The sequence below is a fragment of the Burkholderia contaminans genome (assembly GCF_029633825.1).
Taxonomy (GTDB): Bacteria; Pseudomonadota; Gammaproteobacteria; order Burkholderiales; family Burkholderiaceae; genus Burkholderia; species Burkholderia contaminans.
In genome coordinates this window covers 1150964-1207016 of record NZ_CP090642.1, presented here as the reverse complement: position 1 = coordinate 1207016, position 56053 = coordinate 1150964, and the positions used below count along the sequence as shown (strand labels likewise).

The 56053-nt window shown below is 69.7% G+C and carries 53 protein-coding genes (1 of these 53 only partly in view); 26 read left to right on the top strand and 27 right to left on the bottom strand.

Annotation, left to right across the window (positions count from 1 at the left end; genetic code table 11):
- A protein-coding gene (locus LXE91_RS37515) for a hypothetical protein (protein WP_039353453.1) crosses the window boundary here: on the top strand, window positions 1-126 show its 3' portion. 114 nt of this gene lie to the left of the window's left edge; the window shows 126 of its 240 coding nt (coding positions 115-240); its start codon lies off the left edge, out of view; it ends in the stop codon at window positions 124-126.
- 98 nt (window positions 127-224) lie between these two features.
- Here the strand turns inward: LXE91_RS37515 and LXE91_RS37510 are convergent, their stop codons facing one another.
- From LXE91_RS37510 to LXE91_RS37490, 5 genes are all read right to left on the bottom strand, one after another.
- The gene (locus LXE91_RS37510) at window positions 225-1991 is read right to left on the bottom strand and encodes a SulP family inorganic anion transporter (RefSeq protein WP_039353450.1); all 1767 of its coding nucleotides are present in this window, start codon (window positions 1989-1991) and stop codon (window positions 225-227) included.
- 195 nt (window positions 1992-2186) lie between these two features.
- On the bottom strand, window positions 2187-2411 hold the full coding sequence (locus LXE91_RS37505) for a hypothetical protein (RefSeq protein ID WP_039353447.1): 225 nt from the start codon (window positions 2409-2411) through the stop codon (window positions 2187-2189).
- Window positions 2412-2550: 139 nt separating this feature from the next.
- Window positions 2551-3579 carry an LOG family protein gene (locus LXE91_RS37500; RefSeq protein WP_039353444.1) on the bottom strand — a complete coding sequence of 343 codons (1029 nt, stop codon included), beginning with the start codon at window positions 3577-3579 and terminating at the stop codon, window positions 2551-2553.
- Between the two features lie 21 nt (window positions 3580-3600).
- On the bottom strand, window positions 3601-3936 hold the full coding sequence (locus LXE91_RS37495) for a c-type cytochrome (RefSeq protein ID WP_039353442.1): 336 nt from the start codon (window positions 3934-3936) through the stop codon (window positions 3601-3603).
- 52 nt (window positions 3937-3988) lie between these two features.
- Window positions 3989-4990 (bottom strand): Acg family FMN-binding oxidoreductase, encoded by a 1002-nt coding sequence (locus LXE91_RS37490; RefSeq protein WP_039353440.1) that lies wholly within the window; start codon window positions 4988-4990, stop codon window positions 3989-3991.
- Between the two features lie 175 nt (window positions 4991-5165).
- Between LXE91_RS37490 and LXE91_RS37485 the strand changes: the two genes are divergently transcribed.
- Entirely contained in the window at window positions 5166-6155 is a 990-nt protein-coding gene (locus tag LXE91_RS37485) for a zinc-dependent alcohol dehydrogenase family protein (RefSeq protein WP_039353437.1), read from the top strand.
- 25 nt (window positions 6156-6180) lie between these two features.
- Here the strand turns inward: LXE91_RS37485 and fnr are convergent, their stop codons facing one another.
- Complete coding sequence (gene fnr, locus LXE91_RS37480) at window positions 6181-6954, bottom strand: fumarate/nitrate reduction transcriptional regulator Fnr (protein ID WP_039353434.1); 774 nt, start codon at window positions 6952-6954, stop codon at window positions 6181-6183.
- 336 nt (window positions 6955-7290) lie between these two features.
- A complete protein-coding gene (locus LXE91_RS37475; protein WP_039353431.1) occupies window positions 7291-7938 on the bottom strand; it encodes a response regulator in 648 nt (215 codons plus the stop codon).
- A 323-nt stretch (window positions 7939-8261) separates the two neighbouring features.
- Between LXE91_RS37475 and LXE91_RS37470 the strand changes: the two genes are divergently transcribed.
- The gene (locus tag LXE91_RS37470; RefSeq protein WP_039353428.1) at window positions 8262-8732 is read left to right on the top strand and encodes a universal stress protein; all 471 of its coding nucleotides are present in this window, start codon (window positions 8262-8264) and stop codon (window positions 8730-8732) included.
- Between the two features lie 48 nt (window positions 8733-8780).
- On the opposite strand, the gene LXE91_RS37465 is transcribed toward LXE91_RS37470, so the two are convergent.
- The 4 genes from LXE91_RS37465 to LXE91_RS37450 all read right to left on the bottom strand — a co-directional run bounded on the left by LXE91_RS37465 (window position 8781) and on the right by LXE91_RS37450 (window position 12231).
- Window positions 8781-9614 (bottom strand): universal stress protein, encoded by an 834-nt coding sequence (locus LXE91_RS37465; RefSeq protein WP_039353425.1) that lies wholly within the window; start codon window positions 9612-9614, stop codon window positions 8781-8783.
- Window positions 9611-10114, bottom strand: a complete 504-nt coding sequence (locus tag LXE91_RS37460) for a universal stress protein (RefSeq protein WP_039353423.1) — start codon at window positions 10112-10114, stop codon at window positions 9611-9613. Before LXE91_RS37460 ends, LXE91_RS37465 begins: the two co-directional genes overlap by 4 nt.
- A 69-nt stretch (window positions 10115-10183) precedes the next feature.
- Window positions 10184-11383, bottom strand: a complete 1200-nt coding sequence (locus tag LXE91_RS37455; protein ID WP_039353422.1) for an acetate/propionate family kinase — start codon at window positions 11381-11383, stop codon at window positions 10184-10186.
- 8 nt (window positions 11384-11391) lie between these two features.
- Entirely contained in the window at window positions 11392-12231 is an 840-nt protein-coding gene (locus tag LXE91_RS37450; RefSeq protein ID WP_039353420.1) for a universal stress protein, read from the bottom strand.
- Window positions 12232-12384: 153 nt separating this feature from the next.
- On the opposite strand from LXE91_RS37450, the gene LXE91_RS37445 reads away from it, so the two are divergent.
- Genes LXE91_RS37445 through LXE91_RS37425 form a run of 5 tightly spaced genes read left to right on the top strand, consistent with a single transcriptional unit; the run spans window position 12385 to window position 17543 of the window.
- Window positions 12385-12921 (top strand): hypothetical protein, encoded by a 537-nt coding sequence (locus LXE91_RS37445; protein WP_039353418.1) that lies wholly within the window; start codon window positions 12385-12387, stop codon window positions 12919-12921.
- The gene (locus LXE91_RS37440) at window positions 12911-13657 is read left to right on the top strand and encodes a beta-ketoacyl-ACP reductase (protein ID WP_039353417.1); all 747 of its coding nucleotides are present in this window, start codon (window positions 12911-12913) and stop codon (window positions 13655-13657) included. Before LXE91_RS37445 ends, LXE91_RS37440 begins: the two co-directional genes overlap by 11 nt.
- Window positions 13654-15468, top strand: a complete 1815-nt coding sequence (locus LXE91_RS37435) for a PHA/PHB synthase family protein (protein WP_039353416.1) — start codon at window positions 13654-13656, stop codon at window positions 15466-15468. Before LXE91_RS37440 ends, LXE91_RS37435 begins: the two co-directional genes overlap by 4 nt.
- Complete coding sequence (locus LXE91_RS37430) at window positions 15465-16457, top strand: bifunctional enoyl-CoA hydratase/phosphate acetyltransferase (protein ID WP_039353414.1); 993 nt, start codon at window positions 15465-15467, stop codon at window positions 16455-16457. The genes LXE91_RS37435 and LXE91_RS37430 overlap by 4 nt, the downstream gene beginning before the upstream one ends.
- Window positions 16458-16502: 45 nt before the next feature.
- Complete coding sequence (locus tag LXE91_RS37425; protein ID WP_039353412.1) at window positions 16503-17543, top strand: zinc-dependent alcohol dehydrogenase family protein; 1041 nt, start codon at window positions 16503-16505, stop codon at window positions 17541-17543.
- Between the two features lie 71 nt (window positions 17544-17614).
- Here the strand turns inward: LXE91_RS37425 and LXE91_RS37420 are convergent, their stop codons facing one another.
- The gene (locus LXE91_RS37420) at window positions 17615-19018 is read right to left on the bottom strand and encodes an MBL fold metallo-hydrolase RNA specificity domain-containing protein (RefSeq protein WP_039353410.1); all 1404 of its coding nucleotides are present in this window, start codon (window positions 19016-19018) and stop codon (window positions 17615-17617) included.
- 304 nt (window positions 19019-19322) lie between these two features.
- Between LXE91_RS37420 and LXE91_RS37415 the strand changes: the two genes are divergently transcribed.
- Window positions 19323-19778 carry a hypothetical protein gene (locus LXE91_RS37415; protein ID WP_039353406.1) on the top strand — a complete coding sequence of 152 codons (456 nt, stop codon included), beginning with the start codon at window positions 19323-19325 and terminating at the stop codon, window positions 19776-19778.
- A gap of 64 nt (window positions 19779-19842) precedes the next feature.
- Here the strand turns inward: LXE91_RS37415 and LXE91_RS43835 are convergent, their stop codons facing one another.
- From LXE91_RS43835 to LXE91_RS37385, 6 genes are all read right to left on the bottom strand, one after another.
- The gene (locus LXE91_RS43835) at window positions 19843-20199 is read right to left on the bottom strand and encodes a DUF2964 family protein (RefSeq protein ID WP_321200060.1); all 357 of its coding nucleotides are present in this window, start codon (window positions 20197-20199) and stop codon (window positions 19843-19845) included.
- A complete protein-coding gene (locus tag LXE91_RS37405; RefSeq protein WP_039353401.1) occupies window positions 20196-21320 on the bottom strand; it encodes an ABC transporter permease in 1125 nt (374 codons plus the stop codon). Before LXE91_RS37405 ends, LXE91_RS43835 begins: the two co-directional genes overlap by 4 nt.
- Before the next feature lie 2 nt (window positions 21321-21322).
- On the bottom strand, window positions 21323-24157 hold the full coding sequence (rbbA, locus tag LXE91_RS37400) for a ribosome-associated ATPase/putative transporter RbbA (protein WP_039353398.1): 2835 nt from the start codon (window positions 24155-24157) through the stop codon (window positions 21323-21325).
- The gene (locus tag LXE91_RS37395) at window positions 24154-25227 is read right to left on the bottom strand and encodes an HlyD family secretion protein (protein ID WP_039353395.1); all 1074 of its coding nucleotides are present in this window, start codon (window positions 25225-25227) and stop codon (window positions 24154-24156) included. The genes rbbA and LXE91_RS37395 overlap by 4 nt, the downstream gene beginning before the upstream one ends.
- The gene (locus LXE91_RS37390; protein ID WP_039353393.1) at window positions 25224-26732 is read right to left on the bottom strand and encodes an efflux transporter outer membrane subunit; all 1509 of its coding nucleotides are present in this window, start codon (window positions 26730-26732) and stop codon (window positions 25224-25226) included. The genes LXE91_RS37395 and LXE91_RS37390 overlap by 4 nt, the downstream gene beginning before the upstream one ends.
- A 208-nt stretch (window positions 26733-26940) precedes the next feature.
- A complete protein-coding gene (locus LXE91_RS37385; RefSeq protein ID WP_039353513.1) occupies window positions 26941-27129 on the bottom strand; it encodes a DUF2964 family protein in 189 nt (62 codons plus the stop codon).
- A gap of 279 nt (window positions 27130-27408) precedes the next feature.
- Between LXE91_RS37385 and LXE91_RS37380 the strand changes: the two genes are divergently transcribed.
- The 3 genes from LXE91_RS37380 to ftsH are packed head-to-tail and all read left to right on the top strand — an operon-like array spanning window position 27409 to window position 30551.
- On the top strand, window positions 27409-28056 hold the full coding sequence (locus LXE91_RS37380; RefSeq protein WP_039353390.1) for a BON domain-containing protein: 648 nt from the start codon (window positions 27409-27411) through the stop codon (window positions 28054-28056).
- A gap of 38 nt (window positions 28057-28094) precedes the next feature.
- Complete coding sequence (locus LXE91_RS37375) at window positions 28095-28604, top strand: BCAM0308 family protein (protein WP_039353387.1); 510 nt, start codon at window positions 28095-28097, stop codon at window positions 28602-28604.
- A 33-nt stretch (window positions 28605-28637) separates the two neighbouring features.
- Window positions 28638-30551 (top strand): ATP-dependent zinc metalloprotease FtsH, encoded by a 1914-nt coding sequence (gene ftsH, locus LXE91_RS37370; RefSeq protein ID WP_046196875.1) that lies wholly within the window; start codon window positions 28638-28640, stop codon window positions 30549-30551.
- A 30-nt stretch (window positions 30552-30581) separates the two neighbouring features.
- On the opposite strand, the gene LXE91_RS37365 is transcribed toward ftsH, so the two are convergent.
- Complete coding sequence (locus tag LXE91_RS37365) at window positions 30582-32375, bottom strand: adenosylcobalamin-dependent ribonucleoside-diphosphate reductase (RefSeq protein WP_039353382.1); 1794 nt, start codon at window positions 32373-32375, stop codon at window positions 30582-30584.
- A gap of 258 nt (window positions 32376-32633) precedes the next feature.
- Between LXE91_RS37365 and LXE91_RS37360 the strand changes: the two genes are divergently transcribed.
- From LXE91_RS37360 to LXE91_RS37350, 3 genes are all read left to right on the top strand, one after another.
- Entirely contained in the window at window positions 32634-33596 is a 963-nt protein-coding gene (locus tag LXE91_RS37360; protein WP_039353379.1) for a 1-phosphofructokinase family hexose kinase, read from the top strand.
- Complete coding sequence (locus tag LXE91_RS37355; protein ID WP_039353376.1) at window positions 33593-34030, top strand: hypothetical protein; 438 nt, start codon at window positions 33593-33595, stop codon at window positions 34028-34030. The genes LXE91_RS37360 and LXE91_RS37355 overlap by 4 nt, the downstream gene beginning before the upstream one ends.
- Window positions 34031-34195: 165 nt before the next feature.
- Window positions 34196-34396 carry a DUF2188 domain-containing protein gene (locus LXE91_RS37350; RefSeq protein WP_039353373.1) on the top strand — a complete coding sequence of 67 codons (201 nt, stop codon included), beginning with the start codon at window positions 34196-34198 and terminating at the stop codon, window positions 34394-34396.
- Here the strand turns inward: LXE91_RS37350 and LXE91_RS37345 are convergent.
- On the bottom strand, window positions 34393-34905 hold the full coding sequence (locus tag LXE91_RS37345; protein ID WP_046196876.1) for a lecithin retinol acyltransferase family protein: 513 nt from the start codon (window positions 34903-34905) through the stop codon (window positions 34393-34395). The two genes, LXE91_RS37350 and LXE91_RS37345, sit on opposite strands and share 4 nt — an antisense overlap.
- Window positions 34906-35355: 450 nt before the next feature.
- Between LXE91_RS37345 and LXE91_RS37340 the strand changes: the two genes are divergently transcribed.
- The 9 genes from LXE91_RS37340 (at window position 35356) to hutC (ending at window position 44588) form a co-directional block, all read left to right on the top strand.
- Entirely contained in the window at window positions 35356-35832 is a 477-nt protein-coding gene (locus tag LXE91_RS37340; RefSeq protein ID WP_039353506.1) for a hypothetical protein, read from the top strand.
- A 204-nt stretch (window positions 35833-36036) separates the two neighbouring features.
- Complete coding sequence (locus LXE91_RS37335) at window positions 36037-37278, top strand: putative glycoside hydrolase (protein WP_039353502.1); 1242 nt, start codon at window positions 36037-36039, stop codon at window positions 37276-37278.
- A 250-nt stretch (window positions 37279-37528) separates the two neighbouring features.
- Complete coding sequence (locus LXE91_RS37330) at window positions 37529-38662, top strand: TIGR03364 family FAD-dependent oxidoreductase (protein WP_223274396.1); 1134 nt, start codon at window positions 37529-37531, stop codon at window positions 38660-38662.
- Window positions 38663-39023: 361 nt separating this feature from the next.
- Window positions 39024-39884 (top strand): transporter substrate-binding domain-containing protein, encoded by an 861-nt coding sequence (locus LXE91_RS37325; protein WP_039353370.1) that lies wholly within the window; start codon window positions 39024-39026, stop codon window positions 39882-39884.
- Between the two features lie 92 nt (window positions 39885-39976).
- A complete protein-coding gene (locus LXE91_RS37320; RefSeq protein WP_039353368.1) occupies window positions 39977-40699 on the top strand; it encodes an ABC transporter permease in 723 nt (240 codons plus the stop codon).
- 10 nt (window positions 40700-40709) lie between these two features.
- On the top strand, window positions 40710-41456 hold the full coding sequence (locus LXE91_RS37315; protein WP_039353366.1) for an ABC transporter permease: 747 nt from the start codon (window positions 40710-40712) through the stop codon (window positions 41454-41456).
- Window positions 41457-41483: 27 nt separating this feature from the next.
- A complete protein-coding gene (locus LXE91_RS37310; RefSeq protein WP_039353363.1) occupies window positions 41484-42275 on the top strand; it encodes an ABC transporter ATP-binding protein in 792 nt (263 codons plus the stop codon).
- A 7-nt stretch (window positions 42276-42282) separates the two neighbouring features.
- The gene (locus tag LXE91_RS37305; RefSeq protein WP_039353360.1) at window positions 42283-43776 is read left to right on the top strand and encodes an aromatic amino acid ammonia-lyase; all 1494 of its coding nucleotides are present in this window, start codon (window positions 42283-42285) and stop codon (window positions 43774-43776) included.
- Between the two features lie 56 nt (window positions 43777-43832).
- On the top strand, window positions 43833-44588 hold the full coding sequence (gene hutC, locus LXE91_RS37300; RefSeq protein WP_039353358.1) for a histidine utilization repressor: 756 nt from the start codon (window positions 43833-43835) through the stop codon (window positions 44586-44588).
- A 102-nt stretch (window positions 44589-44690) separates the two neighbouring features.
- Here the strand turns inward: hutC and LXE91_RS37295 are convergent, their stop codons facing one another.
- From LXE91_RS37295 to LXE91_RS37265, 7 genes are all read right to left on the bottom strand, one after another.
- Window positions 44691-46025 (bottom strand): LLM class flavin-dependent oxidoreductase, encoded by a 1335-nt coding sequence (locus LXE91_RS37295; protein WP_039353356.1) that lies wholly within the window; start codon window positions 46023-46025, stop codon window positions 44691-44693.
- Window positions 46026-46054: 29 nt separating this feature from the next.
- Complete coding sequence (locus LXE91_RS37290) at window positions 46055-47782, bottom strand: dipeptide ABC transporter ATP-binding protein (RefSeq protein WP_046196877.1); 1728 nt, start codon at window positions 47780-47782, stop codon at window positions 46055-46057.
- Window positions 47779-48648, bottom strand: a complete 870-nt coding sequence (locus LXE91_RS37285) for an ABC transporter permease (RefSeq protein ID WP_046196878.1) — start codon at window positions 48646-48648, stop codon at window positions 47779-47781. The genes LXE91_RS37290 and LXE91_RS37285 overlap by 4 nt, the downstream gene beginning before the upstream one ends.
- A gap of 13 nt (window positions 48649-48661) precedes the next feature.
- Complete coding sequence (locus LXE91_RS37280) at window positions 48662-49690, bottom strand: ABC transporter permease (protein WP_039353352.1); 1029 nt, start codon at window positions 49688-49690, stop codon at window positions 48662-48664.
- Window positions 49691-49743: 53 nt separating this feature from the next.
- A complete protein-coding gene (locus LXE91_RS37275; protein ID WP_039353349.1) occupies window positions 49744-51384 on the bottom strand; it encodes an ABC transporter substrate-binding protein in 1641 nt (546 codons plus the stop codon).
- Between the two features lie 92 nt (window positions 51385-51476).
- Entirely contained in the window at window positions 51477-52052 is a 576-nt protein-coding gene (locus tag LXE91_RS37270) for a GNAT family N-acetyltransferase (protein ID WP_039353345.1), read from the bottom strand.
- The gene (locus LXE91_RS37265) at window positions 52049-53200 is read right to left on the bottom strand and encodes an MsnO8 family LLM class oxidoreductase (protein WP_039353342.1); all 1152 of its coding nucleotides are present in this window, start codon (window positions 53198-53200) and stop codon (window positions 52049-52051) included. The genes LXE91_RS37270 and LXE91_RS37265 overlap by 4 nt, the downstream gene beginning before the upstream one ends.
- 326 nt (window positions 53201-53526) lie before the next feature.
- On the opposite strand from LXE91_RS37265, the gene LXE91_RS37260 reads away from it, so the two are divergent.
- Together LXE91_RS37260 and LXE91_RS37255 are read left to right on the top strand one after the other, a co-directional pair.
- A complete protein-coding gene (locus LXE91_RS37260) occupies window positions 53527-54834 on the top strand; it encodes an NtaA/DmoA family FMN-dependent monooxygenase (RefSeq protein ID WP_039353340.1) in 1308 nt (435 codons plus the stop codon).
- A gap of 93 nt (window positions 54835-54927) precedes the next feature.
- Window positions 54928-55542, top strand: a complete 615-nt coding sequence (locus LXE91_RS37255) for a pyridoxamine 5'-phosphate oxidase family protein (protein ID WP_039353337.1) — start codon at window positions 54928-54930, stop codon at window positions 55540-55542.
- Window positions 55543-56053 lie beyond the last annotated feature (511 nt).

Sequence of the window (56053 nt, the reverse complement as noted above, 5' to 3'; positions counted from 1 at the left end):
GGCGCGTGCGAGCGTACGTTCGCGCACAGCCGGACCCACGACACCGAGCGCGAAGCCGCGATCGACGGGCTGCGCGCCGGGATGACGTGGATCGAGATGAGGAAGTCGAACACGTTCACGGTTTGAGGTCGCGGCGCCCATGCGCGTGTCGCACGGGTGCCGGCGTTCCGTTCGCCACGCGATGCAATCGGCGCCGCATCGCGTGTGCATCGACATCGACGTGCCTAGCCGTCCGACCGATCACGGGTGGCACGCGGCGGCGCGGCGCGCGGGACCGGTTCGTCGTCGCGCGCATGCCTGCGTCGCCGCCCGACATGATGCGCGACGGCGTCGGTCACGGTCGGAAAGAAGCAGGCGGGGCCGAGTGCGTCGAACAGCCCGTAGGCGCGCAGGCGATCCTTCACCGGGCCCTTCATTTCCGCGAAGTTCAGCGCGATCTTCCGTTCCCGGAGTTCCTCGCCCAGCATCACGAGCCGGTCCGCGGCGCTGGTGTCGATATCGGTGACGGGCTCGGCCGCGATGACGACGCGCGCAACCGGTGGCGCGGACTTCGCGATCGCCGCGTGCAGATGCTCGCAGAAGATCTCGACGTTCGCGTAGAAGAGCGGCGCGTCCCAGCGGAACAGCAGGAGCCCCGGTATCAGCACGGCGTCCGGATGCCGCGCGACGTCGTGATAGCCGCGCACGCCGGCGAGCCGGCCCAGCACCGCATCGTACGGATGCCACGCGCGCCACACGAACGACAGCAGCGACAGCGCGCTCGCGAGCAGGATGCCGGGCACGACGCCCATGCCGATCACGCCGGCGAAGCACAGCACCGAAATCAGGCATTCGCCGCGGCGCATCCGGTACAGCCGCACGACGTTGCGGACGTCCGCGATGCCGAACGCCGCGTAGATCACGACGGCGGCCAGCGCCGCGCGCGGCACGAGGGTCAGCAGCGCCGGGGCGGCGGCGAGCAGGAGCGCGATGCAGGCCGCCGCGACCAGGTTCGTGACCTGGCTCTGCGCGCCGGCGGCGATCGCGACGGGCGTACGCGAGGCGCTGCTGCTGACCGCGCACCCTTGCATCACGCCGGCCAGCAGATTGGCGGCACCCAGTGCGAGCAGTTCCTGGTTGCGGTCCGGCGTATCGCCGGCGCGAGTGGACAGTGCGCGCGACAGCATGCTGATGTCGGCGAACGACACCAGCGCGACGGCGATCGCGCCGGACGCAAGCGCGACCAGGTCGGCGCCGGACACGGCCGGCAGATGCGGCACGGGCGCACCGGCAGGCAGGGCGCCGATCGTTGCCACGCCGTGCAACGGCGGCACCTGCGCGACGGCGGTTGCCGCCAGCACCGCGATCAACACGCCGGGCGCACGCGGCATCGTGCGCTTCATCAGGAAAATGATGGCGAGCGTACCGATGCCCAGCGCGCTCGCGGCAACGGAAAACCGGTGTCCGGAGAGCGCCTGCGCGATGCGCGGCACGCTGGTGAACACGTCGCCGCCCGATACCGGCATGCCCAGCAGTTCCGGCAACCGGCCGATCGCGAGCGCAATGGCGATGCCGTTCAGGTAGCCGTACTGGATCGGGCGCGACAGCAGATCGGTGACGAAGCCGAGGCGGAGCGCGCCGAGCAGGATGCAGATCGTGCCGGCCGACAGCGCCAGCGCGCCGGCGAGCGCGATCGCGCGTTGCGGATCGTGACCGGCGAGCGGGGCGATGGCGCCGGCAATCAGCGCGGCCAGCGCCGAATCGGGGCCGAGGACGAGGATCCGGCTCGGGCCGAGCAGCGCATACGCGAGCAACGCGGCGATCGACGCATGGAGCCCCGTGATGGCGGGCAGGCCGGCCGCCTCGGCATAGCTCATGCCGACGGGCACCAGCACGGCCGACAGCGCGATGCCCGCATAGAGATCGCGCGAGAGCCATGCGCGACGGTAGGTCGCGAGCAGCGCGATGCCGGGGAACAGGTGGGCGACGCGGGCGGAAAGGGGCCGGTTCATGGCGGCTTCATCCGGGAGCCGTCCGGGCGAGCGGGAGGGGCGGCGCCGCCCGGCGCACGGTCACCGGGATGCGGCCAGCCCGGGCAGACGTGCGAAACGGCAGGGCGACAGGGGGCATTGCGTCGGGCGGCAACGCCGCTGCCGCTGCACCGGATGCCGGCGGCGCGGCACGGCGATGCGCGGCTTCAAGTGGCTTCAGGCAGCCTTGAGCGCCGACAGTTGCAGCGCCTGCGCGAAGCGCGCCAGCGTGGCGATCGATCCCGTCACGCTTTCGTATCGCTCGCGCCCGATCTGGCCGTCGAGGATCACGAGCATGCCGGCGTCGCGTGCGAGGGCGACGAGCGCCTGCGTGTCGAGCGCGGCTGCGTCGGTGCGGCCGGCCTGATCGCCCGGATCGGGAAGAGGGGTAGCGTGTGACATGACGACTCTCCTGATGGCCTGGAACCCGGATGCCGCGCAGCCGTGATCCATGAATTCAGTATCGTTGCCGCGCTGGCGCGATTCAATCGGCGTGCTCCGAAGCTGCGGTAGGAATCGTTCGGCGGGCGTCGGCAGATTCCTACATGGCACGCGGCTTCGGCGTCGTGCGGCGGCGCACCGGCCGCGCCGTGCGCCGCCGCGCATACCAGCCGCCGATCGCGCGCCAGATGTCGGGGGCGGATTCGCAGTACGTGAACAGGTCGAGATCGCTGCGGTCGATCATCCCTTCGTCGACGAGGAAGGCCAGGTCCACCGCGCGGCGCCAGTACGCTTCGCCGACGAGGATCACCGGCAGCGGCGGGATCTTGCGCGTCTGCAGCAGCGTCAGGACTTCGAACAGCTCGTCGAACGTGCCGTAGCCGCCGGGGAAAAATACCGCCGCCTTCGCGCGTTCGAGCAGGTGCAGCTTGCGGATCGCGAAATAGTGAAACCGGAAGCAGAGATCGGGCGTGATGTACGGATTCGGCGCCTGTTCGCGCGGCAGCTCGATGTTGAAGCCGATGCTCGGCGCGCCGCGCTCGTACGCGCCGCGATTCGCGGCCTCCATGATGCCGGGGCCGCCGCCGGTGACGATGGCGAGCCGCGCGGTGCGCGTGCACCGGTCGGCGTGGCCGACGATGCGCCCGAATTCGCGCGCGACGCGGTAATACACGCTGTGCTCGACGAGCCGGCTCGCCGCCGCGACGGCGCGACGCCGGCCCGCATCGTGCGGACGCGCCGCAAGCAGGCGATTGGCTTCGTTCAGCCGCGCATTTGCAACGGCAGGGGCAACGATGCGCGTGCTGCCGTAGATCACGACGGCATGGCCGATGCGTTCGTTCTGCAGGCATTCCTCGGCCTTCCAGTAGTCGAGTTGCAGCCGGATGCCGCGCATGCCCGTGCGCTGCAGGACGGTGGCATCGTCGTCGGCGGGCGTGCAGCTCGCGCGTTGCGCGGGAGCCGACGCGCGACGCGGGCGGCGCCCGGCGCCGTCGTGGCCGACGACCGCAGCGGGCCGCGTGCGGGTGCGCCGGCCGCGCGTGTCCGCCGGCATCGGGCCGCCTGCAGTACGGCGGCGCACTTCACCGCGTGCGGTACCGGCCGGAACGCGCTTGACGACGGTCGACATGAGCAGCGGGCGGCGGGCCGGTTACTGGCTGAGCACCCACTGCACGAGCTGGTGCGCGTCGTCGGCGGACAGCGGGCCGCCGCGATCCTCGGCGGACGGCATCGGCGTGTCGCCCCAGTGCACGCGGCCGCCGACGCGCAGCTTGCGTTCCAGTTCCGGTGCGGCCGCCGGATCGCCGCGGTAGCGCTGCGCGATGTCGTGGAACGACGGCCCGAGGAACGTCATGTCGGACGTGTGGCAGAACATGCAGTGCTGCGCGTTGACGAGATCGGTCGGCTCGGGCACGGCCGTCTGCGCGGTGGCCGGGTGGGCCATCGCGGCGATCACGCAGAAGGCGGCGTTACGCAGGAGGTTCATGTCGTTTTCCTTATCGGGATCGGCAGGGCCGCATCACGCCGCAGGGGCGCGCTCACGAGACGACTTCGTCGAGCGGGCGGCGCGGCGAGTGCGGCGTCTGCGGGCCGCGCCCGACCCGCAGCAGCAACTGCGGTTCGCCGTGCAGCCCGAGCATGTGGCGCAGGTGGGCGCGCAGCCCGGCCGTCTCGATCGGCTGGTTCAGGTACGACGCGGTATAGCCTGCGCGCGTCGCGACGAGCAGGACGCGCTCCAGCGCCTGTCCGGCGGCGAGCCACGCGTCGCGATCGTCGCGCACGGTCGAGATGCATACGACCAGCGGCGACGCGCCGACGAGCTGGTGATGCAGCGCGGCCAGCCCGTTGCCGAGATCGAAGGTCCGTACCGCCATCGTCACCACGGGCGCCGCGAAATCCAGCAGCGTCGGCACGCCGGCCGCGAACGCCGGCATGCCGTCGGTGTGCCGGCGCGGATCGATCCAGCTCGCCAGTTCGCGCCTGAAGCGCGGGTCCGCGAACTGCTGCTGGTCGGCCTCCGCAACCAGCTCGGCCACCCGTGCGCGATTCGCGATCGAGTCGACGCAGGTGATCTCGGCGCCTTCCGCGACACCGGCCGCGATCAACGCGTGCTGAAGGTCGTCCGGCACGGCCGTCGATTCGAACGGCGCGCGCGTCGTGACGCGCTCCGGAATCGCATCGAACAGCGCGCCGAGCGATGCGTCGGAATAGCCGTCGTCGCACACCCGGACCATCGCGAGCAGATCGGGATCGATGTCGGACGGAAACGTGCTGATCGTGTGGGCGAGCCCGGCGTGATCGAGGGCGACGCGCAGGTTGAGCAGGGCCGCACCGCAACTGATGATCAGCTCGCGATCGAACGGATCGATGACGGGCAATGCACGTACACGATCCGCGCAGACCGCGATCGTGGGGCCGTCGACGATGAAGCGCCACGGCTGCGAGTTGTGGCTGGACGGGGCCAGCACCGCGTAGGCCAGCAGCGACTTCAGATGCACTTCGGGGTGGGCGCTCGCGGCTAGTGGGGGAACGGATATCATTCGATCATCTCCTGGTCGCCACACGTCGGGCGTGACGCCACTTCATCGTGTCAGCAACCGTCCGACCGCCGTTGACCCACATCAAGCGCCCGTCACCGGGCCATGCGTTCGCGACGCGGAGCGGCTAGCGTGGAGAGGTGAAGCGTACGCACCGGCGTGCGCAGGGGAGGCGAGCATGCTTGCGATGATGTTTGACGGCACGACACCGCATTTGCGCGAGGCGCGCGTGCCGGAGCCGCTGCCGGCGGCAGGCCAGTTGCTGATCGACGTGCACGCATGCGGCGTATGCCGGACGGATCTCCACGTCGTCGACGGCGAGCTTGCGCATCCGAAGTTGCCGCTGATCCCGGGGCACGAAATCGTCGGCACGGTGCGCGCGCTCGGCGCGGGCGTGACGGGCTTCGCCGTGGGCGACCGAGTCGGGGTGCCGTGGCTCGGCTCGACGTGCGGCCATTGCGCGTATTGCACGGCGGGCCGCGAGAATCTGTGCGACAGCCCGGGATTCACCGGCTATACGATCGATGGCGGCTATGCGGAGCGCACGGTCGCCGACCACCGCTATTGCGTGCATCTGCCGCGGCGCTACACCGATCTCGAAGCCGCGCCGCTGCTGTGTGCGGGCCTGATCGGTTATCGAACCTTGCGCATGGCGGGCGATGCGCGCCGCATCGGCATCTACGGCTTCGGCGCGGCGGCGCATCTCGTCGCGCAGGTCGCGCATGCCGAGGGGCGGAAGGTGTTTGCGTTGACGAAGCCCGGCGATACCGTCGCGCAGCAGCTGGCACGTTCACTCGGTGCCGCGTGGGCCGGCGGCAGCGACGAAGCGCCGCCCGAGGCGCTCGACGCCGCGCTGATCTTCGCGCCGGTGGGCGCACTGGTGCCGGCCGCGCTCCGCGCCGTCGACAAAGGCGGGATCGTCGTATGCGGCGGCATTCACATGAGCGATATCCCGGGCTTTCCGTACGCGTGGCTGTGGGGCGAGCGCCGCATCGTGTCGGTCGCCAACCTGACGCGCGCGGACGCGGTCGAATTCATGCGGGTCGCCGATGCGGTGCCGCTGCGGGTCGAGGCCGTGCGCTACGCGCTGACCGATGCAAATCGCGCGCTCGACGACCTGCGCACGGGGCGTTTGTCCGGGGCGGCGGTACTCGCCATGCGCGGCTGATGCGCTCGCCGCGCGCGCCGCGCGGTCAGATTCGCCCGAGGCCTTCCGGATCGACGATGCGGATCTGCTTGCCTTGCGCGGCGACGAGCCCCTTGTGCTGGAACTTCGACATCATGCGGCTCACTGTCTCGAGCTTCATCCCGAGATATTCGCCGATCTCGTCGCGCGTCATCCGCAGCACGAATTCGGCGGCCGAATAGCCGCGCGCCTTGAAGCGCGTGGAAAGGTTCAGCAGGAACGCGGCCACGCGCTGTTCGGCGGTCATCGTGCCGAGCAGCAGCATCAGCGCGGATTCGCGCACGATTTCGCCGCTCATCATCTGGTACACGTGATGCTGCATCGGCCGTACTTCGCGGCACATCTGCTCGAGCTGGCCGAACGGAATGATGCAGACCGTGCTGTCCTCGAGCGCGATCGCGTCGCCGTTGTGGTGCCCGGTGTGCACGCCGTCGAGCCCGAGCGATTCGCCGACGATCTGGAACCCGGTGATCTGCTCGTCGCCGTCGCGATGCATCACGATGGTCTTGAACGATCCGGTTCGGACTGCATAGATGCTGTTGAACGCATCCCCCGCGCGAAACAGCGTTTCGCCGCGTCTCACGTGCCGCGTCGTGCAGATCATCGCGTCGACGCGCGCGAATTCGTCAGGAGAAAGGTCGGCCGGCATGCAGACGGTACGCAATGCGCACGTCGAGCAACGGGACGCGGCGCGCTTCGGTTGCTCCGCCCGTTCGACGGGGTGCAACGGGATGAACGGGCGTAACGGCATGGTCGGCGAAACTTCGGCATGGCTCTGCATGATCGGCTCCAGTACGTTGAGGGCAGCGACGGGCCGCCGTGGGCGGGATCGCGCTGGTGGTAGCGCCCGCGGCCCTGACGGTTGTCGCACTCATGGTGAAGAACCGCGCCGGACGGGCCGGGAGACCTGTCCCGACGGCGAGTGCCGCCTTTGCTCCGTGAGGCGCGTGCTTGTTTTTCTTGATCTGGAGTATGGATGTTGCGCGGCGTCAAGGAAATCAGCAGCCGTTGAAGATGCAGTAGGTCACATGGAAGCGATGTAGGCGGTTTCCTACACGGGTGCGGCATTCTGTCCGGGCCGACGCGGGGGCGCACCGGTCGTGCGCCGGAGCCGCCATCAGAGCTCGTCCGGGTCGTCGAACAGCTTGTGGCGCATCGCATAGCGCACGAGCGCCGTGTCGTTCGGCATCTGCATCTTCTCGAGAATCCGCGTCTTGTAGGTACTGACCGTCTTGACGCTGACACAGAGCGCTTCCGCGATTTCGGAGATCGACTCGCCGGTAGTAACGCGCCGGAACACGTCGAATTCACGGTCGGACAGACGCTGGTGCGGCAGCAGATCGGTCGGCTCGTTCAGGCTCTGCGCGAACTGCTCGGCCATGGTCAGGCTGACGTAGACACCGCCCGCCGCGATCTTGGTCAGCGCCGCGACCAGCTCGGCGCTCGCGCTCTCCTTGGTCATGTAGCCGGATGCGCCGGCGCGGAACGCGCGCACCGCGTATTGCTGCTCGGCATGCATCGTCAGCACGAGGATATGCAAGGCCGGCTTCTCGTCCCTGATCTGCTTGATGAGTTCGACGCCGTTGCGGCCCGGCATCGACAGGTCGAGCACCAGGATGTTCGCGGAGGTATCCCGCACGAGCGCGATCGTCGACGCACTGTCGCGCGCTTCGCCCGCGACCTCGAAGCCGCTTGCGCTCTGCAGGATGTGCCGCAGGCCGTCCCGGACGAGGGCGTGGTCGTCGGCGATGAGTACACGGATCATGGCAATCCATTCCCCGCCGGATCGCGTGGCGCGGCCCACGCGGCGGCATGCGTCGATCGTCGCCGCGGACCGGCGCGTTCGATCGTCCGATGATGGCCGACGCCGATGACCGGACGATGTCCATCGTCGTCGGGGCGGGACCGGCATGGGGGCCGGTTCGTCGATGCCCCGAAATTGTGCGCCGTTCGCCGGCTTTCGCCAATCGGGATCGATGCGTACTGCCGCCGTCGCGGGCGCTTGACCGGCGTCAACCGGATGACGTTGGCCGGGCCCAGACTGGTTCGGCAAGCCGGTCGGAACCGGGCAACGACAGGGGGGGCATCATGTACGCACGGATCTTTGCAGCACTCGACGGCAGCCGCAGTTCGCGGCTGGCGCTCGACGAGGCGATCGCGCTCGCTCGCGATTCGGGGGGCCTGATCGTCGCCGTGTGCGTGGTATCGGACGCGCCGCGACTGACGGACGTCGACAGCGGCTACATCGACCAGCGCGACCCGGCGGGGCTGGATGCGGACAAGGCCGCGACCGCGGTGGCGGATGCGGAGACCGCGTTTCGCCTGTGCGGCGTGCGCGGCACCGCGCACACGATCGACGCGTGCGGCGAGGATGTGTCGTCCGTGCTGGCGCGAGCGGCCGCGGAATGCGACGCGGACCTGATCGTGATGGGCACGCACGGGCGCCGCGGTGTACGCCGCGCGGTGCTCGGCAGCGTCGCCGAATCGCTGGTGCGCACCGCCGACCGGCCGGTGCTGGTCGTGCGCGAGGGGCAGGGCGCGTGCGCGGCCGTGCTGTGACCGACGAGGGCAGCCGTTGGCGGCTGCCCCGTCGTCACGCGTGCGGCGTCAGTGCGACAGCAGTACCGGCACCGTCATCGTCTCGAGGATGGTGCGCGTCGCGCCGCCCAGCACGCGTTCGTGCATGCGCGCATGGCTGTACAGGCCCATCACCAGCAGATCGGCATGCAGGTCGGTCACCCGGTTCAGCAGCGTCGCGCCTACGCCGACCGACCGGTCGCGCGGCGTCGTCGAGAACGACGCGCGCACGCCATGCCGTTCGAGATACGCGGCGACGTCGACGCCCGCCGGCGTCTTGTCCGGATCGGGCTGGCCGTGCACGACCGTCTCGACGTTGACGAAGCGCGCGCGGGCCAGCAGCGGCAGCGCATCGGCCATCACGCGGGCGGCTTCGCGCCCGCCGTCCCAGCCGATCAGCACGTTCTCGCCGATCGTTCGCACGTCGCCCGCGTAGGGCACGACGATCGCCGGACGGCCGCTGCCCATCACGACATCCTCGACGAAATGCCGCGCCACGTAGGTCAGTCGATCGTCCGGGTCTTCCTGGCCGAGGATCAGCAGGTCGGCGTGGCGCGCGTGCAGGATGGCGGCGGCGGTCGCGTCGCCGGCCGGCGCCTGCCATTCGACGCTGCGTCCCGCGCGCTCGGCGGCCATCAGGAATTTCTCCTCGGCCTCCTTGCGCCGCTGGTCGCACAGGCGTTCGTACACGGCCAGTTTCAGCGGTTCGTCGGGCCGCCGCAGCGGCTCGAAGAGATCCTGGCAGACCACGTAGAGGCCGATCAGATGCGCATTCCAGCGCGCCGCGAGTTCGAGTGCGAGGTCGACGCGGGTCGCGCAGCGCTCGCTGTCGTCGAGATGGACGAGCAGGGTCTTGTAGCTCATGACGGCTCCTTTTCGGTGGATGCGGCGGCGGTCTCGGCAGGTTTTCCGGACGGGCAGCCCGCCGGAATCATCAGCACCGGGCACGTGGCCAGGCGCAGCACGCGCTCGGCCACGCTGCCGAGGAAGAGGCGCTGAACACCGCGCCGGCCGTGCGTGCCCATGATGATCAGGTCGGCCTCGATTTCTTTGGCAAGACCGACGATCCGGTGCGGGATGTCTTCGCCCGCCGGCGCGACGTTGGAGATCTGCGGCGTGCCGGCGACGTCGCGCGCCTTCAGGCGTCGCGCCGCGTCATCGGTGACGCGCAGCCCTTCTTCACGAAAGGCGTCGACCAGGATCGACGGATCGTAGCCGTACATGTCGTAGGCCGGCACGAGGAAATCGACGACGTAGACGGGAGTCAGCCGCGCACCCGTCTCCGACGCGATGGCCAGCGCGGCGTCGAGTGCACGGGACGACGTGTCGCTGCCGTCGAGTGCAACCAGAATGTTCGAGTACATGGCAGTTCCCTTGAACGGATGTGGATGAGATCATCATCGGCGCGCGCGCGCCGGTCGCGCTGATCTGGATCAAGCGTCGCGGTTGGCGCGCAGCACCCCGAGCGCGGCGCGCGCGGCGATCCACGCTTCGTTGGTCGGCTCGACGACAACCGTGACCGCGCTCGACGCGGACGACACGACCGACGCATGGTCCGCGTTCGCGCCTACGTCGATGTCGATGCCGAGCCAGGCGAGCGCCGCGCAGATCCGCTCGCGCAACACGGCCGAGTGCTCGCCGATGCCGGCCGTGAAGACCAGCATGTCGAGGCCGCCGAGCAGCGCGACGAGCGCACCGGTTTCGCGCACGATGCGGTGGACGTAGAGCGTCAGTGCATCGCGGGCGAAAGCATCGCCGGCGGCTTCGCACGCCAGCAGCACACGCGGATCGCCGGAAGCGCCCGACACGCCCTTGAGGCCCGACTCGTGATAGAGCATGTGGCCCAATGCGGCGGTGGACAGCTTGCCGGCCTCGAGCAGGTGCAGCACCACGCCGGGATCGAGGGTGCCGCAGCGCGTGCTCATCATCAGCCCGTCGAGCGCCGAGAAGCCCATCGTCGTCGCGACGCTGCGGCAGTCGCGCATCGCGCACAGGCTGGCGCCGCTGCCGAGATGGGCGGCGATCACGCGGCCGTGCGCACGTGCGCCGAACCGCTCGTCGAGCGCGGCGGCCAGGTATTCGTACGACAGACCGTGGAACCCGTAGCGGCGCACGCCCTGGTCGAACCACGCATGCGGCAGCGGCAGCAATTGCTCGGCGCGCGGCAGTGTGCGATGAAACGCGGTATCGAACACGGCGACCTGCGGCACGTCGGGAAACGCGTCGCGCAGCGCGTCGATCGCATCGAGGCTGTGCGGTTGATGCAACGGCGCGAGCGGCGTCAGCGTGCGAAGCGCGTCGAGCACCGCGTCGTCGACGACGACCGGGTCGACGTACCGGGCACCGCCATGCACGACACGATGTGCGATGGCGCCCAGCGCGATATGCGGCAGTTGCACGCGGATCCACATCGCGACCTGCGCAAGCACCGCACGGTATGGATCTGCCATGCGCAGCGGCAGCGTGCCGCCCGGGGCAGCGTCGAAGCGGAGCGACACGCCGTTGCCGGTTTCGCTCGCTTCACCCTCGTGCAGCGGCCGCCGCGCGGGATCCCCGTGCGGCGGATACGCGAAGACCGCGAACTTCACGCTCGACGAACCGGCATTGACGACGAGCAGCGCGAGCGTACGCATCGATCGGTTCAGTGCGACATCAGCACCGGGAGCGTCATCGACGCGAGCACCGTGCGCGTGGCGCCCCCCATGATCAGTTCATGCCAGCGCGGATGCCCGTAGGCGCCCATGACCAGCAGGTCGGAACCCGTTTCATAAGCGCGCGACAGCAGCGTGTCGCCGACCGACGCGCCGGTACCGGTGTCGATGTCGAGCACGTTCACGTCGCGCGCATGGCGCGCGAGCATCAACGCGGCATCGGCGGCCGGAATGCGCGTGGTCGCCGCTTCCGAATCGCCGTCGACCACGGCGGCGACCGTCGTGCGCTTCGCATGCTCGAGGAACGGGAGCGCGTCGTGTGCGGCGCGGGCGGCTTCGCGGCTGCCGTCCCACGCGACGAACACCCGTTCGCCGATCGACGGGAATTCGCCGGTGTATGGCCAGAACAGCACCGGGCGGCCGGCGGACAACACGAGGTTCTCCGGAAACTGGTCGTCGATGTAGGTTTCGGGATCGTTCGGGTCGCTCTGGCCCGCAATCACGAGGTCGGCAAGTCGAGCGGCACGCGGCACGGCCACATTCGCGCGCTCATCCGCGCGAACCCAGGTGGCCGGCACTTTCGCCCGCGCGGTTTCCGCATGGAACAGGCGCTCCAGCGCGGCGAGCCGCTCGTCGCGTTGCTCGCGGTGCGCGCGGAAATAGTCTGCGGAACCGGCCATCACGTAGAACGAGTGCGGCTCCGGCGTGTAGACCGCGTACAGCCCGGTGAGATGCGCACCGAAGCGCCGGGCGAGACGCAACGCCAGCTCGAGACGCGAATGCGCGCGGGTGCTCGTATCGAGGTGCACGACTAGGCTTTTGTAGCTCATCGGAATCGCTCCATCGACGGGTGATCCGCCTGTGCAATCCAGTCTACGAAGCAGGGTTTCCGCGTGCTTGACTCAGATCAACGGGTGCCATGCGCCACGGTCGCACAGTGAAGTGGACGCCCATTCACCGACCGGATCGAAGGAGGGAAGACGATGAGCCCCCAGGCTTTGACCACACCGAACGACGCTTGCCGCGCGGGTTGCGATCTCGCGTTGCGCATGGCCGTGCTGACGCGCGACTGGCAGCACGAATGGCACGCGCTGGCGGGGCGGCGCATCGAGCGGGACCGCGACGCGGTGCGCGGCCTGCAGCAGGCGCTGGCAACGACGAACGAGTGGACGGCGTTCGGCGAGGCGGCCCGGCAGGTGATGCGCGACTACACGATCGCGACCGTCGCGATCTGGCAGGACGCCACCGAGCTGTGGATGCGCGGGCAGTTCGAGAGCGCGAGTGCGTGGCGCACTTGGCTGCGCGATTACGGCACCGGCGCGCTGTCGCGCTACCAGACCGACTGGTGGCCCGATCTCGGGCGGCTGGCCGTGGTCAACGAGGCGAGCATGCCGTGGCGCGACTGGATGGCCGCGTTCGAGCTCGGCATCACGGAAACCGTCGACGCGGGCGGCGGGGCCGCGGACGTCCGGCGTCTCGATGGCCGCCATGCGGCGCAGGAGCACGATCATGTCCGCTGAGCGCATCGCTTTCGTCACCGGCGGGATGGGTGGCCTCGGTGCCGCGATCAGCCGCCGCCTGCACGATGCCGGCATGACGGTGGCGGTCTCGCACACCGAACGCAACGACCACGTCGCGACGTGGCTCACGCAGGAACGCGAGGCGGGCCGCACGTTTCATGCGTACGAGGTCGACGTGGCCGACTACGACTCGTGCCAGCACTGCGCGGCACGCGTGCTGGCGGAGTTCGGGCGCGTCGACGTGCTCGTCAACAACGCGGGCATCACGCACGATGCCACCTTCGTGAAGATGACCAAGAGCATGTGGGATGCGGTGCTGCGCACCAATCTCGACGGCCTGTTCAACATGACGAAGCCGTTCGTGCCCGGAATGATCGATGCCGGCTTCGGCCGGATCGTCAACATCGGGTCGGTGAACGGGGAGCGCGGCGCGTACGGGCAGGCGAACTACGCGGCCGCGAAAGCCGGCATCCACGGTTTCACGAAATCGCTGGCGCTCGAACTCGCGCGGCACGGCATCACGGTCAACACGGTGGCCCCGGGCTACCTGGCCACCGCGATGCTCGAGTCGGTACCGAAGGAGGTGCTCGACACGAAGATCCTGCCGCAGATTCCGGCCGGCCGCCTCGGCGACCCCGACGAAATCGCCGCGCTCGTCGCGTTCCTGTGTTCCGAAGCGGGGGCGTTCGCGACCGGTGCGGAATTCGACGTCAACGGCGGCATGTACATGCGATGAAAGCGTCCGTCATCCGTGTGCCGCTCCCGCGCGAATCGACGCAGTCGCCGGATCGGGACGAGCAGGAGCCGGACCGGTCCGAATGCACCGCCGCCGAGGCGACCCCCGCCGAACAATGGAACCGCGCCGCGCATGCCAACGTCGCCGCGATGACCTTCGGGCTGTCGCCCGTGTCGTTGGCGCTGGCCCTGCTCGACTGGGGCGCTCACCTGGCGGTGTCGCCGGGCAAGTGCTTCGAACTCGCGACGCAGGCGTGGCTCGCGGCCGCGCCCGCGGCGGCGGAGAAAGGCGCGGCGGACGACGCCGACACGGACGGCCTGGCCGTGCATGCGGGGCACGCCGATCCGCGCTTCGCCGCGCCCGCCTGGTCGGGCTGGCCGTTTCGCACGTATCGCGACGGCTTCCTGTCGGTCCAGCGCTGGTGGCGCGAAGCGACGCGCGGCGTGCCGGGTGTCGAACGGCACCATGAGGAGCTGGTCGGCTTCGTCGCGCGTCAATGGCTCGACGCGTGCTCGCCCGGCAACTTTCTGGCGACCAATCCCGTCGCGCTCGACGCGACGATGCGCAGCGGCGGCGCGAACCTCGCGGCGGGGGCGCGGCACTGGCTCGACGATGCGAACGCGTGGCTCGATCGCGCCGGCGGCACGCGTGGCCGCGACCCGCGGACGTACCTGCCGGGGCGCGACGTCGCGATTACGCCGGGCCGGGTCGTGTGGCGCAACGCATTGTGCGAGCTGCTGCAATACGATCCGACGACACCGCGCGTCGCGCGCGAGCCGATCCTGGTCGTGCCGTCGTGGATCATGAAGTACTACATCCTCGATCTGCAGCCGCACGATTCGCTGATCCGTTTCCTCGTCGATGCGGGCTACACCGTGTTTGCGGTGTCGTGGCGCAATCCGGACGCGCAAGCGCGCAATCTCGGGCTCGACGATTACCTGCGCGACGGGTGCCTGGCCGCGCTCGACGTCGTCCGGTCGATCTGCGGCGAGGCGGTCCACGCGGCCGGCTATTGCCTCGGCGGCACGCTGCTGGCAATCGCCGCGGCGGCGCTCGCACGCGACGGGCGGCAACACGAAGCCCTGCGATCCGTCACGTTGCTCGCGGCCGAGACCGATTTCAGCGAACCCGGCGAACTCGGCCTGTTCATCGACGCGAGCGAACTGTCCGCGCTCGACGCGCTGATGTGGCGGCAGGGCTACCTGGACGGCGCGCAGATGTCCGCCGCGTTCGAACTGCTGAACGCGCGCGACCTGATCTGGTCGCGGATGATGAGCGAATACCTGCTCGGCAGGCGCACGAAGCCCAACGACCTGATGTCGTGGAATGCGGACACCACGCGCATGCCGTACCGGATGCATTCGGAATACCTGACTCGCCTGTTCCTCGACAACGATCTCGCGGCCGGCCGCTACTGTGTCGACGGGCGGCCGGTCGCGCTGTCGGATCTCGACGTGCCGACGTTCGTGGTCGGCACCGAGCGCGATCACGTGTCGCCGTGGCGCTCGGTCTACAAGCTTCATCTGCTGACGCACCACGCATTGACCTTCGTGCTGACGGCGGGCGGCCACAACGCGGGCATCGTGTCGGAACCCGGTCATCCGGGCCGCCATTACCGCTGCGCGACCCGCGAACCCGGCGCGCCTTACCGCAGCCCGCGCGACTTCATGCGCGACACGCCCGCGGTCGACGGATCGTGGTGGACCTGCTGGCGCGACTGGCTGCACGCACGCTCGTCGGGTGACGTGCCGGCCCGCACGCCGGCCGCCGGGCTCGCGGCGGCGCCGGGCGCCTACGTGCTCGAAACATGAACGGGTATCGGCATCCGGATCCGTGCGGCGGCGCGTGCCTGCCCGGCCTGCTGCCGCGCGCGGACGGCGCATGGCCCGGGCTGATCGCGCGGGCACGCAACGCCGCGCCGCTCGTCGTGGCCGTCGTGCATCCGTGCGATGCAACCAGTCTCGTCGCACTGGCCGAACTCCGCGAGTCGCCGCTGGCGGCCGCGATCGAGCCGCTGATCGTCGCGCCGCGCGACAAGGTGCTGCGTGTCGCGCACGATGCGGGCGTCGATCTGTCGCCGTGGACGATCGAGGACGTGCCGCACAGCCACGCGGCGGCGGCCCGCGCGGTCGAACTCGCGGCGGCCGGCCGTGCCGGCGCGCTGATGAAGGGCAGCCTGCATACGGACGAGCTGATGGGCGCGGTCGTCGCCGCCGAATCGGGGCTGCGCACCGACAAACGCATGTCCCACTGTTTCCTGATCGAGACGCCGGCGTATCCGCGTCCGTTCATCCTGACCGACGCGGCGGTGAACATCGCGCCGGACCTCGCGCAGAAGGCGGCCATCACGCAGAACGCGATCGACGTCGCGCATGCGCTGGGCGTGGCGTGCCCGCGCGTGGCGGTGCTGTGCGCGGTCGAGACCGTCAATCCGGCGATGCGCTCGACGCTCGACGCGGCGGCGCTCGCGAAGATGGCCGAGCGCGGCCAGCTCACGGGCGCGATCGTCGACGGCCCGCTCGCGTTCGACAACGCGATCTCGCTGCGGGCGGCGCACGACAAGGGGATCGATTCGCCGGTCGCCGGCTGCGCCGACATCCTGGTCGTGCCCGATATCGAAGCCGGCAACCTGCTCGCGAAGCAACTCGAATACCTGGGGGGCGCCGTCAGCGCGGGCATCGTCGTGGGCGCGCGCGTGCCGATCGTGCTGACGAGCCGCGCCGACGGCGCGGCCGTCCGGGTCGCGTCCTGCGCACTCGCGATGGTGCTGGCGCAGGCGCGGCATGCGCCGCAGTCCTGATCAACGTACCTGCAACCCTTTCTTTCTTTCGATGGAGGAACCCCGATGAAAGCACTCGTCTACCACGGGCCCGGGCGCAAGGCGCTCGAGGAGCGGCCGATGCCGGAGCTGCAGTCGCCCACCGACGCGCTCGTGCGCGTGACGCGCACGACGATCTGCGGCACCGATCTGCACATCCTCAAGGGCGACGTACCGACTTGCGAACCCGGCCGCATTCTCGGCCACGAAGGGGTCGGGATCGTCGAGCAGGTCGGCGCCGCGGTCGATGCGCTGAAGCCGGGCGATCACGTGCTGATTTCCTGCATCTCGTCGTGCGGCCGCTGCGAATATTGCCGGCGGGGCCTCTATTCGCATTGCACGACCGGCGGCTGGATCCTCGGCAACCGGATCGACGGCACGCAGGCCGAGTACGTGCGCATCCCGCATGCGCAGACGAGCCTCTACCGGATTCCGCCGGGCGCGGACGAGGAAGCGCTCGTGATGCTGTCGGACATCCTGCCGACCGGGTTCGAATGCGGCGTGCTGAACGGCAAGGTGCAGCCGGGCTGCTCGGTGGCGATCGTCGGCGCGGGTCCGATCGGGCTGGCGGCGCTGCTGACCGCGCAGTTCTACTCGCCCGCGCGGATCATCATGATCGATCCGGACAACAACCGACTGGACGTGGCGCAGCGCTTCGGCGCGACCGACTGCATCGACGGCCGCGCCGGCGACCCGGTGGCGGAAGTGATGAAGCTGACCGACGGCGTCGGCGTCGATTGCGCGATCGAGGCGGTCGGGATTCCGGCGACGTTCGAGATGTGCACGTCACTGGTGGCGCCGGGCGGCGTGGTCGCGAACGTCGGCGTGCACGGGGTCAAGGCCGACCTGCACCTCGAGAAGCTGTGGGATCGCAATATCTCGATCACGACCCGGCTGGTCGACACGGTCAGCACGCCGATGCTGCTGAAGACCGTGCGCGCCGGGCGCCTCGATCCGAAACGCCTGATCACGCACCGGTTCTCGCTCGACGACGTCGAGCGCGCGTACGACACGTTCGGCCGCGCCGCGCAAACCCATGCGCTGAAGGTCATCATCGAAGTCGGTTGATGGCCGGGTCGCGCGCGGCGGGAACCGGCAGGCGATACCGGGTTCCCGCCACCGCGCGGCGGGTCACGCCGTCAGGAGGAAAGCGCGGCCGGCTCGCGCGTGTCGCCGGATTCGACCGCATCGAGATCGACGCACTGCGCATACACCGGCACCTCGCACGGCCAGTGCAGCCGCTCCGCGATGCGCCGCCGCATCGCATCGGCCGCGGCCGGCTCGCCATGCGTGACGAAGGTCCGCACGGGCGCGCGCTGCATCGTGCCGAGCCAGCGGAGGATCTCCTCGTAGTCGGCATGCGCGGAGAGCGTCGTGATCGACTCGACCTGCGCGCGCACGCGCACGTACTCGCCGTGGATCTTCAGCGTCGGCTCGTGCGCGGCCAGCGCCGCGCCGCGCGTGCCCGCCGCCTGGTAGCCGACCAGCGCGATCGTGTTGCGCGCATCGGGCGCGTAGCGGCTCAGGTGATGCAGCACGCGGCCGCCCGTCGCCATCCCGCTGCCGGCGATGATGACCATCGGGCCCTGATGGTCGGCAATCGCCTTCGACTGCTCGACCGAGCGGATCATCGTGGCCGCATGGCCGAGCGCGTTCGCTTCGGAAGGCGTCAGCCGGTGTTCGAGGATATGGTGACGATAGATCTCGGTCACGTCGGTGGCCATCGGGCTGTCGACGAATACCGGCACGCGCGCCATCCGGCCGGACGCCTTCAGGCGCGCGATGTAGTGCAGGATCTCCTGCGCGCGGCCGACGGTGAAGCACGGCATCACGACCACGCCGCCGCGCGCGAAGGTCTTGTCGAACAGCGCGGCGAGTTCGTTCTCGGGGTCCGATTCCGGATGCAGCCGGTCGCCGTACGTCGATTCGACGACCAGGTAGTCCGCATGCGCGGGCGCCAGCGGCGGCTGCATGATCGGGTCGTGATAGCGGCCGAGGTCGCCCGAGAAGGCCAGCACCTTGTGATCCCAGTGCATCACGACGCTCGCCGCGCCGAGAATGTGGCCGGCCGGCAGCAGGCGGAACGCCAGGCCGCCGCCGAGCGCCGTGCATTCGTCGAACGCGACGGGCTTCAGCAGGTGCAGTGCGCGCTGCGCATCGTCCAGCGTGTAGAGCGGTTGTGCCGGATGATGCTTCGAATAGCCGTGACGGTTCGCGAAATCGGCTTCTTCCTCCTGCAGCCGCGCGCTGTCGCGCAGCATGATGTCGCAGAGTTCGGCCGTGGCCGCCGTGCAATACACCGGCCCGCGGAACCCCTCGCGCGCCAGCACCGGAAGATAGCCGGTGTGGTCGATATGCGCGTGCGTGAGCACGACCGCGTCGAGCGTGTCGGGCGCGACCGGCAACGGGCTCCAGTTGCGCAGCCGCAGGTTCTTGGTGCCCTGGAACAGGCCGCAGTCGACCAGCACGCGCCGGTTGCCGTGCTCGACCAGGTATTTCGAGCCGGTCACGGTTTCGGTCGCACCGAGAAAAGTCAGTTTCATGGATCGCCTCACGGGAGTGGACGGAGCAGTGAATCGATTACAGCGCGGATGCGCGCGAAGCGATTGATGGAAATCAGGGATTGCCGTATCCGTATCTGCATCCGTATCCGTGCCCCGCTCGGGCGAGGTTCGTCGTCCGGCCGCGGCGGCTTCGGTTTGACGTCAATCAACGCGCGGGCCGGACGGCGGCACGATAGTGATCGCATGCGCGCAGGCGATGTCGTGATCCCACCCTCCGCGCAGGCCGCCTGCGGCGAGTACGCATGGCGCAACGAGATCACGACGCTATCGGGACGAACCCATCATGACGCTGATCGCCAACCTGGACGGCGCGCGGACCGGCTACCGGCTGTGCTTCGTGCGTGCACCCTGGGCGTGGTTCACCTGCCTGCCGCTCGATCAGCAATGCGGCCAGAGCTGGGCCGACGTGCCCTACCAGGACATCGCACAACCGCCTTACAGCGATTCGCGCGCGCAACTGCTGCGCGTGGCGTTCGACGCGCCGCGCCTGCTGCCGCCCGAAGCGGGCCGGCACGGGGGTGACTGGAGCGTCGAGCAGATCAACGGCGGCGCGGTGCCGTGGCTGCGCAGCGAGGCGTTCGTCGACGCGATGAAACTGGCCGTGCCGGCCGGGGCGACGCTCGCCGAATTCGTCGAGACGATCGAGGCTGCCGGCGGCACCGTCTACGGCCCGCTCGGCTGGGCCGAGCTGCCGCCGTGGCAGCGGCCCGACGTCGTGGCGCATACGCAAACGGGCTGAAAGCCCGCGTCGCGCCGGCCGCCGCCGAGTGTTCAACACGGGGAATGCACGGGAGGCGGGCATGTCACGACCGCTCGCCGGCGCCCGGATCCGGCTGCGCGACGAAGGCGGCGCTGCCCGCCACCAGCGCGACGATCGCGTATGGAAGCACATGCACGCCGACCAGCATCGCGTGCACGACGCCCAGCAGCGATGCGAGTGCGATGAATACGCCGAGCGTGGCAACAACGATCCGGTTTGGCAGGCGCATCATGGCGTTCTCCAGGGAGGCGGCCGCCGGCCGCCCGTGAGCGCGATGCCGCGTGGCCGCGATCGCGGCCGCTACGGATTGCGCAAGTCGTGACGTCATGATCGCGTGCAGGGTTCCGGCACGGTTGATCTGTATCAACGGACGAATCCGGGCGCCCGACGGGCCGCTCACGCCATCTGCGTGATGGTCTTGCGAAACCGCATCAGCGACAGCAGGAACAGCACGCAACCGATCGCGAACAGCACCACGAACTGGATCCAGACCGCATCGAGGCCGGCGCCCCGGTACAGGATGCGTTGCGCGAGTTCGACGAAATGCGTGGTCGGCGCGGCCAGCATGATGTCCTGCACGGCGAGCGGCATGCTCTCGCGCGGCGTCAGGCCGCCCGACAGCAACTGCAGCGGCAGCAGCACGAGCACCAGCAGCATCCCGAACTGCGGCATGCTGCGCACGAGCGTCGCGAGAAAGATGCCCATCGACGTCGTCGCGAACAGGTGCAGCGCCATGCCGGCCACGAACAGCGGGATGGAGCCCGGAATCGGCACGTGCAGCGCCCCGCCCACGACCAGCGTCAGCGATGCGACGGCCGCCACCGTGACGACGAGCCCCATCGACCACACCTTCGCGAGCATGATCTCCGCCGCCGTCACCGGCATCACGAGCAGATGCTCGATCGTGCCGTGCTCGCGCTCGCGGATCAGCGCGGCCCCGGTGAGGATCATCGACAGCATCGTCACGTTGTTGATCAGCTCCATCAGCGCGCCGAACCACACCTCGTCGAGATTCGGGTTGAAGCGCATCCGCATCGCGAGATCGACGGGCGGCGACGATGCGCCGCGATAGCGCCGCACGAATGCATCGATCTCGCCCGCCACGATCTGCTGCACGTAGCCGCCGCCGGTAAACGCCTGCGTCATGCGGGTCGCGTCGACGTTGAGCTGGATCGTCGCAGGGCGGCCGGCCAGCACGTCGCGCTGGAAATCCGGCGGAATGTCGAGCGAGAACGTGTAGTCGCCGTTGTCGAGGCCGCGGTCGGCCGCGGCCGCGCCGACGATCGGGGGCGGCGCGAACTGCGGCGGGAAGAACGCCGCGACGATGCGCGCGGACAGCGGCGATGCATCCTCGTCGACGATCGCGATCGGCACCTTGTGCAGCGTTTCCGGGCGCGCGGTGGCCGCGACGTAGATCGACGCGCTGAACGTATAGACGATCAGCACGAGCAGGATCGGATCGCGGGCGAGGCTCCACAGCTCCTTGACCCCGAGCCGGAAAATGACGAGCAGGCGCGACATGGTCAGCGCTCCTGTTTGCGCAGCAGCACGGCCGTCATGACCAGGATGGCCGGCGCTGCCGCGAGCAGCGGCCAGAACTGCGACGACAGGTCGCCCAGGCCGAGTGCCTTGTTGAACACGCCGCGGCTGATCGCGAGCATGTAGGTGGCCGGGTAGACCGTGCCGATCCACTTGCCGGCGCCTTCCAGCGACGACAACGGCGTGAGCAGCCCCGAGAACTGCACGACGGGAATCAGCGTGCCGACGATCGTCATGAAGATCGCGGCGATCTGGCTGCGCGTGAACGTCGACGCGAACAGCCCGATGCCCGTGGCCACCACGTTGAAGACCAGCACCGCGGCCGCGAGCGTGAAGAAGCTGCCCTTGATCCGCACGCCGAACGCGATGTCGGCCAGCACGACCATCAGCAGGAAGTTCAGCATGGCCAGCATCACGTAGGGCGCCTGCTTGCCGAGCAGGAATTCGGCGCGTGTGACGGGCGTCACGTACAGGTTGACGATCGAGCCGAGCTCCCGTTCGCGGACGACGGCCAGCGCCGTCAGCATCGCGGGGAGCATCAGCAGCAGCATCGGCATGATGGCCGGGATCATCGCCGGCAGGCTCCTGACGTCCGGGTTGTAGCGATAGCGGACGGCGATCTCGACGGCCGGCGCGAGCGACACGCCGAGCCGGCGCTTCGCCTGGTCGCGCAGCCAGTTCTCGTGCATGCCGGCGACATAGCCGCGGATCGTCTCCGCGCGCATCGGCATCGCGCCGTCGATCCACGCGCCGATCTCGACGTGCCGGCCGTGCGCGACGTCGCGGGCGAAGCCGGGCGGAATCTCGATCGCGAGCGACAACTGACCGTTGCGCATGCGCCGGTCGATGTCGCGATCGTCCATGAGCGGGGCGCGCGGCACGAAGTAGCGGGAGCCGCCGAGGTTCTGCGCATAGTCCTGGCTCAGGATCGACTGGTCGCGGTCGAGCACCGCGAACGTCAGGTTGTCGACGTCGAGGCTGATGCCGATGCTGATCACGCACATCAGCACGAGCGACCCGAACAACGCCAGCGTCGCCCGCAGCGGGTCGCGACGCAGCTCCAGCAGTTCGCGCCACAGGTAGCTGCCGGCGCGTGCTGGGCTGAACCACGCGGCCGCGCGGCCGGCGTTGGCACGGGCGCCGGTGGTGCCGGCGGATTCGGCAGTGTCGGCGGTTTCGGGCGGCGTGCCCAGCCAGCCCGCGTCGGACGCCTCGTCCGCCGGCGGGCTCTGCGCTTGCTGCGCGTCGGTCAGGTACGCGATGAACGCTTCCTCGAGCGAGCCGGCGCCGCGCCTGCGCACGAGCTCCGCCGGGGCGGCGCTGGCGAGCACGCGGCCCGCGTGCATCAGCGAGATGCGATCGCAGCGTTCGGCTTCGTTCATGAAGTGCGTCGAGATGAAGATCGTCACGCGATCGTGCCGCGCCAGCTCGATCATCAGCCGCCAGAAGTCGTCCCGCGCGACCGGGTCCACCCCGGACGTCGGCTCGTCGAGGATCAGCAGCTCGGGCTTGTGCACCATCGCCACCGCGAGGGACAGCCGCTGCCGCATGCCGAGCGGCAGGCGTTCGGGCAATGCGTCGAGCGAGCCGGCCAGCCCGAAGCGCTCGGCCATTTCGGCGATCCGCCCCGGCACGTCCGCCTCCGGCACGCCGAACAGCCGCGCATGCAGCACGAGGTTCTGCCGCACGGTCAGCTCCCCGTACAGCGAAAACCCTTGCGACATGTAGCCGACCCGCCGGCGCGTGTCGATGTCGTCCGCCGCGACCGGCTGGCCGAACAGCGTCGCCGTGCCTTCGGACGCGGGAAGCAGCCCCGTGAGCATCTTCATCGTCGTCGACTTGCCGCAGCCGTTGGAGCCGAGGAAGCCGAAGATCTCGCCGCGACGGATCTGCAGGCTGACGTGATCGACCGCGACGAAATCGCCGAACCGCATCGTCAGCCCGTCGGCCTCGATCGCGTAACCGGCGGCGGCATCGGGCTGGAACGGCGCGATCCGGATCGGCTGGTGCCCGCGCCGCTGCGCGTCGGGGAGCAACGCGACGAACGCATCCTCGAGCGTGCCGCAGCCGGTGCGGGCCAGCAGCGCGTCCGGGCTGCCGGTGGCCAGCACGCGCCCGGTGTCCATCGCGATCAGCCGGTCGAACCGCCGGGCCTCGTCCATGTACGCGGTGGCCACCAGCACGCTCATCGCCGGCCGCGCGGCGCGAATGCGCCCGATCAACTCCCAGAACTGGGCGCGCGACAGCGGATCGACGCCGGTCGTCGGTTCGTCGAGGATCAGCAGGTCCGGATCGTGGATCAGCGCGCAGCACAGGCCGAGCTTCTGCTTCATCCCGCCGGACAGTTTGCCGGCGGGCCGGTCCAGGAACGGGTGCAGGCCGGTGCTGTGCGTGAGCGCGTCGATCCGCCGGCGCCGCTCCGCCGCATCGTGGCCGAACAGCCTGGCGAAGAACTGCAGGTTTTCCTCGACGGACAGCGTCGCGTACAGGTTCCGGCCCAGCCCTTGCGGCATGTAGGCGATGCGCCGGCAGACGCGCGCACGATGACGGCGCGACGACAGGTCGCCGCCGAGGGTCCACACGCGCCCCTGCTGGATCGCGCGTGCGCCGGAAATGAGCGCGAGCAGGCTCGACTTGCCGACGCCGTCCGGCCCGATCAGCCCGACCATGCGGCCGGCCGGGATGTCGAGCGTCACGTCGTCGAGCGCGGCCTTGCCGCCGTAGCGCAGCGAGACGCCGGACAGCCGCGCGACGGGCTCGGCAACCGGCGGCCCCTCGGTCGCGCCGGCGGCGGGGTCGGCCGGGAGCGTCGACTTCATTGGGGAACCTTGATCGCGAGGCGCGCGGGCCACGCGGCGTGCGGATCGGTCTTGAGCCACGCCACACCCGGCAGCCCGGTCTTGACGAGCTTCAGATGGCGCTGCAGCAGGTCGCGGTCGATGCGCGCCTTCACGCGGAACATCAGCTTCTGCCGTTCGGTGGCCGTCTCGACCGTCTTCGGCGTGAACTGCGCGGTGCTCGACACATACGACACACGGGCCGGAATCACGTACTCCGGCGCCGCGTCGAGCACGATCCGCACATCGGCGCCGAGCGGCACCCGGCCGACGACCGTCTCGGGCAGGAAGAACGTCATGTAGACATCCGACAGGTCGACCACGTTGAGCACCTTGCCGCCGGCCGGCAGCACTTCGCCCGATTCGGCCACGCGATACTGCACGCGCCCGTCGCGCGGTGATGTCAGGGCGCTGTCCGAGATGTCGGCCTGCACGCGCGCGACCGTTGCCTGCGCGGCCGTCACGGCGGAGCGCGCGGCGACGAGCTGCGCGCGGGTCGCGTCGATCGCGGCCTGCGCGGCCTGTACCTGCGCGCGTGCCGCATTGACGGTCGCCCGCAGGCTGCCGGCGCGCGCGCGGTCGTCGTCGAGTTCCTGCATCGACGATGCGCCGTCGCGCGACAGTGTCTCGGAACGCGCGAGCCGCCGTGTCGCCGCATCCAGTTCGCTTTCCCGCTGGACGACGACGGCCTCGGCCGCCGCCTTGTCGCTGCGCCGCTGCGCGACCTGCGCGTCGATGCTCGCGGCCGTGTTTACCGCCTGCTGCTCCCGGGCGCGCGCTTCGTCGAGCTGCGCCTGCAGGACGACCACGTCCATGCGCGCGAGCGGCTGGCCGGCGGTCACGAAGTCGCCTTCGTCGACGAGCATCGCGGTGACACGCCCCGGCAGCTTGGTCGCGACGTCGATCTCGGTCGCTTCGATACGGCCGTTGCCGCTCACGAGGCCGGCATCGGCCTGGCCGTCACGCCAGCGCGTCCATCCGTAATACGTGATGGCGATCGCGAGCACGGCGACGCCTGCCCCGATCAGAAGAGGGCGCTTGAGGATTTTCATCGTGGGGAATCCGGATTCGTCGATGCGTTGTTCGGTGGCGCGGCGGCCGCGTCGCTGTCTTGCGTGGCGCCCCCGAGCGCGCCATAGAGCGCGACGCGGCTCGACAGCAGTGCGCGACGCGTCATCACCCATTGCTGCTCCGCGTTCATCAGGTCGCGCTGCGCGTCGAGCACCTCGAGGAACCGGGTCGCGCCGCTGTCGTAGCGCAGCTTCGCGAGGCGCGCCCGTTCGGCCTGTGAGTCCAGCGTCGCGCGCTCGATGCGCACCTCGTCGGCCAGCCAGTAGCGCGACGCGAGCGCGTCGGACACATCGCGAAACGCGCTCTGGATCGTCCGCTCGTACTGCGCGAGCGCTTCGTCGCGCTGCGCGTGCGCCAGCGCGAGATTCGAGCGGTTGCGGCCACCGTCGATCAGCGGCAGCGTCACGTTCGGGATCATCGACCAGACGCCGGTGCTGGATGTCAGGAGGTCATGCAGCGCGCTGCTGCCCGAGCCGATCGAGCTCGTCAGCGCGATGCGCGGGAAAAAGGCGGCGCGCGCCGCGCCGATGTTCGCGCGGGCCGCCTGCAGCGCGTGCTCGGCCGCGATCACGTCCGGCCGCCGGGCGAGCAGCGACGACGGCAGGCCGGGCGCGAGCGACGGCGCGACGGCGCCGTCGTCGAGCACGAGCGGCGTGCCGGCCAGGTCCGGCGGCGCGCCGACCAGCAGCGCCAGTGCATCGGCCGCCGACGCGCGCGCCTGCTGCAACTGGGCGCCGAGCGATTCCGCCTGCTGCAGCAGGATCTCGGCCTGCGTCAGGTCGAGGCGGGAGATCGCGCCGGCCGCCTGGCGAAGCCGGAAAATCCGCAGCGACTCGCGGCGCGTGTCGATCGTCGCGCGGGTCAGCGCGATGCGCTCGTCGTATTCGCACAGGGTCAGATACGCGTTGGCGACCGACGTGATCACGCTCAGCGTCGCGGCACGCCGGGCCGCGTCGCTCGCGAGATAGCGCTGCAGCGCCGCGTCCTTCAGGCTGCGCACGCGGCCCCAGAAATCGAGTTCCCATTGCGTTTCGGCCAGCTGGACGTCGTAGACCTGCCCGATGAACGGGGCGGGCGTGAGGAACCCGCCCGGTGCGCGAAACCGTGCATAGGCCGCGCCGGCACCGATCGTCGGCCACTGGTCCGCGCGGCGGATGCCATAGGCGGCGCGGGCCTGTTCGACGCGCGCAACGGCCGCGCGCAGGTCGCGGTTGTTGGCCAGCGCCTGCGCGATCAGCGCCCGAAGGCGCGCATCGACGAAGTAGTCCTGCCACGCGGGCACCGGCGCAACGGCGGCCGCAGCGGCGGGCGGGGCGCCGGCCGACGGATCCGGAAAGGCGGCCGGGATCGGCGCTGCGGGGCGCTGGTCCGGCGGTGCGAGCGACAGGCATCCGGACAGCAGGCCGATACCCGTTGCGAGCGCAACGAAACGCGCGGATCGGGACGCTGCTTTGCGGAAGACGACGGGAGGCGCGATGGCGCGCATGGAATGCCTCGGCGAATACGGAAACGCGGGGGGCGCCGCCACATGGCGGCGCCGCTTCGGGTTCACTTATATCCGACGAATGACGCTCCTACCCTTGATCTGAATCACTTCGACGGGAATGCGTTTCGAGCGGTGCTTCGGTTGACAGGCGCGCCGGAAAATGGCCCCGGGCCGGCGGGTTGTGCCGGGCCCGACGCGATCGTGCACGTCACGGCCGGTCGCCCGGTGCGAGGTTCAGCAGGACGACGAACGAGAGGATGCTCAGGATCAGCGTGACGATCGAGTATCTGAAAACCCGCTCGTCGAACAGCATCCCGTGAATGATGCCGGCCAGAGATGCGAGCGCGATGAACACGCTGAGCGTCGCGAGCGCGATGCGGTATTGCCTGCGGTTCATGACGGTCTCCTGCGGCGTGGCTGTCGTGCGGATGCGAAACGCGCGGGTCGGCGCGGGTTTCGCGGTGTCTGGCGTCATGATCGCGTGGCGCTTTGCCGCACGGTTGATCTGTATCAACGGACGAATCCGGCATTCGCGCACCCGGCGGCCACGGCCGCCGGCACGCCGTTGATTGATCCTCGTCAACCCGCCGGCACCGGCGTGCGCGATGCTGAATCCGGTGCGGCCCGATCGCCGGTCGCGAATGTCACGACCGGTGCGGCCCAACGGGAGACGGAAATGAAGTCCGATGCAGCACTCAAGCAGGATGTCGAGCAGGCGCTGTTCTGGAATCCGGCGATCGACGCGCGGCGGATCGACGTCGACGTACGCGACCGGATCGTCACGTTGCGCGGCTCGGTCGACAGCTGGGCCCAGAAGCTCGAGGCGCAGAAAACGGCGCTGCACGTCGAGGATGCGCGTGCGCTCGTGCTCGAACTGAACGTCACACCGCCGGAGAACGCGTGCGCGGATCAGGAGCTGGCAATCGCCATCACGTTCGCGCTCGGCTGGCAGGAGGCGCTGCGCGATCACAAGATTCGCGTCGAGGTCGACCACGGTTGCGTGACGCTCGACGGCGAAGTCGATCATGCATACCAGAGTCGCGCGGCGGAAAAGATGGTCAGCCGGATGATCGGCGTCGTCGGCGTCGCGAACCGGATCCGGGTGCGCACGGACCACACGGTGCCGGACGTCGGCATGCGGATCGCCGAAGCGCTGGCGCGTCGCGCGCAGCGCGAATCCGCGGGCATTGCGATCGATGCGGTCGACGGCGTCATCACGCTGACGGGCAAGGTCGCGTCGCTTGCCGAAAGGCGCGCCGCGTGCGGCGCGGCCGGGTCGGTGAGGGGCGTGCGCGAGGTCGTCGACCGGCTCACCGTCGGCTGACGGCCGGCCCATGCTGTCTACTGCAAGGAGAAGCAGCCATGAACCGTTCGAATTCAGGCCCCGGCCGAACCCCTCTGCGCCGCGACCAGCGCATGCAACCGCATACGAAGGACAGTTACCGCGATCCGAAGCGGCCGAAGGGCGACCGGATCTGCGAAGGCTGCGGCGCCGTCTGCGACGCGGGCCGCTGGACGTGGTACGCGACACCGCTCGACCGGCGCCAGCTCGAATGCCCGGCCTGCAGGCGCATGCGAGAAAACCTGCCGGCGGGCGAGCTGGCGTTGCACGGCGCGTACCTGCGCGCGCACCGGGCGACGATTCTCGACCTGCTCGAGCGCCAGGCCGATCTGGAGACGAGCGAGCACGCGCTCGAACGCATCATGGAAATCGAGCAATCCGGCGATACGCTCGTCGTCCGCACGACGGGCGTGCACATGGTGCGAAGGCTGGGGGAAGCATTGCTGCATGCGCATCACGGCGATCTCGCGCTCAACTATCGCGATGGCGAGGACATGCTGCGCGCGCAATGGACGCGCGACGATGCATGAACGGCGGTGTGTCCGGCAAACGGGCCCGATGCGATGAAAAAGACACTCGATTACTCCGGACTGCTGATCCCGTTCGTATTTGCCGTGCTGGTGGCGTATCAGCTGCTGATGGCCCAGCCGGCCACGACGTCGATCTCGTACAGCGACTTTCACCGCCTGGTCGACGCGCGGCTCGTCGACGATCTCGACATCGGCCCGTCGTCGATTTCGGGCGTGCTGCGCATGCCGCAGGCCGGTGCGAACCTGCCGGCCTCCGACGCGGCCGCCGTGAAGAAGGCGGGGGCGCCGTGGCGCTTCACGACCAACCGGGTCGCTGACGATCGTCTCGTCGCCGAACTCACGGCCGCCGGCATCCGCTATCGCGGCGCGCCGGATTCGGGCTGGCTCGAAACGCTTGCCGGATGGATATTGCCGGTGATCGTCCTCGTCACGTTCTGGAGCTTCATGATGCGCCGGCCGGGCGGGGTCCGTGACCTGAGCGGCATGGGCAAGAGCCAGGCACGCGTGTACGTGCAGCAGGAAACCGGCATCACGTTCGACGACATCGCCGGCATCGACGAGGCGAAAGCCGAGCTGCAGCAGATCGTCGCGTTCCTGCGCAATCCTGAACGCTACCAGCGGCTCGGCGGCAAGATCCCGAAGGGCGTGCTGATCGTCGGCGCACCCGGCACCGGCAAGACGCTGCTCGCGCGCGCGGTGGCCGGCGAGGCGGCCGTGCCGTTCTTCACGATCAGCGGCTCCGCGTTCGTCGAGATGTTCGTCGGCGTCGGCGCGGCACGCGTGCGTGACCTGTTCGAGCAGGCAAAGCAGAAGGCGCCCTGCATCGTGTTCATCGACGAACTCGATGCGCTCGGCAAGGCGCGCGGCGTCGGCCTGATGTCCGGCAACGACGAGCGCGAGCAGACGCTCAACCAGCTGCTCGTCGAGATGGACGGCTTCCAGGCCAATTCGGGCGTGATCATCATGGCCGCGACGAACCGGCCCGAGATCCTCGATCCCGCGCTGCTGCGGCCCGGGCGCTTCGACCGCCACATCGCGATCGACCGGCCCGACCTGACCGGCCGCAAGCAGATCCTGGCCGTGCAGACGAAGCGCGTGAAGCTGGCCCCGGAAGTCGACCTGGCCGAGCTGGCGCAGCGCACGCCGGGCTTCGTCGGCGCGGATCTCGCGAACGTCGTCAACGAGGCCGCGCTGCACGCGGCCGAACTCGGCAAGCCGGCGATCGGCATGGCCGATTTCGACGAAGCGATCGACCGCGCGATGACGGGCATGGAGCGCAAGAGCCGCGTGATGAACGACGAGGAAAAGCGGACCATCGCGTACCACGAAGCCGGGCACGCGCTCGTCGCGCAAAGCCGCGTGCATTGCGATCCGGTGAAGAAGGTGTCGATCATCCCGCGCGGCATCGCGGCGCTCGGCTACACGCAGCAGGTGCCGACCGAGGATCGCTACGTGCTGCGCAAGAGCGAGCTGCTCGACCGGCTCGACGTGCTGCTCGGCGGCCGGGTAGCCGAGGAGATCGCGTTCGGCGACGTGTCGACCGGCGCGCAGAACGATCTGGAACGTGCGACCGCGCTGGCGCGCCACATGGTCATGCAGTACGGGATGAGCGAGAAGCTCGGGCTCGCGACGCTCGACGACGCGACCCCGCAGGGCGGTTCGCCCGGCGTGTGGACGCCGGGCGACGGCCGGTGCAGCGAACACACCGCGCAGTTGATCGACGAGGAGGTGCGCGCGCTGCTCGAAGACGCGCACGTGCGGGTCACGGCGACGCTCGGCGAGCATCGCGACGCGCTCGAACGGATCGCGCGGTGCCTGCTGCAGCATGAAACGATCGATCACGACACACTGGTGGCGCTCATTACACCGCCGGACGACGGCATCGGCCTGCCCGGGCCGGCGCACGCCGATGCGGAGCCTGCCACGGCCACCGACACGTCGGCCTGACCGGCTGGCGGCCACCGTCGGTCAGTCCGCTCAACAGCCGATGCAGACCGCGCCGTCGCGTCGTTGCGCCGTATCGTCGGTGACGACCGACGCGAGCCGCGGATCGGGCCGGAACACCGTGATGCCCTTGAGCCGGTCGCGCCATGCCGCGAAGAACAGCGCGTCGACCTGCGCGAGCGAACACTGGCTGTCCATCGTCACGGTCTTCGAGATGCCGGCGTCGACGCAGGGCTGAAGCACCGCGAGCATCGCGACGTGATCGATCGGTGCGATCTCGGCCGCGGTGGCGAAATAGTCCGGCAGCGCGACGCGGTCGCCATGCAGTGCGCGAAACAGCCGGTACGCATGGTTCTGCACCCGGAACGCGCGCGCCTGGCCGTCTGCCGTTCGAACCATCCGGCGCTGGGTCCAGCCGACGGCCGGTTCGATGCCGTTCGAACAGTTGTCGCAGAACGCGAGACTCACGCTGCCGGCCGGCGCGAACGACAACAGATGGCTGTTGCGCAGCCCGTGCCGCTGGATCGCGTGATGCACCTTCAGCGGCAGCCGCATGCGGTAGGCGGGGCCGGTCAGGTAAGCGGCCGGATCGTACGCGGGAAACGCGCCGCGCTCGGCGGCCAGCGCGGCCGATGCGGCAAACGCATGCTCGCGCATCGTCAGCGCGATGCTGCGCGCACATGCGCGCGCCTCGACGCTGTCGTAGCGCAGCCGCAGCATCGTCAGCGCGTCGCCCAGGCCCGTCACGCCCACCCCGATGCGCCGCGTCCGATGCGCTTCGCGTGCATGGGCGGCGAGCGGCCACGCGGTCAGGTCGAGCACATCGTCGAGCAGGCGAACCTGGATGTGCACCGCGTCGGCCAGCGCCGCGAAATCGAAGCGCGGCTCGCCGTCGATGCCGAACGGATGGTGCACGAACCGCGGCAGGTCGACCGGCCCCAGCACGCAGCTGCCGTAGGGCGGCAGCGGCTGCTCGCCGCACGGGTTCGTCGCGTCGATCCGTTCGTGCTCGCGCAGCGGATTCGCGTCGCGGATCGTGTCGAGGAACAGCAGTCCGGGTTCGGCACTGTCGCGTGCGGCGTTGACGATCGCCTGCCACACCTTGCGGGCGGGCACCGTCGCATGAAGGTAGCGCCCGTCCGGCCGCCGGGGCGACGCGATGGCGGCTGCATGGCGCGGTGCGTGATGGACGAGCGCCCAGGGCAGGTCGTGCGCGACTGCTTCCATGAACGCGTCCGTGATGCCGACGGACAGGTTGAAGGTCGGCCAGCGCGCCCGCCCGTGCTTGGCCGTGACGAACGCGAGCAGGTCCGGATGATCGCAGCGCAGCACGCCCATCTGCGCGCCGCGGCGCGGGCCGGTGAACGGCAACGCGCGGCACATCGCATCGAAGCGGTCGATCGCCGCGCATACGCCGCGCTCGGGCGACAGGCGGCGTTCGTACGCGCCGGCGGGCGGCACCGGCGAGAAGTCGTAGCCGATTCCGCCGCCCATCAGCAGCGTGAGCCGCGCGTCGTCGAGCGCCTGCGCGAGCGCCGCATCGACGCCCTGCAGCGGCGTGTCGTCCGGAACCGCGAGCGGGTGGACGAAGCAGTTGACCATCGTGCCGCCCGTCGTCGCGCCGGCATTCGCCATGATGCGGCCGGCGCCGATCGCGCCGCGCTGCAGGTTCTGGAAGAACGTGCGCTCGGCCCGGGCGCGCAGCGCGGGCGGCTCGGCGAGCGACAGTGCACGGGCGACACGCTGGAAGACGGCCGCGCGCGACGTTTCGCCGGGCTGCGCATAGCGTTCGGCGAACACGGTGGTGCAAAGCGGTTGCTCGTCCATGGCGGGGCTCGGCGACGACGGATGACCTAATGTAAGGGCCTGCCCGCCCGCGTCGTTGATCGAGCGCAATCCGGTGCTGTTGCGGCATCGCTTGACGGTCGTCAATGCCGGGAGAAGGCGCGCACGTAAGGTGGTGCCAGGACCGGCCGGCGCTGGTGGCCGGCGCCAGGCATCAGGCATCAGGCATCAGGCACCCGCCGCGGCCGCACGCGCGCGGCGGGCAAGCCCGCGCATCACGCCCTTTACCGACTACGCGCCATGACCGAGATCGTTACCGTTACGTTGAATCCGGCCGTCGATGTCTCGACGTCGGTCGAGCACATCGTCGATACGCACAAGCTGCGCTGCGCGCGGCCACGGCGGGACCCCGGCGGCGGCGGGATCAACGTCGCGCGGACCGTTCACCGGCTCGGCGGCGACTGCGTCGCGCTGTACCTGGCGGGCGGGCCGACCGGCGATGTGCTGACGCTGCTGCTCGACGCCGAACAGGTGCCGGCCGTGCGCATGCGGATCGCCGGCGAGACGCGCGAGAACGTCTGCGTGACCGAAACGGCGACGGGGCGCGAGTACCGGTTCCTGATGCCGGGGCCGTTGGTCACGGCGGCCGAGTGGCGCGACTGCGCGGCGCGCATCGCGGCGCTGCAGCCTGCGCCGCGCTATCTGGTGCTGAGCGGCAGCCTGCCGCCGGGCGCGCCCGACGACCTGTATGCGACGCTCGCGCGGACGGCCGCCGCCAACGGCACCCGCGTGGTCGTCGATGCGGCGGGCCCGGCGCTGCGCGCGGCCCTCGACGCCGGGGTGCATCTCGTGAAGCCCAGCCTCGACGAACTGAGCGCGCTGGCCGGCGAACCGCTCGAGGAAGCGTCGGCATGCGGCAAGGCGGCCGAACTCGTCGCGCAAGGGCGGGCGGACATCGTTGCATTGACACTCGGCGCGCGCGGCGCGTGGGTCGTCACGCGCGAGCGCGCGCTGCGCCTGCCGGGCAGGCCCGCGACGGTGTGCAGCACGGTGGGTGCCGGCGACAGCTTCGTCGGCGGGATGGTCTGGGCGCTCGCACGCGGCGCGCCGTTCGACGATGCTTGCCGCTATGCGCTGGCGGCGTCGGCGGCTTCGGTCGAGCATCCCGGCACCGCGCTGGGCACGCGCGCCGACGTCGAACGGATTCATGCGGAACTGGTTGCGCAGGCAAGTGGCGCGGCCATTGCGCGTGGTGCGGCATGAGCGTGCGCGCGATCGTCTGCCTGCTGCTGTCGTGCTGGCCGCTGGTGTCTTTCGCCGGCACGGTGACGGGCGAGCCGGTGCCGCAGCGCGTGCTGATCCTCGTCTATCACCGGTTTGCCGCGCAACGCCTGGATTCGATGACGGTGCGCACCGGGACCTTCCACGATCAATTGCGTGCGATCGAGGCGAACGGCTACCGCATCGTGCCGCTTGCCGACATCGTGCGCTGGCACGCGGGGCAGGCGAACGCGCTGCCGGCGCGGGCGGTCGCGATCACGGTGGACGACGGTCACCGCTCGGTCTACGACGTGCTGCGCCCGTTGCTGGCCGCGCATCCGGTACCGGTCATGGCGCTGCCGCGCTACCTGATGACGGATGCGTGTGATACCCGCTGCATGAACGGATTGCTGCAAACCGCGCGGGAGCGACCGTGATCGAATGCCCGATCGCGGGTTCGCCAGCGTCGTTCGCGGATGCCGTTTCCATTTGGGGTCACGCCCGGCAGAACGTCATGGGGGTCGCACAATGGCTGGGATCCTGCTGCGCGAGCCACGGACAGGGATGTCGGGATCGGCACGCGGGTACGAGAGGGGGCCACCGTGCCGTGGGATGACGAACGCTATCCGCCGTCGATGCGGAACCTGCCGCCGCCGGTGCGCGGCAAGGCGATCGAGATCGCCAACGCGTTGCTGCGACGAGGGCGTGCCGAAGGCAGCGCGATCCGTATCGCGATCGCGCAGGCGAAGCGCTGGGGGCGGGTGCATGCGGCATCCGCCGACGCTGTCGAGCGGCGGCGCTAGGCCCCGCACTGAACCGGGCAGGTGCCGGCGTCCGGCGTGCGTTCGAAGGCTGCCGCATGCAGCCGCGCGGCCAGCACGCAGGCAAGCAGCATGACGCCCACCGCGATGCCGTGAACCGGGTTGCGCAGGCACGACGCAACCTGGTCGCTCCTTGCAACGCCGAACAGGCACCACAGGCAGAAGTGCTCGCAGTTGTTGGTGAGCAGCCGGTAGCGGCATTCGCCGAGGCGCGAGGCCGCGCGCCGCGCCGCTTCCGTGCCGTCGTACAGGGGCCGCGTGTGCCGGACGATCGCGAGTTCGAAACCGGCGCAGAAGCCGTCGATGGAGACGATTTCAACCGGGCCGCCGCTCAGGCTGTGCGCCAGGCCCGCGTAATGGATCACGTTGCCGTCGCCGATATAGATCCCGTGATGCACGTAACCGTGGCGCCGCGTCACGAGGTGGGCGCCGACCGGAAGGTCGCGATCCGGCATGGCGTCGTCGGCTTGTGCTGCGGTCGGGTGAGTCATGGCCAGCTCCTGGATCTCGCGGCAGCCGGCTGGAAAACCGCCTTGCCTGCCGCGGAACGCGTTGCGTCCCGTCACGTCTCCAGTATTGGCGGCGGACCGGGGCCCGACAATCAGCGCGGTCCGAGCTTGCTGTCCGATGTCGGGGCGTCGTGTCGGAAATTTCCGACGCGCCGTGCAATATCGGCTGACAGCCGGAACGGACAACGGCGCCTGCCTGCCGCCGCTTCAGGCCTTGTGGGCCCGCCGTACCGTCCGACCGACGGTCTCGCACCGTCGTGCCGCGCCGCTGGCCTGTCCGGTGGGCTTGACATGCATCAACGGGAAATCGGCGTTCCGCGCGACGCTGGCTTCGTCAACGATGCGCATGCGTCACGTCGCGGCACGCCGGCCGTGACGCGCCCGAACGAACGAGCCGCATCGCCACCCGCGTGCCTGAACCGGGAGAATGAAATGCGGACTGGAATCGCCGGGGCGCTGCTGCTGTCGGCCTGTTTGCTGGCCGCTGCGCCGAACGCGCCGGCTCAAGCGCTGCCCGAGCCCGTTGAGCAGAACGGCGCCGTGTACATCACGGGCGGCATCGGGGCGGAGGAGGTCGCTGCGTTTCGTGCCGCCGCGCCGCGCTACAACCTGCGAATCATGTTCGCGACGAAGGGCGGGCATTACCTGTCCGATGTCGACGTCACGTTGACTTCCGGCAAATCGACGGTCGTCGACGCACACACGGCCGGCCCGTTCCTGTTCGCACGCGTGCCGCCGGGGCGTTACACGGTGTCGGCGCGCGACCGGGGCGTCCAGGAAGTCCGGCACGTCGTCGTGCCGGCGCACGGCGGTGTCGATGTGCGGTTCTACTGGCAGAACCCGGAGCGCCGCGGCGTGATCCGGCTTTGCGGCGGTTGTCAGGACACCGGTACGCGTGCAGGGCCCTAGATGCACGCTTCGATCGACGCGGAGCGCGCGGTGGCGCGTGGCGTACCGTTGATCTGCCTCACGTGGCGTTGCGCCGGAGTCGCAACAATGTCCACGGGAATTCGCGTCGCGAGGTGTGCGTTGGAGATTCGGGCAAACGTTGGTGGGTCGCGTGCCGGGCGGCAGGCGCATGAGTCGTGTCGAGGCGGGCGGCAGCGCGTGGCGATGCTTGGCCGCGTGCTCGCAAGCATGCTGCTGGTGCTCACGTGCGTTACCGGCCGCGCCGGAACTGTTTCGGTGACGGTCGTCGATGCTGACAGCGGCCGGCCGGTGGCGGGCGCGCTCGGGTATGCATCGGGCAGCAGCCTGATTGCGTCGGCGACCGGCACGTTTGCCGCGCCGTCGGACGCGACGCTCAGCGTGACCGCCCCCGGCTATGCACGCGCGGAGGTTGCGCTCGCCGCTCGCGAGTCGGCGCGCACGGTGCGGCTCGTTCCGTTTCGTCCCAAGGCCGTCTACCTGTCGGCGTACGGTATCGCCGACCGCACGCTGCGCGACGCGGCGCTTGCGTTGCCGGGCCGCACGGCGGTCAACGCGTTCGTGATCGACGTGAAGGGCGATCGCGGCATGACGCCGTATCGCAGCGCCGCGCGCGAAGCGATCGGCGCAGGGGGCGGCGAGGCGGGGCCGCGCGTCGCGGACTTGCCGGCGCTGATCCGCGCATTCCACGCGCGCGGGCTGTACCTGATCGCGCGCCTCGTCGTATTCAAGGACGATCCGCTTGCGGCCGCGCATCCCGACTGGGCCGTGCGCGATGCGGCCGGCGGAATCTGGCGCGATCGCGAACACCTGCGCTGGATCGACCCGACCGTGCGCGCCGCGTGGGAACACAACTTCGACGTGGCCGAGGAGGCCGCGCGGATGGGTTTCGACGAGATCCAGTTCGACTACCTGCGCTTTCCCGACGCGAGCGGCCTGCGGTTCGGCGAGCCCAACACCGAGGCGAACCGCGTGGCCGCGATCACCGGGTTCCTGGAAGGCGCGCGCGCACGGCTGCGGCCCTACAACCTCTACCTGTCGGCCGACATCTTCGGCTACGTGTGCTGGAATGCCGACGACACGCAGATCGGGCAGCGGCTCGGCGCACTGGGCGGGCTGGTCGACTACATTTCGCCGATGCTCTATCCGTCGGGCTTCACGTGGGGCCTGCCGGGCTGCCGCAAGCCGACCGATCACCCTGGCGAGATCGTCGGGCGCTCGCTCGCGGAGGCAATGCGCCGCACCGGGCTCGCCGGCGTGCGCTTCCGGCCCTGGCTGCAGGCATTTCGCGACTATGCGTTCGACCGGCGCGCATTCGACGCGGCGGACATCCGTGCGCAGGCGGACGCCGCCGACGCGGCCGGCACGGACGGATGGATGCTGTGGAATCCGCGCAATCGCTACGATCCCGCTGCGCTGCCGCGCTGACCGGCGAAGCGGGATGGGCCACGTGCCGAAATGGCAAAATATGCCAAATCATGCTGTTTTGTGGCTTTTCATTCGAATGTCATCTCGCGTCGAGATAGTGCGGGATCGTGCGCCAGTCCCTGGAGCGAACGACGCGAGCCGGCCCGTTCGCCTCGCACCCGGGAAACCGTCCATGGGACGCGGCAAACAGCAACCGATACGCCCGCCCTGAAGGCGGCGCGTGTCATCTCGACAGAAGGAACGTGCAATCGTGAACGCCATCGCAGCGGCAGACTCCCATGACGTGATCATCGTCGGCGCCGGCATCGTCGGCCTCGCTCATGCCTATACGGCGGCACGCAAGGGGCTGCGCGTCTGCGTGATCGAACGCGATGCCGCATGCGTGGGCGCGTCGATCCGCAATTTCGGCTTCGTCACCGTCACCGGGCAGCACGCCGAACACAGCTGGCGGCGTGCGCGGGCGAGCCGCGAGGTCTGGGCGGACGTCGCGCCGCAAGCCGGCATCGACGTGCTTCACAAGGGCCTCCACCTGATTGCGCGCCGCCCCGAGGCGATGCGCCTGATCGATGCGTTCATGCAGACCGGCATGGCCGACGGCTGCCGGGTCATGACACCCGGTGAAGCGGCAGCCGCGGCGCCCGAGTTGCGGCTCGACGGTGCGCAAGGCGTGCTGCACAGCCCGCATGAACTGCGCATCGAGCCGCGTACCGCGATCGGGTTGCTTGCGTCCTGGCTGGCGGAACGCTTCGGCGTGGCGTTTCGTTACGGCGAGATGGTGCACGAGGTGCGCACGCCGACCGTGCGTACGTCGCGCGGCGTGTTGCACGCGGAGCGCGTGATCGTCTGCGGCAATGCGGACAGCCGTCACCTTTACGGCGACTGGTTCGCGCGGCACGCGGTGCGGCTGTGCCAGTTGCAGATGCTGCGCGTACGGCCGCGCCGCGCGCTGGCGCTGCGCGCCGCCGTCATGAGCGACCTGAGCCTGCTGCGTTACGGGGGTTTCGCGGCGCTGCCCGCCGCCGACGCATTGCGCACGCGCCTGCGGGCGGAGGAGCCCGAGTGCCTCGGCTACGGCATCCACCTGATCGCGGTGCAGAGCGCCGACGGTAGCCTCGTGGTGGGCGATTCGCACGAATACGGCGCCGCACCGCTGCCGTTCGCGACGCAGGAGATCGATGCGCAGATCCTGCGCCTGCTGCACGAGACGCTCGACGTACCGGAGCTGGACATCGTCGAGCGCTGGACCGGCAGCTATCCGTCGGCAGCCGATGCCGATTGCGTGATCGAGGCGCCGGACGACGGCACGCGCGTCGTCGTCGTGACGAGCGGCGCCGGGATGAGCACGGGATTCGGGATCGCGCAGGACGTGTTTGCTGCGTGGTGAGGTGGGGGGCATGCGCGTCACGCAGTCGCCAGGCATCGCGGGACGCACGCGAGCGATACGCGTGCCGGCATGACCGCGGGATTCGATCGGCGGTTTTAGTGTGTTTAGCGGAACGGGCGAATCAAGAATTTGTCTAGTCATCCTGACCGAAAGATCGGATGAAATGCACCATGTTCGTGCCGCCGATCACCACCGCGAGGCGCGCCAGAGCCCCTGAATTAGGGGATTTCCCGCGTTTACCCGGTTTTTTTTGATCAACGCTTGTCGGTCGGTTTTTCTTCTTGCATGCTTGTATAGACAAATTCCTGAGGCCGCTTGCATGACCGAAGGGATGACGATCTTCAACACAAGGAGAAATCTCGTGAACGGCAAGCGCATCAAGTGGGCAGTCAGGACGATCGGCATCATCGCAGCGGCAGCGGCCACGCTTTCCGCGCCGGTGCAGGCGAAGGAATGGAAGACGGTGACGGTGGCGCTCGAAGGCGGCTACGCGCCGTGGAACCTCACGCTGCCGGGCGGCAAGCTCGGCGGTTTCGAGCCCGAGCTGCTCGCCAACGTGTGCGAGCGTATCAAGGTGCAGTGCAACATGGTCGCGCAGGACTGGGATGGGATGATTCCGGGGCTTCAGGCCGGCAAGTTCGATGTCCTGATGGATGCGATCTCGATCACGCCGGAGCGCGAGAAGATCCTGCTTTTCTCGCGTCCGTATGCTGCGACGCCCGCGACCTTCGCCGTCACCGATACGAAGATCCTGCCGAAGGCGGCGCCGGGCGCGCCGATCGTCAAGCTGTCGGGCGACGCGAATGCCGACAAATCGACCGTCGACGCGCTGCGCAAGCAGCTGAAGGGCAAGACGATCGGCATCCAGTCGGGCACCGTCTACACGAAGTTCATCAACGACAGCTTCAAGGACATCGCGTCGATCCGCGTGTACAAGACCTCGCCCGAGCGCGATCTCGACCTCGTCGCCGGCCGCATCGACGCGTCGTTCGACGATGTCACGTACTACGCGGCGAACAACACGAAGAAGGACACCGCATCGATCGTGCTCGCGGGCCCGAAGCTCGGCGGCCCGATCTGGGGGCCGGGTGAAGGGCTCGCGTTCCGCAAGCAGGATGCCGACCTGAAGACGAAGTTCGATACGGCGATCGGCGCCGCGCTCGCGGACGGCACCGTGAAGAAGCTCGCCGACAAGTGGTTCAAGACCGACGTCACGCCGTAAGCGCACGTCCGGCCGCCGCCGCGCAAGCGGCATGAGCCGCGCGCGGCGGCGCGCATCCCGCCGATCCTATCAACGCTTGCCGGGAGGCACGCATGGCGATCCTTGAAATGCTGGGCTTCGGAACCGAAGGCTGGGGCGGCGTGCTGCTGCTCGCCGCGCTGATGACGGTTGCGCTGACGCTTGCCGCGCTCGCGGTCGGCGCCGTGATCGGCGCGGGCATCGCGGCCGCGAAGCTGTCGCGCTATCGCAGCGCCCGCCTGCTCGGCGACCTGTATACGACGGTGTTTCGCGGCGTGCCCGAACTGCTCGTCATCTACCTGTTCTATTTCGGCGGCTCGACGCTCGTCACGGCCGTGGGCCAGTGGTTTGGCGCGGAAGGCTTCATCGGCGTGCCGCCGTTCGTGATCGGCGCGCTCGCGGTGGGGATGATTTCCGGCGCGTACCAGGCCGAGGTGTATCGCGCGGCCGTGCTCGCGGTGTCGAAGGGCGAGCTCGAAGCGGCGCGCTCGATCGGCATGCCGCGCAGCATGGTCCTGCGCCGCATCCTGATTCCGCAGGTGCTGCGCTTCGCGTTGCCGGGCATCGGCAACGTGTGGCAGCTGAGCCTGAAGGATTCGGCGCTGATCTCGGTCACCGGGCTTGCCGAGCTGCTGCGCACGAGCCAGATCGCGGCGAATTCGACCCACCAGTATTTCGTGTTCTTCGTCGCGGGCGGCGCGCTCTACCTGGTCATGACGGGGCTGTCGAACCGCGTGTTCAACCGGGCCGAAGCAATCGTCGGCCGGTCGTTCCGCCGCAACTTCGCACGCAACTGACGGAGCGCACATGTCACTCGATTTCGACTTCCTGTTCGACACGCTGCGCCAGCTGCTCGCGGCGGTACCGACCACGCTCGGGCTGTTCTTCGCGTCGCTCGTGCTCGGCGGCCTGCTGTCGCTCGTGATCGTCACGATGCGCGTGTCGCCGCGCTGGCTGCCGAACCGCTTCGCGCGTGCCTACATCCTCGTGTTTCGCGGCTCGCCGCTGCTGATCCAGATGTTTCTCGTGTACTACGGGCTCGGCCAGTTCGGCGTGATCCGCGAGAGCTTCATGTGGCCGCTGCTGCGCGAGCCGTACGTGTGCGCGGTGCTGTCGCTCGCGCTCTGTACGGCCGGCTACACGGCCGAGATCCTGCGCGGCGGGCTGATGGCCGTGCCGGTCGGGCAGATCGAGGCCGGCTATTCGATCGGCCTGTCGGGCTTCGCGCTGCTGCGCCGCGTGATCGGCCCGATCGCGCTGCGCCAGTGCCTGCCCGCGTATTCGACCGAAGCCGTGCTGCTGGTGAAGTCCACCGCGCTCGCCAGCCTCGTGACCGTGTGGGAGGTGACGGGCGTCGCGCAGCAGATCATTCAGCAAACCTACCGGACGACCGAGGTGTTTGTGTGTGCGGCCCTCATCTACCTGGGCCTGAACTTCATCGTCGTCCGCCTGCTCGGCGCGCTCGAATGGCGGCTGTCGGGCCACCTGCGCGCGCCGAAGCCGTCCGGCGCACCCGCGGCCGACGCCCGCAATGCGCGACGTGTCGCATCCTGACCGCGTCCTTCCTTCCCGGAGAAATCGATGAACACCGCTGCTCCCGTCGCCCTGTCGGTCAGGAACATCCACAAGTCGTTCGGCGATCACCACGTGCTGAAGGGCATTTCGCTCGATGCGCACGAAGGCGACGTCATCTCGATCCTCGGTGCGAGCGGATCGGGCAAGAGTACCTTCCTGCGCTGCCTGAACCTGCTCGAAACGCCCGACGACGGCTCGGTTGCGCTCGCCGGCGAGGAACTGAAGATGAAGCGCGCGCGCGACGGCAAGCTGCATCCGGGCGACCGGCGCCAGGTCGACCGCATCCGCTCGCAGCTCGGGATGGTGTTCCAGAACTTCAACCTGTGGTCGCACATGACCGTGCTCGACAATCTCGTCGAAGGGCCGCTGCGCGTGCAGAAGCGCAGTCGCGCGGAGGCGGTCGAGGAGGCCGAGGCGCTGCTCGCGCGCGTCGGCCTCGCGGACAAGCGCGGCTACTATCCGGCCCATCTGTCGGGCGGCCAGCAGCAGCGGGTCGCGATCGCGCGGGCGCTCGCGATGCATCCGAAGGTGATGCTGTTCGACGAACCGACGTCGGCGCTCGACCCCGAGCTGGTCGGCGAGGTGCTGCGCGTGATGCGTTCGCTCGCGGAGGAAGGGCGCACGATGCTGGTCGTCACGCACGAAATGGGCTTCGCGCGGCACGTGTCGAACCGCGTGATGTTCCTGCATCAGGGCGAGGTCGATGCGGACGGCACGCCCGGCGAACTGTTCGGCGGCCAGTGCTCCGAACGCTTCCGCCAGTTCGTGTCGAGCCATCATGACCGCGCCGCGAACTGAGGCTGCCATGACGGTATTCCGTTCGGCCCGGCCGCTCGACTGGCGGCAGATTGCGGCGGTGGCGGCCGGCGCGCCGCTCGCGTTGACCGACGAGTCGCGCGGGCGTGTCGTCGCGGCGCGCGAACTCGTCGACGCGATCGTCGCGCGCGGCATTCGCGCGTATGGCGTCAACACGGGCGTCGGTGCGCTGTGCGACGTGATCGTCTCGCCCGCGCAGCAGGGTACGCTGTCGCGCAACATCCTGATGAGCCACGCGGTCGGCGTGGGCGCGCCGCTCGGCGCGGCGGAAACGCGCGCGATCATCGCGGCCGCGATCAACAACTACGCGCACGGGCATTCCGGCGTGCGGGCCGACATCGTCGACCAGCTGGTCGCGCTGCTCGAACACGATTGCCTGCCGGAAGTGCCGGCGCACGGGTCGGTCGGCTACCTGACCCACATGGCGCACGTCGCGCTCGTCTGCATCGGGCACGGCCACGCGCGTCATCGCGGCGAACGCGTGCGCGGTGACGAAGCGCTGCGCCGCATCGGCCGCGAGCCGCTGGCGCTCGGTGCGAAGGAGGGGCTGAGCCTGGTCAACGGCACGCCGTGCGTGACGGGGCTCGCCGCGCTCGCGCTCGCCCGCGCGGAGCGGCTGCTCGACTGGGCCGACTGGATCGCGGCGACGAGTTTCGAGAATCTCGGCGGCCAGCTCGCCGCGTTCGATCCGGCCTCGCTGGCGTTGCGCATTTCGCCCGGCATCGGGCACGTCGGCGCGCGCCTGCGCGCGATGCTCGCCGACAGCGCGATGCTCGCCGCGGCGAACGGGCGGCATACGCAGGATCCGCTCAGCCTGCGCACGATTCCGCACGTGCACGGCGCGGCGCGCGACGTGCTGGCGGTCACGGCGGAAGTCGTCGACCGCGAGCTCGCGTCCGTGACCGACAATCCGATCGTCGCGGGCACGCGCGACGCGCCGACCGTGCATTCGCAGGCGCATGCGGTCGGCGCGGGCATCGCGCTCGCGATGGACAGCCTCGCGGCCGCGATGGCGCAGGTCGCGGCGATTGCCGAGCGGCGGCTCGACCGGCTCGTCAATCCGCTCGTGAGCGGGCTGCCGGCCTTTCTCGCGGCGCCGGGCGGCACGTGTTCCGGGTTCATGATCGCGCAGTACACGGCGGTCGCGCTGGTGGCGCAGAACCAGCGGCTCGCCGCGCCCGCGAGCCTCGACGGCGGCATCACGTCGGGCCTGCAGGAGGATCACCTGTGCCACGCGACGCCGGCTGCGCTGAAGGCACTCGACATCATCGAGAACACCACGCGTGTGCTCGCGATCGAGTTGCTGGCCGCCGCGCAGGCGTACGATCTGCAGGAAAACGAAGCATCGCGGGCGGCGCCGACCGACGCGCTGCGGCGTTACGTGCGCGAACGCGTGCCGGCGTACCACGACGACCGGCCGCTCGCCGACGACATCGCGAGCGCGGCCGCCATCGTCGCGGGCGTACCGCCGTCGCTGGTGTGACGCAGCGGCGCTGCGGCGGCCGGCAGGTCATCCCATCTTCATTCGATCGAGGGCGCATGAACGAAGCGGAACGATACACGGCGGCCCGGCCGGAGGCCGTACCGGGCGACGACGTGCCGGCGCGCGCGCTGCCGGCCTACCAGCAGATCAAGCGCTACGTGGTCGAGCGGATCGCCAACGGCGACTGGAAGCCCGGCGGCGCGATTCCGACCGAGGCCGAACTGGTCAAGGAGTTCGGCGTGGCGCGGATGACCGTGTCGCGCGCGCTGCGCGAGCTGACTGCCGAGCGCGTGCTGACCCGCATCCAGGGCGCAGGCACCTTTGTCGAGCGCCGTCATTACGAATCGACGGTGCTCGAGATCCGCAACATCGCGGACGAGATCGCCGAGCGCGGCCATCGGCACAGTGCGCGCGTGATGACGCTCGAAAGCAGCGACGATCCCGAAGCGATCGAAGCGCTCGGGCTGCGCACGGGGCCGGTGTTTCATTCGCGCATCGTGCATTGCGAGGAGGGCGAGCCGATCCAGTTCGAGGATCGCTACGTCAATCCGGCGCTGTTTCCCGCGTATCTCGAGCAGGATTTCACGGTCGAGACGCCGAACCACTACATGGTGCGGCTCGCGCCGATCCAGCGTGCGGAATTCCGCATCTACGCGCAGAAGCCCGATGCGCAGGTGCGCCGGCACCTCGTGATGGAAATCGGCGAACCGTGCCTGCTGCTGCGGCGGCGCACGTGGGTCGGCGGGCAGGTCGCGACGTCGGTGCAGCTGTGGCATCCGGCGTCACGGTTTCATCTGGCGGGGAGGGTGTAGGCAGGGGGCTGCTGCTGCCATTCGACGTCGTTGCCCGAAGCCGATCGCCGGGGCGGGTCGGGCAGGCGGCTGCCCGATGCGCCCGCCCCGTGCGGCCGGCATTCAGGCCGCTTGCGCGTGGCGATTGACCGGGTACGCGAGCCCGAGATGCTCGCGTAGCGTCGCGCCTTCGTAATCGCGCCGGTAGACGCCACGTTCCTGCAGGATCGGCACGACCTTCGTCGCGAACTCGGTGAACGCCGTCGGCGTGCCGCCGCGCACGATGAAGCCGTCGGTGGCGCGCGCATCGACCCACGCCTGCAACCCGTCCGCAACCTGCTCGGGCGTGCCGGCGAACGCGGGGCGCGGCGTGGCTGCCTCGAGCGCGACCTCGCGCAGCGTCAGGCCGCGCTCGGCCGCGTCGCGCTTGATCGTGTCGGTGGTGCTGCGGAACTGGTTGCCGCCGAGCTCGCCGAGATCCGGGAACGGCGCGTCGAGCGCGTATTGCGTGAAGTCGTGGTGATCGAAGTAGCGGCCGAGATAGTCGAGCGCGTTGTCGATCGTCACGAGCCGCGCCGTGTCCTGATACTGCGCCTCCGCGTCGGCGGCCGATGCCGCGACGATCACGCTCGTGCCCTGGAACACCTTCAGGCTGTCGGGTGCGCGACCGCGCGCCGCGAGCCGCTTCTGCACGTCCGCATAGAACGCCTGCGCGAGCGGGATCGTCTCCTGGCGCGTGTAGATCGCATCGGCATGCTCGACCGCGACCCCCTTGCCGTCGTCCGACGCGCCGGCCTGGAACAGGATCGGGCGCCCCTGTCGCGAGCGGCCGATGTTCAGCGGCCCGGCGACCGAGAAGAATTCGCCGGCGTGATTCAGCGTGTGCAGCTTGTCCGGATCGAAGAACACGCCGCTCGCCTTGTCGCGCACGAACGCGTCGTCTTCCCACGAGTCCCACAGCCCCTTCGTCACGGTGAGGAATTCCGATGCGATCCGGTAGCGCAGCGCGTGCTCCGGATGTTTGTCGCGCGAGAAATTCTTCGCCGAGCCTTCGAGCGGCGACGTGACGACGTTCCAGCCGGCGCGGCCGTCGCTCAGGTGGTCGAGGCTCGAGAACTGCCGCGCGACGGTGAACGGATCGCTGTACGACGTCGACAGCGTGCCGACCAGCCCGATCCGCTCGGTGACGAGCGCGAGTGCCGACAGCAGCGTGAGCGGCTCGAAGCGGTTCAGGAAGTGCGGGATCGATTTCGCGTTGATGTGCAGGCCGTCGGCGACGAACAGCAGGTCGAACTTCGCGGCTTCGGCCTGCCGCGCGAGCTCGCGCACGAAGGTCACGTTGATGCTCGCGTCGGCGACCGCATCCGGATGCCGCCACGCGGACATGTTGCCGGATGCGCCCTGGATGATGGCGCCGAGATGGATCGGGCGGGATGAAGCGGAAGTCGGTTGGCTCATGACGGGAAGGAACGAAAGAGGGGCGGATGTCATGCGACCGCGGCGCGCGCGGGTGACGGGCGCGCAGCGGGCAGCGAGGGCAGCGAGGGCAGCGTGGGCAGCGTGGGCAGCGCGTCGAGCAGCGACGCGGTGTACGGATGCGACGGCGCGGCGAACACCGTGCCGACCGGGCCGCTTTCGACCACGCGGCCGCGCCGCATCACGAGAATCCGGTCGGCGACGTGATGCACGACGCCGAGATCGTGCGAAATGAACAGCATCGCGGTGCCGTGCTCGGCCTGCAGGTCGGCGAGCAGGTCGAGCACCTGCGCCTGGATCGACACGTCGAGCGCGCTGACGGGTTCGTCCGCGACGAGCAGCGCCGGGTTCGGCGCGAATGCGCGCGCGATCGCGACGCGCTGCCGCTGGCCGCCCGACAATTCGCGTGGATAGCGGTCGATGCAGCCGGCGCCGAGCCGCACTTCGTCGAGCAGCTGCAGCACGCGGCGGCGGCGCGCATCGCCGCGCACGCCGATCGCATCGAGACTCTCGCCGATGATCTGGCCAACCGAATAGCGCGGATCGAACGAACTGTACGGGTCCTGCGCGATCAGTTGCAGCCGCGCGCGGCGGGCGCGCCGTGCGGCTTCGGGCACGCCGCTCCACGGTTCGCCGTCGAGCGCGACGGTACCGCTGTCCGGCTCGGTCAGGCCGAGCACGATCCGCGCGATCGTCGATTTTCCGGAACCGGATTCGCCGACGATGCCGAGCGTCTCGCCGCGCGCCAGCGCGAACGACACGCCGTCCACCGCGACAGGCGCGTCGTGGCTGCCGTAGCGCTTCGTCACCGCGTCGACGGCGAGCACTTTCTCGCGGGCCTCGATTCGCTTGGGCGGCAGCGGGATGCGCGCGGCCGGGCCTGCGGCTGCGGCTGCGGCGTCGGCCTGCGGATCCATCGCGAGCCGGAACCCGCGCGATGCGGGCGTCGGAATCGCGGCGAGCAACTGGCGCGTATACGGATGCGCGGGCGCGGTCAGCACGTCGCGCGCCGGCCCCTGCTCGACGACCTGGCCGGCCCGCATCACGAGCACGCGATCGGCGAGTTCGGCGACGACCGCGAGATCGTGGCTGATCAGCAGCAGCGCATCGCCGGCCTCGCGGCGCGCGCGCAGCAGCGACAGGATCTGCCGCTGCACGGTCATGTCGAGCGCCGTGGTCGGCTCGTCGGCGATCAGCAGCGATGCGCCGCCGGCGAGCGCGGTGCCGATCAGCACGCGCTGCCGCAAGCCGCCGGACAGCTGGTGCGGATACTGCGGCAAGCGCCGTTCGGGCTCGTCGATGCCGACCGAGCGCAGCAGGTCGGCGCTGCGCGCGTGCACGTCGCGCCGCCGCGTATCGTGCAGCGCCTCGGCGACGAGATCGCGCACGCGCCACAGCGGATCGAGCGACACGAGCGCGTCCTGCAGCACGTAGCCGATCCGGCGGCCGCGAATGGCGCGCCAGTCGCGTTCGCGATGGCGCCGCGCATCGGCGCCGGCGATCTCGAGGCGTTCGGCGTCCACCACGGCGTGCGGGCCGTTCAGCCCGACGAGGCTGCGTGCGGTGACCGACTTGCCGGAACCCGACTCGCCGACGAGCGCGACGCATTCGCCGGCATGGACGACGAGGTCGAGCGGCCCGACGACGGGGCGCGTGCCGCGCGGGCCGCGAAACCCGATCGTCAGGCGTTCGACGTGGACGAGCGGCGTGGCGTGCGGTGCCGGTGCGTGGGTCGTCATGTCGTCTCCCGGCGTTCGAAGCGAGCCTGCCAGTAGCCGCCGAGCGCGTTCACGGCGACGACGGCCGCGGTGATCGCGAGGCCGGGCCAGACCGCGATCCACCACGCGTTGTACAGGTAGTTGCGGCCCTCGGCGAGCATCAGCCCCCACTCGGCGGCGGGCGGCTGCGGCCCCATGCCGAGGAAGCTCAGACCCGACGCGCCGATGATCGCGGTGCCGAGCCCGACGGTCGCGAGCACCGGCACCTGCGCGATCGCGTGCGGCAGCACGTGGCGCCACACCAGCACCGCCGGCGCGAGGCCGAGCGTGCGCGCCTGCTCGACGTAGCCGGAGCCGGCGACGACGAAGGTCTGCGCGCGCACCACGCGCGCGAAACGCGGCACCGACGCGACACCGAGCGCGAATACGAGGTTCGTGGCGCCCGGGCCGGTAAACGAGATCAGCATCAGCGCGAGCAGCAGGTCGGGGAACGCCGACACCACATCGAGAAAGCGCGAGATCAGTTCGTCGAGCCAGCCGCGCGCGAGCCCCGCGAACAGCCCGAGCGCGGTGCCGAACAGCGTCGCGACCGCGATCGACGCCGCGCTGATCGACAGCGAGTAGCGGGCGCCGTAGACGACCCGCGAGAAGATGTCGCGGCCGAGCTGGTCGGTGCCGAGCCAGTGTTCGGCACTGCTGCCGAGCTGCGCGGCCAGTGGATCGGCGGCCAGCGGGTCGTAGCGAGTGAGCCAGCCGGGGGCGATCACCGCGACTGCGTTCAGCAGCAGGTAGACGGCCGCAAGCGCGAGGCCCGGATGGCGGCGCAGCCAGCCGGCCGCGCCGAGCGGCGCGCGCGGGCGCCACGGCAGGTCGAGGGGCGTGGACATCGGTATCTCCGGTTCAATGCCGCGCGCGGCGGTCGCGCAGGCGGGGGTCGATCAGCAGATAAAGCAGGTCGACGGCGGTGCTGAGCGCGACATAGATCGCCGCCGACAGGATCGCGATCGCGAGGATCACCGGCATGTCCTTCGACAGCACCGCGTCGACGGTGATCTTGCCGAGGCCGGGCCGGCCGAACACCTGCTCGGTGATCACCGCGCCGCTCAGCAGCCCGCCGACGAGCCAGCCGGCGAGCGTGACGGCCGGCAGCGCCGCGTGGCGCAGCGCATGCCGCACGCGCAGCGCGAGCTCGCCGATGCCCCACGAGCGCACGGTCAGCGCATACGGCTCGTCGAGCGCGCGCTCGATGCCCTGGCGCAGCACGCGGCCGATCACCGCGCCCTGCGCGAGCCCGAGCGACAGCGCCGGCAGCACGAGCGACGCGAAGCCCCGATCGCCGGCGACCGGGAACAGCTTCAGCGTGAAGCTGAACACGAACAGCAGCATGATCCCGAGCCAGAACGACGGCGTCGACGCGAGCAGCAGCTCGACGCCGGACGCCGCCCGCCCGGCCCAGCGGCGGCCGGCCGTCAGCACCGCGAGGCCGACCGCGAACACGAGCGTCACGACGAGCGCCGCGCCCGTGAGTTTCAGCGTCGGCCACAGCTGGCCGATCACGAGCGGCGCGACGTCGGTGTTCAGGATGTAGGAGCGGCCGAAGTCGCCGTGCAGCACCCGCCACAGGTAGTGCAGGTATTGCAGCGGCAGCGGCTCGTCGAGCCCCCATTCCCGGCGGATCGCGGCTTCGATCTGCGGTGTGCTCAGCTGCTCGCCGATCAGGATGCTGACGATGTCGCCGGGCGCGACGTGCACGGCCGCGAACGACAGCGTGATCGCGGCCCACAGCACCAGTACGCCGGTGGCGAGCCGCGTCGCCACCGGCGAGCGCAGCACGCGGCGCCACGCGGCCGGTGGCGATGCGGGCGGCGCGGCGGGCGTGGGCGCCGCGGCGTCATGAGCGGAAACAGGTACGGCGCTCGGATGGTTCATGCTCGGCTTCTCCTGCCGGTGCCGCGTGCGACGGACCGGTGTAGCTTGCTCGCTTACTTTTTCACCCACACGTCGTACGGGTTCTCGGGCATCTGCGCGAACGGGCGGAAGCGCAGGCCCTGGACGGCCTTCGCGGCGGCGATCTGGTCCTCCGGTTCGTACAGCGGCACCGCGTACGCCTGCTCGTTGATCGCGAAGCGCTGCAGCTCGCCGTACAGCGTCTTGCGCTCCGCGACGTTCTGCGTGCGCGCGGCCGCCTGCAGCCAGCGCGTCAGTTCCGGCGCCGCCGCGCGGCTGTAGTTCAGCGCGCCGCCGCGATCGACGGGCAGGTAATGGCCTTCGATGTCGATGCCGTCCGGCGGCGTGTTCGAGTTCGCGATCGAGCCGAACTTGCCGGTCTTGCGCGCCTCGACGTACGTGCCGTCGTCGACGTACTGGATCTTCAGGTCGACGCCGAGCCGCTGCCGCGCCTGCGCCTGCAGCGCCTGCAGCAGCACGTCGCGCTGGTCGCGCACGGTCGCCTGCGCCTGGATCACCGCGATCGTCAGCCGTTCGCCGTTCTTCGTGCGGTAGCCGCCGCTGTCGCGTGCGCTCCAGCCGGCCTCGTCGAGCAACTGGTTGGCAAGCTTCGGATTGTTGCCGTAGGTCTTCTCGATGCGTGCGTCGTAGAGCGGGTCGATCGGCGACGTGATGCCCCATGCGCGCGTCCGCTCGCCGCGATAGATCGACTGCACGATGCCGGTCGTGTCGAGCCCTTCGAGCAGCGCGCGGCGCACCTTCACGTCCTGCGTGGGGCCGTAGCCGACGTTCAGGAACAGCGAGTACGGCGTGCCGGTGTTCAGCGCGTGCTGGTAGGTGAAGTCCGGGTTCTTGCGGATCAATGCCGCGTCGTTGCCGGATACGCCCTCGATCACGTCGACCTGGCCGGACAGCAGCGCGCCGGTGCGCACCGACGATTCCGGCAGGAACCGGTAGACGATCCGGTCGAGGTAGGCCGGGCCTTGATGGCCCGCCGTCGGCGGCGCCCAGCGATAGTCGGGATTCTTCGCGAATTCGATTTCCTGCCCCTTCACGTAGCGGCGCAGGATGAACGGGCCGGTGCCGGCGACGTCGGTGCCGCCCGCTTTCACGCTCGGCCGGTCGAACGCGTTCGGCGACAGCAGCGCGAACCGGCCGGCGAAGGTCAGGAATGGCGCATACGGCGCGTCGAGCGTGATCACGACCGTGCGCGCGTCCGGCGTCTTCACGTCCGCGACGTGCAGGATCTGCGCCGCGAGCTGGCTGCCGCCCGAATACGCCGGATTGCGTGCGTTCAGGAAGTTGCGCGCGACGGCCTGCGCGTCGAGCGGCGCGCCGTCGCTGAACTTCACGCCGTCGCGCAGCGTGAACGTGTAGGTCTTGCCGTCGGGCGACACCTTGTAGCCGGTCGCGAGCCACGGCACGAAGCTGCCGTCCGGCTTGCGCGCGAGCAGGCTCTCATACACGTTGCGCAGCAGCAGCTCGACCTTGTCCTGGCCGTTCAATTGCGGATTCAGCGTGCGCGGCTCGGATTCGACGCCCCAGGTCAGCGTGCCGCCCGTGACGGGCGTGCCCTGGGCGAACGCCGCGGGCGGCAAGGCGAGGGCGAACAGCAGCGCGGCCGATGCCGTGCGGCGCGACGCGCGGAGCGTGAAATCCGGAAAAGCGAAGGTCATGCGGGGCAATCCTTTACAAGTGGCATGGCGGGTGGAACGGGGCACGACGAAGCGCGGTGCGAGAGGCGTGTCGAAACGGAGCGCGTGGAACGTCATGCGCTCGCGCGAACACGCCCGGCGCCCTGGGCGGCATCCGCCGCCGGCGGTTCCCGGTAGAGATCCGGGATCAGGATCTTTCTCAGCCAGACGAGCGGCGTGCCGAGCGTGTTCGTCGAATGGTCGAACGCGACATAGCCTTGCCGCTCGTAGTACGGCTGCAGCCACGGATGATTGGTGGCGGTCGCGAGATAGGTCGCGGGCGCCTTGACCTGTTCGGTCAGGAATTGTGCTTCGACGTGGTCGAGCAGTGCGAGGCCGAGTCCCTGCCGCTTGAACGCGGGCGCCACCGCGAACCAGTGCAGGAACGGATACGGCGTGCGGTGGCGCTCGCCGGACACCCACGGGAACCGCACGGTCAGCGTCGCGGCAGGCGCGCGGCGGCCGTCGGCGCCGGCGCGTTCGAGCACGAAGGTCGTTTCGCGCGCAACGGTCTGCGCGACGTGCTCGATCGGCGAGCGAACGATGTTGAAGAGCACGCCCTGCGGCACGAGCGGCGCATACGCGTCCTGCAGCAACGCATAAAGGGCCGGCACGTCGTCGGCGCCGGCAATGCGGATCGTATCGGTCATCGTGCGGCGCCTTCGAGGTCGGGTTGACGGGTGACGGCGGCGGTGTGCGGTGTCCGTGGCGTTTCTTCGGTCGCGCGTCGTGACGCCGCGGGGTCGCCGCTGTCCGCCGACGCACCGGCCAGAAGCCGCAGCGACGCAATCCTCGGCGCTGCATCGGCAAGCGGTGTGTCGACGACGAATTCCGCGATCCCGTGGCGGCGATGCAGCGTGTCGAGTTCGCGCAGCACGTCGTCGCGCGTGCCGTGCACGATCCGCGTCTCGCGCGCGTCGATCCGATGCGGCCCGTCCCCCGCCTGGCGGATGTACGCGTGTGCCTGTTCGAGACTGCCGACGTTGACCGCCGGCGTGTCGCCCACTTGCACGCGAAAGCCCTGATGCCCGCTCGCGAGTCGCGCGGCCGCTTCGCGCGTGGCTGCGACGATCACGGATACGGCGAGCAGCGGCGTGCGGCCGCCCGATGCGTGGCGGTATGCGTCGAAGCTCCGTTCCAGATCGGCGGTGGATGCGTTGAGGTGCGACGCATAGACGAACGCCCAGCCGAGCTGGGCGGCCAGCGCGGCGCTTTCGGCGCTCGCGCCGAGCAGGAACGGTTGGGCGGCCACGGGCGGAAACGGTGTCGCGTGCAGCGTGGCGTCCGTGTGCCCCGCGTCGTCCGGCGGCGTGCCGCTGCCGTCGAGATGGCGCTTCAGCTCGGCTGCGAGTTCGGCGAACGACGCGCGTTGCGCCGGGTCGTAGCCGGCCTGCAGCGCGCGCGTCGACAACGGCAGCCCGCCCGGCGCCTTGCCGATGCCGAGATCGACGCGATCGGGCGCAAGTGACGCGAGCAGGTTGAAGTTCTCCGCGATCTTGTACGGGCTGTAGTGCTGCAGCATCACGCCGCCCGATCCGACACGAATTCGCCGCGTGTGTGCGAGCACATGCGCGATCAGGATTTCCGGCGACGGGCATGCGAGCGCGGCCGTGTTGTGATGCTCGGCGAGCCAGTAGCGGTGATAGCCCGCATCGTCGGCGAAGCGCGCGAGCGACACGCTGCGCGCGAGTGCCTCCACGGCGGTTTCGCCCGGTGCGACGGGGCTCTTGTCGAGCACGCTCAGGCGAAACGGGAGGGCGGGTAGCGCTGCGGCGGAATGAGGGGCGTCGGACGTCATGAGGGTGCGACCGGCGCGGTTCGAAGCGGCACGATCAACTGGTTAGGCATGCCGGATTATTTTTCGACGCCGTTTGCACGGTCAAACAATCAAGAAGAATATCGAAAGCCGAAAATATTCGTTCCGGCTCACCGGGTGGCCTGCGTTATGGTCGATGGCTACGCGCCTTGCGGCGCACGCATGGACCCTGCCGGATGCCCCGGCGCGTGATCGCCGGCAGCATGGTGCCGGCTCGGGTCCGCCGATCGAACGCAATCGTGGGGAATACCGATGAACGAGCGAATCATGTCAACCGGCCGACCTGCGGCGCATGCCGGAGCCGCATCATGAGCGATACACGCAGACGGCTGAAGACGCTCGTCGGCGCCGCGAGCGTGCTGGCTGCGCCGGGCGATGCGGATCCTGCGCAAGGCATGCGTCGCGCGGCGGCGCTCGCGCGCAAGGCGGAAGCCGAAAAGATCACCGGCCTCTTCACGGCCGACCTGTTGCAGGCCGATCCGGCCGGGCTCGCCGGCAGCACCGGCAGCCAGGAGCCGATCGTCGCGCTGGCCGCGCTGAGCCAGGCGACGTCGGCCATCGGGCTCGTCGCGACGGTGTCGACCACGTATCACCATCCGTACAACCTTGCGCGGCTGATCGGCACGCTCGATCACGTGAGCGGCGGCCGCGCCGCGTGGAACGCGGTGACGTCGTCGGTCGGCGAGGAGAATTTCGGCGACGCCGCGTTGCCCGACCCGGAGCAGCGCTATGCGCGCGCCGCCGAATTCGTCGAAGTCGTCAACGCGCTGTTCGACGCGAACGATCCCGACGCGGTGCGACGCACGCCGAGCGGCGGCGTGTCGGTCGATCCGCTCAAGCTCGGGCCGATCGATTACCGTGGCGCGCACTTCCAGGTGCAGGGGCCGTTGAACGTGCCGCCTTCGCCGCAACGGCGCCCCGTGCTGTTTCAGGCGGGGCAGTCGGCGAGCGGCGTGACGCTCGGCGCGCGGTTTGCGGAAGTCGTCTACACGTCGCAGCCGACGCTCGAGGATGCGCGCACGTTCGTCGGCGAACTGCACCGGCAGGCGGCCGCATTCGGCCGGGCAGGGCGGCTGCCGCTCGTGATGAACTCGTTCCACTCGGTGATCGGCGAATCCGACGCCGACGTCGCGCGACGGCTGCGCGACAAGCATGAACGCATCGACTACGAGCAAGGCCGGCTGAAGCTCGCCGACATGCTCGGCGGCGGTGTCGACCTGCGCGACCTGCCGCTCGACCAGCCGTTGCCGGGATCGCTGCTGCCGGCGATCGACAGCGTGCATCGCCGGCGCGGCCGCGTCGCGATCTTCGTCGGCTATGCGCGGCAGCGCCTGACGTTGCGCGAACTGATCATCCGCGCACAGGAAACCGGCCACTGGTTCGTCGCCGGCACACCCGAACAGCTCGCCGATGCGATCGAAACGCGCTATCGCGCGGGGCTCGTCGACGTGCTGTCGCTGCACGGGCTCGGGCAGCCCGACCAGGAGGACCTGCTGCTCAACGGGCTGCTGCCCGAATTGCGCCGGCGCGACCTGCTCGATACCGATTACCGCGGCGACGATTTCCGCACGAACCTGGCGTTGCCGGCCTTGCAGCGCGAGACCGCGACGGCCTGAACGGCCAGACGGCGAGCGGGCGGCGCGTGTACGATGGCGGGACGGCGCTTCCGGTTCATCCCCGCGCCGCAACATCGACGCAAGGATGCTGATGTGACTCACGAGATCACGACTGTCGCGCAACTCGAGGCCATCTACGGGACGCCGCACGAACGTGCACTGTGGAAGGAAATCGACCACCTGAACGACGACTACCAGGCGTTCGTGCGCGCGTCGCCGTTCGTTGCGCTGTCGTCGGTCGGGCCGCACGGCACCGATGTTTCACCGCGCGGCGATGTGGCCGGATTCGTGTCGATCGTCGATCCGAAAACGCTCGCGCTGCCGGATCGGCCGGGCAACAACCGGATCGATACGCTGCGCAACATCGTGGCCGATCCGCGCGTGTCGCTGCTATTCCTGATTCCCGGCGTCGGCGAGACGTTGCGCGTGAACGGCCGCGCGACGATCAGCGCCGAGCCCGGCCTGCTCGCGCGCTTTGCCGTCGACGGGAAGGCGCCGCGCACGGTGGTGCTGATCCACATCGACGCGGCATATTTCCATTGCTCGAAGGCGATCGTGCGTTCGCGGCTCTGGGATTCGGACACGCAGATCGAACGTGACCAGCTGCCGAGCGCGGGTGCGATGCATCGGCGGCTGAGCGGCGGCACGTTCGACGGCGAATCGTATGATCGCGATCTTCCGGCGCGCACGGTCGCCGGGCTGTACTGAGTGCGTGAGAGGCGATCTGCGCGCGCATCGGTGCAGATCGTCCGCCAGGATCGGGCGTCGCATTTCGCGATCGCATTGAACGACTGAAGTCGGATGAGACCCGGCGGCGGAGGCCGGGAACGGCTACTTCAGCCGCTGCACCATGCCCGTTGTTTGCCCGACACTGGCGGCTTCGCCTTCGCGCCTTACGCCGCCAGGAACATCCGTCGGGTTCGCGTTGCCAGCGCAGGTCCCGCGCAATCCCCTTGTCTGACCGTCACAGCCTGGCGTGATCATCTCCCAACGAGTCACCGACAGCCCGTGCAACTACTGAGTTGCCGCAAAAAATGGTTTATGGTCAAATGACCATGTCAAATGATCTACACGTTTGTTTCATCCCCAATTGGACGTCGCCGCGCAGCACGGACTGCCCCAGGGCGGACAACGTTTTGCGAAAGCTTCGGGGCGGCGCGGAGATTGGCGCGCATCGGCCACCGGAAGTTTGGCGAAATCCCGGGAGATGAAGCAGGCG

Excerpts from the sequence above, each read along its gene's own strand:
- LXE91_RS37510 (WP_039353450.1), bottom strand. The coding sequence starts at position 1,991 with ATGAACCGGCCCCTTTCCGCCCGCGTCGCCCACCTGTTCCCCGGCATC.
- LXE91_RS37505 (WP_039353447.1), bottom strand. The coding sequence starts at position 2,411 with ATGTCACACGCTACCCCTCTTCCCGATCCGGGCGATCAGGCCGGCCGC.
- LXE91_RS37500 (WP_039353444.1), bottom strand. The coding sequence starts at position 3,579 with ATGTCGACCGTCGTCAAGCGCGTTCCGGCCGGTACCGCACGCGGTGAA.
- LXE91_RS37495 (WP_039353442.1), bottom strand. The coding sequence starts at position 3,936 with ATGAACCTCCTGCGTAACGCCGCCTTCTGCGTGATCGCCGCGATGGCC.
- LXE91_RS37490 (WP_039353440.1), bottom strand. The coding sequence starts at position 4,990 with ATGATATCCGTTCCCCCACTAGCCGCGAGCGCCCACCCCGAAGTGCAT.
- LXE91_RS37485 (WP_039353437.1), top strand. The coding sequence starts at position 5,166 with ATGCTTGCGATGATGTTTGACGGCACGACACCGCATTTGCGCGAGGCG.
- fnr (WP_039353434.1), bottom strand. The coding sequence starts at position 6,954 with ATGCAGAGCCATGCCGAAGTTTCGCCGACCATGCCGTTACGCCCGTTC.
- LXE91_RS37475 (WP_039353431.1), bottom strand. The coding sequence starts at position 7,938 with ATGATCCGTGTACTCATCGCCGACGACCACGCCCTCGTCCGGGACGGC.
- LXE91_RS37470 (WP_039353428.1), top strand. The coding sequence starts at position 8,262 with ATGTACGCACGGATCTTTGCAGCACTCGACGGCAGCCGCAGTTCGCGG.
- LXE91_RS37465 (WP_039353425.1), bottom strand. The coding sequence starts at position 9,614 with ATGAGCTACAAGACCCTGCTCGTCCATCTCGACGACAGCGAGCGCTGC.
- LXE91_RS37460 (WP_039353423.1), bottom strand. The coding sequence starts at position 10,114 with ATGTACTCGAACATTCTGGTTGCACTCGACGGCAGCGACACGTCGTCC.
- LXE91_RS37455 (WP_039353422.1), bottom strand. The coding sequence starts at position 11,383 with ATGCGTACGCTCGCGCTGCTCGTCGTCAATGCCGGTTCGTCGAGCGTG.
- LXE91_RS37450 (WP_039353420.1), bottom strand. The coding sequence starts at position 12,231 with ATGAGCTACAAAAGCCTAGTCGTGCACCTCGATACGAGCACCCGCGCG.
- LXE91_RS37445 (WP_039353418.1), top strand. The coding sequence starts at position 12,385 with ATGAGCCCCCAGGCTTTGACCACACCGAACGACGCTTGCCGCGCGGGT.
- LXE91_RS37440 (WP_039353417.1), top strand. The coding sequence starts at position 12,911 with ATGTCCGCTGAGCGCATCGCTTTCGTCACCGGCGGGATGGGTGGCCTC.
- LXE91_RS37435 (WP_039353416.1), top strand. The coding sequence starts at position 13,654 with ATGAAAGCGTCCGTCATCCGTGTGCCGCTCCCGCGCGAATCGACGCAG.
- LXE91_RS37430 (WP_039353414.1), top strand. The coding sequence starts at position 15,465 with ATGAACGGGTATCGGCATCCGGATCCGTGCGGCGGCGCGTGCCTGCCC.
- LXE91_RS37425 (WP_039353412.1), top strand. The coding sequence starts at position 16,503 with ATGAAAGCACTCGTCTACCACGGGCCCGGGCGCAAGGCGCTCGAGGAG.
- LXE91_RS37420 (WP_039353410.1), bottom strand. The coding sequence starts at position 19,018 with ATGAAACTGACTTTTCTCGGTGCGACCGAAACCGTGACCGGCTCGAAA.
- LXE91_RS37415 (WP_039353406.1), top strand. The coding sequence starts at position 19,323 with ATGACGCTGATCGCCAACCTGGACGGCGCGCGGACCGGCTACCGGCTG.
- LXE91_RS37405 (WP_039353401.1), bottom strand. The coding sequence starts at position 21,320 with ATGTCGCGCCTGCTCGTCATTTTCCGGCTCGGGGTCAAGGAGCTGTGG.
- rbbA (WP_039353398.1), bottom strand. The coding sequence starts at position 24,157 with ATGAAGTCGACGCTCCCGGCCGACCCCGCCGCCGGCGCGACCGAGGGG.
- LXE91_RS37395 (WP_039353395.1), bottom strand. The coding sequence starts at position 25,227 with ATGAAAATCCTCAAGCGCCCTCTTCTGATCGGGGCAGGCGTCGCCGTG.
- LXE91_RS37390 (WP_039353393.1), bottom strand. The coding sequence starts at position 26,732 with ATGCGCGCCATCGCGCCTCCCGTCGTCTTCCGCAAAGCAGCGTCCCGA.
- LXE91_RS37385 (WP_039353513.1), bottom strand. The coding sequence starts at position 27,129 with ATGAACCGCAGGCAATACCGCATCGCGCTCGCGACGCTCAGCGTGTTC.
- LXE91_RS37380 (WP_039353390.1), top strand. The coding sequence starts at position 27,409 with ATGAAGTCCGATGCAGCACTCAAGCAGGATGTCGAGCAGGCGCTGTTC.
- LXE91_RS37375 (WP_039353387.1), top strand. The coding sequence starts at position 28,095 with ATGAACCGTTCGAATTCAGGCCCCGGCCGAACCCCTCTGCGCCGCGAC.
- ftsH (WP_046196875.1), top strand. The coding sequence starts at position 28,638 with ATGAAAAAGACACTCGATTACTCCGGACTGCTGATCCCGTTCGTATTT.
- LXE91_RS37365 (WP_039353382.1), bottom strand. The coding sequence starts at position 32,375 with ATGGACGAGCAACCGCTTTGCACCACCGTGTTCGCCGAACGCTATGCG.
- LXE91_RS37360 (WP_039353379.1), top strand. The coding sequence starts at position 32,634 with ATGACCGAGATCGTTACCGTTACGTTGAATCCGGCCGTCGATGTCTCG.
- LXE91_RS37355 (WP_039353376.1), top strand. The coding sequence starts at position 33,593 with ATGAGCGTGCGCGCGATCGTCTGCCTGCTGCTGTCGTGCTGGCCGCTG.
- LXE91_RS37345 (WP_046196876.1), bottom strand. The coding sequence starts at position 34,905 with ATGACTCACCCGACCGCAGCACAAGCCGACGACGCCATGCCGGATCGC.
- LXE91_RS37340 (WP_039353506.1), top strand. The coding sequence starts at position 35,356 with ATGCGGACTGGAATCGCCGGGGCGCTGCTGCTGTCGGCCTGTTTGCTG.
- LXE91_RS37335 (WP_039353502.1), top strand. The coding sequence starts at position 36,037 with ATGCTTGGCCGCGTGCTCGCAAGCATGCTGCTGGTGCTCACGTGCGTT.
- LXE91_RS37320 (WP_039353368.1), top strand. The coding sequence starts at position 39,977 with ATGGCGATCCTTGAAATGCTGGGCTTCGGAACCGAAGGCTGGGGCGGC.
- LXE91_RS37315 (WP_039353366.1), top strand. The coding sequence starts at position 40,710 with ATGTCACTCGATTTCGACTTCCTGTTCGACACGCTGCGCCAGCTGCTC.
- LXE91_RS37310 (WP_039353363.1), top strand. The coding sequence starts at position 41,484 with ATGAACACCGCTGCTCCCGTCGCCCTGTCGGTCAGGAACATCCACAAG.
- LXE91_RS37305 (WP_039353360.1), top strand. The coding sequence starts at position 42,283 with ATGACGGTATTCCGTTCGGCCCGGCCGCTCGACTGGCGGCAGATTGCG.
- hutC (WP_039353358.1), top strand. The coding sequence starts at position 43,833 with ATGAACGAAGCGGAACGATACACGGCGGCCCGGCCGGAGGCCGTACCG.
- LXE91_RS37295 (WP_039353356.1), bottom strand. The coding sequence starts at position 46,025 with ATGAGCCAACCGACTTCCGCTTCATCCCGCCCGATCCATCTCGGCGCC.
- LXE91_RS37290 (WP_046196877.1), bottom strand. The coding sequence starts at position 47,782 with ATGACGACCCACGCACCGGCACCGCACGCCACGCCGCTCGTCCACGTC.
- LXE91_RS37285 (WP_046196878.1), bottom strand. The coding sequence starts at position 48,648 with ATGTCCACGCCCCTCGACCTGCCGTGGCGCCCGCGCGCGCCGCTCGGC.
- LXE91_RS37280 (WP_039353352.1), bottom strand. The coding sequence starts at position 49,690 with ATGAACCATCCGAGCGCCGTACCTGTTTCCGCTCATGACGCCGCGGCG.
- LXE91_RS37275 (WP_039353349.1), bottom strand. The coding sequence starts at position 51,384 with ATGACCTTCGCTTTTCCGGATTTCACGCTCCGCGCGTCGCGCCGCACG.
- LXE91_RS37270 (WP_039353345.1), bottom strand. The coding sequence starts at position 52,052 with ATGACCGATACGATCCGCATTGCCGGCGCCGACGACGTGCCGGCCCTT.
- LXE91_RS37265 (WP_039353342.1), bottom strand. The coding sequence starts at position 53,200 with ATGACGTCCGACGCCCCTCATTCCGCCGCAGCGCTACCCGCCCTCCCG.
- LXE91_RS37260 (WP_039353340.1), top strand. The coding sequence starts at position 53,527 with ATGAGCGATACACGCAGACGGCTGAAGACGCTCGTCGGCGCCGCGAGC.